Genomic DNA, 45,196 nt, shown 5'->3' on the forward strand with positions numbered 1-45,196 from the left:
AAAGAAACCGCGCAATCTAAGTTGCTCATAACCCCAGTCCCCAACGATGTAATCATATTTATTTAAAATTTCTGCATAACGCTCTTTAAATGCTTCTTCACTAAAACCATCACGAAAGTTTTTAATTACTTCGTACTGAACATTATTAATGCTCACCGTAGCATGCATCTCTTGCTCTTGCTTTTGCTCCATCATTAACTTCCTCTCTAAGCATTCTTCTTTTTATCGTATCACAAAGCATACCAACCAACAATTTCAAATACAAAAAATTGAAAATTAGTGCATGCTATGGAGAAGGAGGTGATACATCGTGAAAAAACAAATTATACTTTCTCTCCTCACTCTTTCCTTATTTGCAGGCTGCCAAACAAACAAAGCCGAAATGGAACGTGAAGAAGGAAGTCGTGTTCTTGTTTCTAATAAAAACGACATGTATCATACGGAAAATACAAATACACGGCTTACAAGGGTCGGCTATTCATCTAAACAAAAACATGAAGTATCTAACAAACAAGTAGGAGCCATTAACCGCGAGAAAGTCGCTGAAATGATTACAAGCATGACAGTCAAACTTCCCGACGTTGCAAATGCTGCTACGCTCGTTACCGATGATGAAGTATTTGTTGTATACCGTGCAAACACAACAGATCCAAAACTCGTAGCAGATCAAGTATATAAAACTGCTTTGTCCATCGTCCCTCGCTATTATAAAGCATATGTATCAACAAACCAAAAGTTGATCTCTCAAATTCAAGGCCTTCAATCTGGTGCATTAAATGATACAGAATATACGCAAAGCCTCGATATGTTAAAGCGTGAAATGAGTAAAAATCCTCATTTGAACAATACAGAGAATCAAACTTTAAATAATATGATAAAAAAATAAAGAAGGTGGAGAAAACCTCCACCTTCTTTATTTTTTTACTATTTCTTACGATCTGCATAAACCTCCATCGCATCACACATAAACTGCGCTAACCCTTCGCCAAACTTATCGATATTTTTCGTAAAGCGCTCATCAGCGACGTACATTTGGCCGAGGCCCTTAAAAGCATCTAATGAGTATTCACCGAAGTTTTGCAAGTAATCGTACCATACTCCAATTGCTTCCTGCGCCTCTTTAGAATCAGGTGCGCCGTGTCTAAGCACCGCTAAATTTCTGTAAATAGTATTAAACTCTTCTTGATTATCTTTTGACATACCTTTCGCATATTCATTGGCTTTATCTACAGCTGCGTCTCCCCATCTTTCACGCGCTTCTTCTTCGTACGGATTATGGCTGAAATCGAAGCCTTCAAATTTCTCTTTATTCGTCATTTCAATCTCTCCTTTTGTATGCTGAATTGTTTTATCAATCGTCGCAATCACTTTATCTAACCTAGCACGCTTTTCAAGAAGCATTTTCTTATGAAGCTGTAGCGCTTCTTCACGATCAAATGATGGACTCATGATAATTTTTTTAATTTTTTTCAAAGGGAAGCCTAGCTCTTTAAAAAATAAAATTTGCTGCAATGTCTCTAAATTTTCATTGGAATACAGACGATATCCAGACTCTGACGTCTCATCTGGGGTTAACAACCCAATTTCATCATAATGATGCAGTGTGCGCACACTAATTCCAACCAAATTAGCTACTTCTTTTACCTTCATTGTCATGTGTATCTCCCCCTTAGTACATACGATAAAGTATGACGCAACGTTAGAGTCAATAAGTAAATTCATTTTCTTTATAAAATATTTCATGCATAATAGATATGTACATATATTAGAAAGCGGTGAAAGTATGGTTTCAAATACTGTAATTGCCAGCATCATCTTTCAACTCATTGTCTCGATTCTGGTCCCAATTATTGTACTCGTTTATTTCCGTAAAAAATATAATATTAATTGGAAAGTGGTTGGCGTTGGTGTTCTTATCTTTATCGGATTTACCCAAATTCTCGAAACACCATTCCACCTATTTATGCGCGGTAATCCAGCAATCGCTCCAATTTTAGAAAATCCATTTGTCTTCGCACTTTATGGCGGACTAACTGCTGGTATTTTTGAAGAATTAGGACGCTTCGTTGCCTTTTTCTTCTTACTAAAAAAATATCAAGAATATAAAGATGGCTTTGCTTACGGAATTGGTCACGGCGGGATAGAATCTATTTTAGTTGGCGGATTCTCTGCATTCCAAGCACTTATATTTGCGAATTCAATTAACAGCGGTAGCTTCGCTCAAATGGTTGAAAAAATGCCAGAACTAAGCCGACTACAGGACTTGTTAATTCAGCAACCTGCCTACTTATACTTCCTTGGTAGCTTCGAAAGAATTATGGCACTCGTGCTGCAAATTGCCTTTACAATGCTTGTCTTATACGCAGTAAAACAGAAGAAATATATCTTCCTTGTGTACGCTGTATTATTCCACGCATTTGTAGACTTTTTCGCGGCACTTTACCAAACAAAAACAATCAACATTTTTGTTGCAGAAGGAATTACCCTTCTCTTCACAATTGGTGCTGTCATTCTTATTCGTAAAATGAAAGAGAAATTAATGAGTGTACCGGAGTAAAAATAACCCACCAATTGGTGGGTTATTTTTTGTATGGATTACCACAATGATGATAACTTTTACCTGCTCGCAGCTCCCTTTTTGTTTCTGCATCTATAACAATGTACTTATGTAACTCTTCTACTTCATTTTGAGAAAAGGAAGCGAAAAAATAAACTTGGCGATCAGGGTGAACAAAAGAATCTTGAAGCACCACTTCACTCCGACAACCCACGGCTGTTTTTTGTCGGAAAGAAGATTCTTCATAGGGCACTTCTTTAAATAAGACTTTTTTTCGAATACTATATGTTGCATTGTTGTATTCTCTATAAATTTTCTTATCTAATTGTTCGTAAAACACACGCTCACTCACAAATGACTTATTTCGATTACTTGGATAATCTAACTTGTGATTGGATTGTGCATATGTTGTGGACAATTGCGTAAGAAAACAAATCATGAATACGATACATATCATTTTTTTCATCATTGCACCTCAATTTTTTATTATCCACATTACTTTTCCACATGCTTAGATCACTATGCCATTTCCAATAAAAAGGGATTTTTTTCACATTTGTCGAAGTATATAGCGTCAACTTGAAAGATGGGGATGAATTATGAAGAAAATTATTGTAATACGACATTGTTCAGCTACTGGACAAAAACGTGATGCTGAATTAACAATTGACGGAAAGAATCAAGCAAACATCCTTGCTACATTCCTCTTAGAAAACCAACCACAAATAGATCATATTATTTCAAGCCCATTTGTGCGAGCTATCGATTCTATTCGGCCCTATGCGCTCCAAGCTAACTTGTCTATCCAAGAAGATGAACGACTAACGGAACGCATATTAAGCGACGTTCCAATGGACGATTGGATGCAAAAACTAGAATCTACTTTTACAAATATAGATATTGCCTTTTCAGGCGGAGAGTCAACAAAACAAGCAACGGACCGTGCTATATCGCTTATCCAAGACGTTTTAAAATTAACCCATACTACAACGCTACTCGTTACACATGGAAACTTACTTACGCTCATTTTAAAGTACTTTGATCATACGATTGGCTTTAATGAATGGAGAGCTTTAACGAATCCTGATATTTACGAAATTACAATCGATGAACAATGTGCCCTAAAACGATTATGGGAAGCACCGTCCAAGTAATATCTCTTTCGAACACATTCAGTTGACGCCACGAGAAGAAACTGTACTAACAATAGGAAGGGGTATCACTGCATATGTACGAAGATGTACTTGCTTTACTACATAAAACAAATGCTTCTTATGAAAAGTTTGAACACGAACCAGTACTCGATTATGAAACAGATCGTATCGTACGTGAAAGGCTTGGCTTACAAGGTACTCCAAGTAAAAGCTTATTTTTAAAATCAAAGTCTGGAGATTATTACGTATTTTTCACGCTAGAGGGCACAAGGCTCAACCGAGGAGAAATGAAAGAAATAACAGGAGAACGCTTATCTCTTTGTTCTCCTATTGAACTAAGGGAAGAGACCGGCTGTACGCCAGGATGTGTAGCTCCTTTCGGGTATTCACAAAATGTAACAATTATTGTGGATAGCGCTATCTATACTTACAATAAAGTTTTAATTACACCTGGTGTACCTGAATTTACAATTGAATTATCCACAGAGGAATTAAAAAAGATTTTATTAACATGTTCAAATACTGTTTTGGAGTACAAACAAAAAGAGAGCTAATCGTTAGCTCCCTTTTTTCATTATTTTGCTTCTGCTGTTTTTTCTTTCGCAGAACGAACTTGCTCGTCCGCATGGTAAGAAGAACGCACAAGTGGGCCAGCTTCACAGTGGCTAAAGCCTTTGCTAAGTGCAATTTCTTTAAGCTCTGCAAATTCTGCTGGTGGGTAATATTTAAGAACTGGTAAATGCTTCTTAGATGGTTGTAGGTATTGTCCAAGAGTTAAAATATCCACATTGTTTGCACGTAAGTCATCCATTGCTTCAATTAAATCTTCTCTCGTTTCACCTAAGCCCACCATAATGCTCGATTTAGTTGGAATATCAGGCTGCATTTCTTTCGCTCGGCGTAAAAACTCTAATGAACGGTCATATTTTGCTCTAGCGCGAACTCGGTTAGATAATCGACGTACTGTTTCAATGTTATGGTTTAAAATATCTGGTTTTGCATCCATTAACATTTTTAAGTTTTCTTCTACTCCACCCATATCAGATGGTAATACTTCAATTGACGTAAATGGATTTTTACGACGAACAGCGCGTACTGTTTCAGCAAAAACAGCTGCTCCGCCGTCTTTTAAATCATCACGTGCAACCGCTGTTATAACAACGTGCTTTAAGCCCATTTGTACTACAGAATCTGCTACGCGTTCTGGCTCTTGTAAATCAAGCTCCGTTGGTAAGCCTGTTTTAACCGCACAGAAACGACAAGCGCGTGTACAAACCGCACCTAGAATCATAAATGTTGCTGTTTTTCTTACAGCCCAGCATTCATGAATATTCGGACATTTCGCTTCTTCACAAACTGTATGAAGATTCTTAGAACGCATCATTTTCTTTAAGCCTGTATAGTTTTCATTCGTGTTTAACTTAATTTTCAACCATTCGGGCTTGCGCTTATATTCTGTTTGTTTTGTCATGGTTATCAACTCCGCACAATATGAAATAGTTTACCGTGTTCGCTTCTTTCAATGTAACATATCTATTCTAACGTATGAAAGCGATTTGCTCAAATGAAGATTCTAAGATTTTTTCCAATCGTTCCCTATAATGAAATACTCCGTATATCCCACACTAAAAAGAGTGATGTTGTGAAAGGAGTCTATTTCATGCTTCGAAAAATTTCTCTTTTGCTTTCGATTTGCTTTCTTCTCCACCAAAACATCGCTTACGGTGAAGATAATCAGCAAAGCATATACGAAAAGCGCATGGCACTATATAAAGAAACCGAGCAATCTTCAGGCATTCCGTGGTATTACTTAGCTGCAATGGATCAATATGAAAGAAATATACGGAGCGTAAGAAAAGATATTCCGAAAAAACCAGATGCCATCATTTCCCTTTATTTCAAACCAGAAATATGGGCTGGACCTGTTAATGATAACGATACCCTTCCCCATACAATTTCTCTATTTGGCGGAATCGGTTTAGATGGGGACAAAGATGGATTTGCAAATGCAAATAACGACCGTGACCTTCTGCATACAGCAGCAACGGTTTTAAAGAAACAAGGAACGTCAGAAGAACGTATTAACATTATGCTTTGGGAATATTATAGACGTGCGAAAACAGTTGATTTAATTACCGAGTACGCCCAAATTTATAAACATTATGGACGTATTAATTTAGAAGGAAATGCTTTTCCCCTTCCGATTCGTAGTGACCATAGCTACCGTAGTACTTTCGGCGCTGGAAGAAGTTTTGGGGGAAGAAGAGTTCATGAAGGAACCGATATTTTTGCAGGCTATGGCGTACCAGTAAGATCCACTTGCTATGGCATTATTGAAACAAAGGGCTGGAATCGCCTTGGCGGATGGCGCATCGGCATTCGTGACCTTCATAATAATTACCATTATTACGCTCATTTAGGCGGGTTCTCAAAAGAAATACAGCTCGGACAAATTGTCGAGCCCGGAAAAGTAATCGGATTTGTTGGTAGCACCGGTTACGGCCCTCCCGGCACAGCTGGAAAATTCCCGCCCCACCTACATTTTGGCATGTATAAAGACAATGGTTATACAGAATGGGCTTTCGATCCATACATGCATTTAAGTCTGTGGGAACGAAAAGAACGCGCGAATACAAAACGATAACCGTAGCACATTGCTACGGTTATTTTTCATTTACAGCTAACTATCCGTTTTCTTTTTATCAGGTACAACAACACTTCCGCTTCCGTAATAAGTAGGCACTTCCCCTTGAACGATACGCGTCGCAATCGGAACATCTTGTTTTACTTTTATTTCTTTCGTATGAAATGGAATAATGACTTGCAACGTGACTTCCATCTCCATAATAATTTGAATCGCTGTCGTATTGATCCCGTGCGGTTCAATTTTTTGTTTAATATCCGTATTCACATGACCAATCGTCGTGAAATCAATTGGAATATCGGGTCCTATATTTCCAAGAAGCGCATTATCCGTTACACGACCAAAAGGCACTGCCATCGTTGCCCCATTTTTTTCAGAAATACCTAGCTCCTTCAAATTTCCTTGTTCTACTTGCTGTAAATATTTTTCTATGTATGTGGTCGTTGACGTTACGATTTCATTTACTTGCTTTGTATTTAAATTAATTGTGGATACTTTCCCGTTTTTATCATTTTGTACTTTCATTAATGAATCGACATCGAACCCTTCATTAATTCTATCTTTTACTGCCTTCGTCATAACCGCTGTCGCCATTTTATGCGTCTCTACTTCCCCATATTTAATTAATGTCGGCTGAATGCTACTATTCACAATCCATAATCCTTGCACGAGTAATATGACAAAAAGAATAAACGACATAAGCAGTATGTGGCGAAAGGAAATAGGTCCCCTTCGAAACCGCGAATTTTTCGAACGAAATATACTCATAAAAAAACCTCCTTCTTATATCATTTCTATGCAAGAAGGAGGGACGATATATGCTTATCTCATTTTTAATAACGCTTCTTTTCCGATTGTGCCAGCCGTAATACCTAAAACTTCGGCTTCAATCGTTACTGATTCTAGCGGTGCTTCAAGAAGTTGTTCAATCGTTCTTACACCAACCGCACGGCCAGCAATAATACCTCGATCCCCTAACTTCTCATTTAAAAGACCTACATCTAATGCACCGCACATAATATATCCTTTATCGCTCATTACAGCTAGCAAATTTGTCTTTGGAAGTTTGACGCTAACCGCAATAAACGTATAATTATCGATTATAATTGGCTCCACATTAACCATAGTTCACACTCCTCTCTTTCTTATCTGTATGACAAGAGAAAAATGAGTGTTACAAGTTAACTAGCCTATAGTTTGACAGAAGATGTATGAGTTATTAACATGTCTGTTAACACATCTCTAAGTAGTTCTGGCATATAATATTGTTTGTCAGAAAGTGTGGATAGCTCTGGGTATAAGTAGCCAAATGTAAACATATCAATCGTTCCTACTGTATATATACGATCTAATTCCAGCGATTCCCCGTTAATTAATACATCTTCGAGTAAAATTTTATTCCCAGGAATCTTATCTGGAATGACTTCTACACCAGCGTAAATCATTTTCCCCATCACTTTTCCGCGAAATCCAAATCCTTTTACCTCAAGGTTCTCCATATTCGGGCGACGTGCTTTCAAAATAACTTCCCTTAACGTTTTCCCGGGCACTTTTAATAGACATGGATTAATTGGATGTGGACAAATTCTGTGAATATCTCCGCGCGTCACAACACCTTCTTCTAACCCTTCAAGAAGTACACCAGCGTTCACCATTCCAATCTCTGCACCGCACCACGTTTTCAGCGCATTTGCTAACATGTGCGAAAATGATGTCTCATGAAACCAATCAACCGGTAATGATTCCTTTAAATGAACGACAGGCTCTTCCATAATATGTTTACTTTCTTCCTGCAGCATTTCAATTGTGGATAACGGCTTACTATAAGCTCCTAAACGTTCTGTCTTAATCGCTCTACCGTCTTTTTTCAACAGCTTCTTCGTCTCTTTATCCACAGTAAGCTGAACGTGCCCAACGTAACGTCCCCACTTTTCACAACAACAAAGTAACGTATTATTCATAAGAACACCACGCTCAAATAAATGATGCGTATGTGCCCCTAAAATCACATCTATATCATAATGCTCTGCCATATACTCATCCATACTTTTTCCAAGGTGAGACAGGACAACCGTAATATGAGCCGCATCTCGCACTTCTTCTAAAATAGACTCTAAATGCTTAATTGGATCTTCAATATGCCAATCTAACATTTGATAAAACTCTGGATACGCAACCGTTAACCCGATCAAGGCAATCGTAATCCCATCTGTCGTTGTATGTAATTTATAAGGCTTTGCCCACTCTGGACGTACACCTTCTTTTTCAAATAAATTCGCAACGAGCACCTCAAATCCAGCATCATCATATAGACGATTCAAATGCTCCTTCGCTAACGTAATTCCTTCATTATTTCCGATCGTTACATAATCATATAACGCCTCATTTAAAAGCTTCGTATTGCCAAGCCCATTTGTCGCTTCCGAAATACTATGAAAACGATCCACATGATCGCCGATATCAACCGTCAAAACGGTCTCTCCCGCTTCCTGTCTTCGCTTTTTCTCCCCTTGTACAAACCGAGAAATTTGCGGCCAATTTTCAAAATGACTATGTATATCGTTTGTATGATAAAGGTGGATGATTGTTTCTTTATTTATATTCAGAGAAAAAACCTCCTCTCAGTTCCTTACTGCCATTTACGCTACACGTACGCAATAATCCTGTAAATACTTTTCGTCTTTTCTTGCTATTTTACATTGTACTCGCATTGTGAGAAAAAGCAAAAGATTGCCCTTTTTAATATGAAAAACTTTTGCTTTTTCTAGTTGGTGTGAAAGGATTTTAGATGGTTTTGTGTGGGATTCAGGTAGTGTTGGATTTGGGCAGTGTTGGATTTGTCAAAAAGTTTAACAAAAGGTTCGTAGGGCGTTTTTCAATTGGATTCACCAGTGGATTTGTCAGTATCTTGGCCTTACTTCCAGTCGGTCTCTTTTTATATAAAATGGTGCGGGGTATATGAAGAATTTCTTTTGTCGTAATTTGTTGATAAGTCGATATTCCTTGTCGAATCGTCGATATATTGAAATAATCGTTGATATATTCCGAGTTGTGATTGATATATTTGAAAAATCGCTGATATATTTCAATGTATACTAGCTAGGGTATACCCATGCACATACACCTTGTATTACGACATATGTCGTGTTACAATTTCATCATAAGGTGGTGAACCATAAAATGGATAAAGAGATATTAAAAGGAAGTATCGATATTTTACTTCTCTCCATCATTAAACAGCACGATACGTACGGATATGAAATTATTCAAAAGCTAAAAGAAAACAGCAATGATTTATACACAATGAGCCAAGGTACACTCTATCCAGCACTCAAACGTCTGGAACAAAAGGATTTAATCAATTCCTACTGGGGTGAATCTGAAACTGGTATGAAACGAAAATTTTATCGCATTACCACAAACGGAAAAAAGATATTAGAAGAAAAATTAACAGCATGGGATTCAGTTACAGCTCTTATTAAAACTTGTCAGAAAGGAGCTTTAAATTAATGACGATTGAAGAATACATAAAGAGTATTGTTCAAAAAACAAACCTATCGCAATCTGATAGAGACGAACTATACTTCGAAATTTACGATCATCTTACAAGTTTAAAACAAGAATTTCTCGATCAAGGAAAATCTGAAGAAGAAGCTACTACATTAGCCATTCAAAATTTTGGAGAAGCCTCTACTTTAGGAACTGAAATTGAAAAAGCGATGCAATCCTCTACGCAAAAATATGTACAGTGGATTGGCTGGGGATTATTTTTACCGTATTCGTTTGTTTTATTATTTAAACTATTGCTCGGGAGACCAGCCTTTTACTTTGGTAATCTGAAGTACTTCTTTGAGACAGGTAACTGGCATTCTATACACGGTGGGTTAGTAAACTTAGTTCCTTTCAGAAGTACAATCCGCTATTTAACTGAATTCGATTCTTATAATATAGACATCGTACTTATGAATACATTAGGAAACGTCATCATATTCATCCCATTCGGCTTCCTGCTACCTTTATTATTTAAACAAATAAACAATGTAAAAATGGCGTCCAAAATTTTTATTAAATTTATTTTATTAATTGAATCATTACAACTCCTCACTTTTACTGGTGTTTTCGATATTGATGACATCATATTGAATATGTTAGGTGCTTTAATTGGGTATGGTTCTTTTGTTGGGATAAAGTATATTTGGGAACGTGTTAAATCTGTGGATAAGGTGGATACGATTTAGGTTCAGGCTATACAGTCTGTTCTCCCTGTCGTAATTTGTTGATAAGTCGATATTCCTTGTCGAATCGTCGATATATTCAGTTGGAAACCCCCTTGGGTATCCTGACTCCCCCCAACACAACATAAAAAAGCGCCCTGCACAGCAGGGCGCTTCCACTTTAAATATTAACCGATAGAACCTTCCATCTCAAACTTGATTAGGCGGTTCATTTCAACTGCGTATTCCATTGGAAGTTCGCGAGTGAATGGCTCGATGAAGCCCATTACGATCATTTCTGTAGCTTCTTGCTCAGAAATACCGCGGCTCATTAGGTAGAATAATTGTTCTTCTGATACTTTCGATACTTTCGCTTCATGCTCAAGTGAAACGTAATCGTTTTTGATTTCGTTGTAAGGAATTGTATCAGATGTAGATTGGTTATCCATGATTAACGTGTCACACTCGATGTTAGAGCGAGAGTTTTTCGCTTTTGGTCCGAAGTGTACGATACCACGATAAGTTACTTTACCACCATGCTTCGCAATCGATTTAGAAACGATTGTTGAAGATGTGTTTGGTGCTAAGTGAATCATTTTCGCACCAGCATCTTGGTGTTGGCCTTTACCAGCAATCGCGATAGATAATGTTAAACCACGAGCGCCTTCGCCTTTTAAGATAACTGCTGGGTATTTCATCGTTAATTTAGATCCGATGTTACCGTCAATCCATTCCATCGTTGCGTTTTCTTCACAAACGGCACGTTTTGTAACTAGGTTGTATACGTTGTTCGCCCAGTTTTGGATTGTTGTATAACGGCAATATGCATCTTTCTTAATGATGATTTCTACTACCGCACTGTGAAGTGAGTTAGTCGTGTAAACAGGTGCTGTACAACCTTCTACGTAGTGTACGTGTGCGCCTTCGTCTACGATAATAAGCGTACGCTCGAATTGTCCCATATTTTCAGAGTTAATACGGAAATACGCTTGAAGTGGTGTATCAACTTTAATACCTTTTGGAACGTAGATGAATGATCCACCAGACCAAACTGCAGAGTTTAATGCAGAGAATTTGTTGTCTGTTGGTGGGATTACTTTTCCGAAATGCTCACGGAAAATATCTTCGTTCTCTTTTAATGCGCTATCTGTATCTTTGAAGACGATTCCTAGAGCTTCTAGGTCTTCTTTCATGTTGTGGTATACAACTTCAGATTCGTACTGTGCAGATACACCAGCTAAATATTTTTGCTCAGCTTCTGGAATACCTAATTTATCAAATGTTGCTTTAATTTCATCAGGTACTTCATCCCAAGACTTCTCAGATTTCTCAGATGGTTTTACGTAGTACGTAATTTCATCGAAATCTAAGTCGTTTAAGTCGCCGCCCCATTGTGGCATTGGCATTTCATAGAACTTATCCAGTGATTTTAAACGGAAGTCTAACATCCACTGTGGTTCTTCTTTCATACGTGAAATCTCTTCAACGATTTCTTTTGTTAAACCGCGTCCAGCACGGAAAATCGAAACGTCTTTGTCTTTGAAACCATATTTATAATCGCCGATATCTGGCAGTTGCTTCGCCATGTTGGTGTGTCCCTCCTTAGATAACCTCGTTTTTAGGAACCTGTAACATTACTTATCTTCGTTTAAGCCCTTTTCTAACGCTTTCCACGCTAATGTTGCACATTTAATACGTGCAGGGAACTTGCATACGCCTTGTAATGCTTCAATATCTCCTAAATCGATGCTGTCATCGTACTCTTTTCCTAGCATCATGTCAGAGAAAATTTTAGAAAGCTGAAGTGCCTCTTCAATTTTCTTACCTTTTACTGCTTGTGTCATCATTGAAGCTGAAGACATTGAGATAGAACATCCTTCTCCTTCAAACTTCGCCTCTTGTACAATACCTTCTTCTACTTTCATCGTAAGTTGAATACGATCGCCGCAAGTTGGATTGTTCAAGTTAACGGTAACACTATCTTCTAACACGCCATGGTTACGAGGATTTTTGTAATGATCCATAATAACTTGACGATATAACGTATCTAAATTATTAAATGACATTTGTGAAATACTCCTTTGTCTTGATTAGCGATTCAACAAATGTATCAATTTCTTCTTTTGTATTATATAAATAGAAGCTCGCACGTGCTGTTGAAGAAGCTTTCAGCCACTTCATAAGCGGTTGTGCACAGTGGTGTCCTGCGCGAACCGCAATACCTTCTACATCTAATACAGTCGCTACATCGTGAGGATGTACGTCTTCAATATTAAATGTAACAAGACCAGCACGATGCTTTGGACCATAAATTGTAACGCCGTCTACTTCTGATAGTCTTTCTAAAGCGTATTGCGCTAATTCATGCTCATGCTTTTCAATATTATCAAGACCAATTTCTTCTAGGAAATCAATTGCCGCACCAAGTCCGATTGCATTACCGATAATCGGTGTACCTGCTTCAAACTTCCACGGAAGCTCTTTCCAAGTAGATTCTTGTAAATCTACGAAATCAATCATTTCACCGCCAAATTCAATTGGCTCCATATTGTTCAGCAATTCTTTCTTACCATATAATACGCCGATACCTGTAGGTCCGCACATCTTATGAGCAGATAATGCGTAGAAATCACAGTTTAAATCTTGTACATCTACTTTCATATGAGGTGTACTTTGTGCACCATCAACGACCATAATTGCACCGTTTTCGTGTGCGATTGCTCCGATTTCTTTTACAGGGTTAATCGTTCCAAGTACGTTTGATACTTGCATAATAGAAACGATTTTTGTATTCGGTGTAACTGTTTGACGAACATCTTCTAAAGAAATTGTACCGTCTGGTTGAAGCGGAAGGTATTTTAACGTTGCACCAGTTTTCTTAGCAACTTGTTGCCACGGAATGATGTTACTATGGTGCTCCATGTAAGAAATAACGATTTCATCGCCTTCTTTTACATTTTCAAGACCATAGCTAGCCGCTACTGTATTTAATGCAGTTGTCGTTCCGCGCGTGAAAATAATCTCTTCCATTGATTTCGCGTTAATAAACTTGCGAACTTTCTCGCGTGCACCTTCATACGCGTCGGTAGCTTTCGTACCGAGCGTATGAACACCGCGATGCACGTTAGAATTATATTCTTTATAGTAACGTTCTAACGTTTCAATGACTTGAATTGGTTTTTGAGAAGTTGCTGCACTATCGAAATAAACAAGTTGTTTGCCGTTCACTTTTTGATCAAGAATTGGAAACTGTTTGCGTATTTCATGAATATTCATTAGCGAACTTTCCTTTCAATTACCTCAACAAGCTGTGCCTTTACTCCTTCAATTGGAAGCTCATTAACTACAGGTGCTAAGAATCCATGGATGACTAAACGTTCTGCTTCGCGTTTTGGAATACCACGGCTCATCAAGTAGTATAGTTGGTATGGATCTACGCGGCCTACTGAAGCTGCGTGACCTGCCATTACATCATCTTCGTCGATTAAAAGAATTGGGTTTGCATCACCGCGAGCTTTTTCATCTAACATAAGAACGCGAGAAGATTGTTGTGCATTTGATTTAGATGCACCGTGTTCAATCTTACCAATTCCGTTAAAGATAGATGTTGCACTATCTTTTTGTACACCGTGTTTTAAAATCCAACCTTCAGAGTGTTTACCGAAGTGAACAACTTTAGTTGTAAAGTTTTGTGTTTGGTTACCACGGCCAATTGTTACTGTTTTCGTATCAGCATATGAACCGTCGCCCATTAAGTTCGTAACGTTCTCTGAAATTGTGTTTCCGTCATTCATAAGGCCTAGAGCCCAATCAATACGGCCGTCGCGTCCTACAACGCCGCGGCGGTTAACGTAAGTTGTTACGTCTTTTGCTAATAGATCAACCGCACCGAATTTCACTTGTGCGCCTTGTTCCACGATTACTTCTGCTACGATATTTGCAATACCTTTAGCATTTTCATTTGCAACGTAGTTTTCTACATAAGTTGCAGTACTGTTCGCATCAGCTACGAATAATACGTGGTTATATACGTTAGCTTCTTCGCCGTCTACTAAGAATACAGCTTGAAGTGGAGTTTCAAGAACAACGTTTTTCGGAACATATACGAATGCACCGCCGTTGATTAATGCAGCATGAAGTGCAGTTAGACGATGCTCGTCTACTTTCACGCCATCTTTCATTAAATACTTTTGTAATAGTTCAGCATGCTCAGTTGCAGCTGTTACGATATCTGTGAAAATAACACCTTTTTCTTTTGCTTCGTCTGCTAAAGAAACGAACGCAGTTGTACCAGTACGTTGCACTAATACGCTGTTATTTTCATCGATTAAGTTTTTCACTGCTTCTGGAAGCTCTGTTAAAGAACTTACAGGCTCTTGCTTAGCAGCGTCGCCTTTTCCGATAAAGTCCCATTTTTCAATTTTCGTTTTATCAGGCGTTGGCATTGGAAGTTCAGTTGCTTGTGCAAGAGCTTGTAAGCGGAACTCAGTCAACCAAGCAGCTTCGTTTACTTCGCTTGCGCGTTGACGGATTGTTTCTTGATCGAAAGGTAATGTACCGATTGTCATGTTTATGCTCCTCTCTTACGCTTCTTGCTCTGTTGTTTCGTCTTCAATACCTAATTCTTTTTTAATCCAGTCATAACCTTCAGCTTCTAGGCGTTGTGCAAGCTCAGGGCCACCAGATTTAACGATACGACCGTTCATCATAACGTGAACGAAGTCTGGAGTGATGTAGTTTAATAAACGTTGGTAATGCGTAATCATTAGGCAACCGAACTCTTCACCGCGCATTTGGTTAATACCTTTAGATACAACTTTTAATGCATCGATATCAAGACCAGAGTCGATTTCATCTAAGATTGCGATTTTTGGCTCAATCATCATTAATTGAAGAATTTCGTTACGTTTTTTCTCTCCACCAGAGAAACCTTCGTTTAAGTAACGTTGTGCCATTTCTGGATCCATTTCTAGGAATTCCATGTTTTTATCTAATGTACGGATAAATTTCATAAGAGAAATTTCATCGCCTTCTTCACGACGTGCATTAATTGCAGAACGTAAGAAGTCAGCGTTTGTAACTCCGCTAATTTCACTTGGATATTGCATTGCTAAGAATAGACCTGCTTGTGCGCGCTCGTCTACTTCCATTTCTAATACATCTTCACCGTCAATGATGATGCTACCTTCTGTTACTTCATACTTTGGGTGACCCATAATTGCAGAAGATAAAGTTGATTTACCTGTTCCGTTAGGTCCCATAATTGCGTGGATTTCTCCACCTTTTACTTCAAGGTTTACACCTTTTAAAATTTCTTTGCCGTCAATTGATACGTGTAAGTCTTTAACCGTTAATGTAGAACCAGCCATCTCAATACCTCCATTAATCCTATATATACATTTTAAAAATTCCTAAAACGTTCATATTCTCATTTTATTCTCATTCTAATTTTATATCAAATAAAATGATATCGCAAACGACGAAAAAAAGTAACAATTTTTTCACAAATGTATATAAGTATTTCCTTTTCACCTTTCTATGATACACCTTTCTTCTTATTTATATAAAGAAAAAAGGACTGGAAAATTACCAGTCCTTTCCTTCATATTTATTCACTTACTGGCAGTACAGCACCTTTATATTCTTTATTAATAAAATCTTGAATTTCTTTTGAATGCAGTACTTCTACTAGCTCTTTAATTTCTTTTTTCTTCTCGTCACCTTTACGAACTGCAATAATATTTGCGTATGGAGAGTCTGATCCTTCAATCGCAATTGCATCCTTTGTTGGATTTAAATTTGCATCAATTGCGTAGTTTGAATTAATGAATAAAGCATCACCTTCATTATTTTCATATAACTTTGGTGAAAGTCCAGGTTCTACATCTGTTTTAAATTTTAAGTTTTTCGGATTTTCTACAACATCTTTTACTGTCGCCTTAACAACATCTACACCGTCTTTTAATTTAATAACGCCACCTTTTTGTAATAACGCTAACATACGGCCACGCTCCGCTACGTTATTACTCATAATCACGGTGCCGCCATCTGGTAAGTCTTTTAAGCTTTTATATTTCTTAGAATAAATGCCCATTGGCTCTAAATGGATTTTTCCTGCGTTTACAATTTTATATCCTTTTTCTTGGATTTCTTTATCTAAATACGGAATGTGCTGGAAATAGTTCGCATCTAAATCCTTATCCGCCAACGCTTTATTCGGTAACACATAGTCTTGGAATTTTTTAATTTCTAATTTAATACCTTTTTTCTCTAATATTGGCTGTGCTTTTTCTAAAATAACAGCGTGCGGCACGTTAGAAGCTCCCACAACAAGCTTATTTTCCTCTTTTCCTCCGCAAGCAGCTAATGTAAATACAGACAGCGCTGTAACAACTGACAATAGAATCTTTTTCATATGATGTCCCCTTCTCCTGTATAATTATGTAGTTATAAAAAGGGCCGGCATACACCAACCCTTCCACAGCAATTATTCTTTTACAGGAACAACTGCCCCTTTATATTCTTTATTAATAAAGTCTTCAATTTCTTTAGAGTGTAATACTTCTACAAGAGCTTTAATCTCTTTCTTATCTTTATCGCCTTTACGAACAGCTACTACGTTTGCGTACGGTGAATCATTTCCTTCAATGGCAATTGCATCTTTTTCTGGATTTAACTTCGCATCAATTGCATAGTTCGAGTTAATTAAAACAGCGTCGCCTTCTTTATTGTTATACACTTGTGGTAATAAACCAGGCTCGATATCCGTTTTGAATTTTAAGTTTTTCGGATTATCTGCAATATCTTTTGGAGTTGCTTTAACGGGATCTACTCCATCTTTAATTTTTAAAATGCCCTCTTTTTGTAAAATTGCTAAACCACGTCCATGGTCAGCAACAGAATTACTCATAATAATTGTTGCACCGTCTGGAAGCTCTTTTAAGCTCTTATATTTTTGAGAATATACACCAATCGGTTCTAAATGAATTTTTCCTGCTACTTCAAAATCATATTTTTTATCTTTAATTTCTTTTTCTAAATACGGAATGTGCTGGAAGTAGTTTGCATCTAAATCCTTATCCGCTAACGATTTATTTGGCAACACGTAATCTTGGAATTTTTTCACTTCTAATTCAATTCCTTTTTTCTCAAGTAACGGTTTTGCCTTTTCTAAAATTTCAGCGTGCGGTACGTTAGAAGCCCCCACAACTAGTTTCTTTTCATCTTTATCTTTCCCGCCACAAGCAGCTAACCCCAAAATAGAAGTTGAAATAAGTGCTGTAAGTAATAATTTTTTCATTTGAAACATCCTCCCGTTTTTTATTATCGTTTATCTATTCGAGTCGTTACACGATCACCAATCCACTGAATGAAAAATACAACTAGTAATACACAAATTGTCGCAACGATTGTTACGTCATTATTTCCTCGTTGGAACCCTTCTAAATAAGCAAGTGTTCCAAGGCCACCAGCACCAACAACTCCCGCCATTGCTGTATAGCCTACTAAAGCAATTGTCGTAACTGTAATACCAGACACTAATGCTGGTAACGATTCTGGAATTAGCACTTTCAAAATAATTGTGCTTGTTTTTGCTCCCATTGCTTTTGAAGCTTCAATTACACCTTTATCAATTTCACGAAGGGCAATTTCAACCATTCTTGCGTAAAACGGTGCCGCTCCAATAATTAAAGCCGGAAGTGCAGCACTCGCTCCAAGAATTGTTCCAAGCAGAATCTTTGTGAATGGGATTAATAAAATGATTAAAATAATGAACGGTATCGAGCGGAAAATGTTTACGAACGCTCCAATCGCCGTGTTAACCGCTTTGTTTTCCCATAAATTATCTTTCGCTGTCATAAAGAGTAACAATCCTAAAATGAGTCCTAAAACAAATGTGGCAAGAGCTGCGATTGCCGTCATATATAACGTTTCACCAGTTGCTTCTAACATTTGATTCCAATCAACGTTTGTGAGTAACTTATCCATGTGCAATCACCTCCAGCTCTACTTGATCTTGATGTATTCCCTCTATTGCTTGCTGAATCGCTGTTTCCTCACCATTTAAATGAACAACTAAACTACCGTAAGAGCCGTTATTCGTTTGTGCGATATTTCCTTGCAAAATGCTAACTTCTATATCACTGCGCTGCATTAATCTTTGAAGCACTGGTCTTTCTACAGCCTCACCGATAAACTGCAAACGAATTACTTTTCCATCTGGATACTTTTCAATTAAACTTTCAATCGTTTCATTTGTATCTTCAGAATCCGTTAACTGCTGTACAAATCGTTTCGTAATGTCTTTCTGCGGATTACGGAACACATCAAGTACTGGACCTGTTTCTACAATCTTTCCTTTCTCCATTACCGCAACACGATTACAAATCTTTCGAATTACGTGCATCTCGTGTGTAATGAGTACAATTGTTAAACCGAGACGCTTATTAATATCTAATAATAAATCTAGAATTTGATCTGTCGTTTCTGGATCAAGAGCTGACGTTGCTTCATCACATAAAAGTACTTTTGGATTGTTAGCTAATGCTCTTGCAATCCCAACGCGTTGCTTTTGTCCTCCGCTTAGCTGGGATGGATACGCGTCTCCTCTTCCTTCTAAACCAACAAGATGAATTAATTCATCAACACGTTTTCTTCTCGCCGCCTTATCGACACCTGCAATTTCAAGTGGGAACTCGATATTTTCACGTACAGTTCGTGACCAAAGTAAGTTGAAGTGCTGAAAAATCATTCCAATTTCTTGCCTTGCCTTACGAAGTTCGCTTCCTGTAATGGCTGAAATGACACGATTTGCAATTGTAATTTGGCCAGAAGTTGGTTTCTCTAGCTGATTGAATAATCTAATTAAAGAACTTTTTCCAGCGCCACTATATCCGATAACACCAAATATTTCACCTTTATCTATTTTTAAATTGGCATTATCTACAGCAGTGACATCACCGCTTTTTGCTTTATATATTTTCTTTACATTTTCTAATAAAATCATGATGTTCACCCCTTTTTGTTTGGACATACTCCGCAATTTTTTATTTTTGATGCGTGTAGTCCACCGTTATCACTACTTTTATTATTTGAATGTCCTCCACATTCAAACAACAAAAAAACCTTTCCGCTTTAGAGAAGCAGAAAGGTTTATATGCGTATATAACAACATTATCCCTCTCTCTCATCTCTCAAAGCATTTGCTTTGCAGGAATTGGCACCATTTCAACATAAGTTGACGGTTGCCGGGCTTCACAGGGCACAGTCCCTCCACCTCTCTTGATAAGAGAAATCAGATTACATTTTCGTCTGATTTGTAATTTATGAAATTGTCTATATTTTATGAATTGAATTGTATCAATATCCACACACCATGTCAACAGAAATTTTCGCAAAAAATGAAACTTCAGAATTTTAAGCACCTACTGACATTGGTTTACATATATGAAACATCGATTCAACCAATAGCATCGTTCGATACGTTCCCGAATATTGCACACGTCCATCATTCATTAGCATTTGCAATCGTACATTGCCGTTCACCAATTCTTTTATATCTTCCTCATCTACACAAACGATCTGCTCCGTTCCTCTTTCCTCATGTAACAGCTCTATATAATCTCTTGAAATTTGTAACGAACAACTTTCATCTCCAAAGCGGAAATTAACAGTTTTCTCTCCTTGTCTTAAAAGCGGCTCTAAATGATATTGACCATTAGCGTAATTTACAAATGATTGCAGCAAAGAATATAATTTCACCCTAAATCACATCCTTCATATCACTTTCTATTACACATACCATTCCCTCTCACTAAAGAGCAATCCTGTTACTTTCGCTCGACAAATACTGTAATCACCCTGCATCTCGACATATTTCCCAAGAAATATGTCGAGGCGGCAAAAACTTTGCCGCCTACTTTAATTCCGTATATAAATATTCAACTGAATGAAATGCATATATCTTCTTCATGAGTGTCCCATTTTCAAAAACAAGTAAACACGGTACACTTTCGATTCCATACTCTTTCGCTAAATGCGGAGCATAATTTAAATCTAACATCCCAATTTTCAGATCCTCAATTGTCATCTCAACAACCGTTAACATCTTTTTTGCTAATTGGCATGTTCCACACATTGGAGTATATACATATAGCACTGTTTTTTCTTCGTTCTCTATTAAGGCTGTAGCTTCGGCTCCTGTCCAGTCAATCACTTCTATCATTCCTTACCGTAAATATTCTGTATAAACGTCAATGTCAGCTCCCCATAATACATTTGCTAAGTGTGAAGATGGCGCAGTTGCCACTTCTCGGTACGAGCGATCAATATAAATATGCTCTGCTTGCGGAAATTCTTTTCGAAATTGTTTCCTTAACTTTTCTCCAGCATCATCAGCATCCACTAGCACATACACTTCCTTATCAAAAAACTGATCAACGAGCTCATCCATTTTCGACAAACCAATTGTACCATTTGTACAAACAATTTCCACCGGTTCACGAATAATAGATTCAATCTTTCTTCTATCTGATGTACCTTCTACAATAATGACTTTTTCTACATAAATCATATGTCATCACCCGATCACCATATACTATACAACCTTTAACTTAGTATATAGTATATTCGTTATTTTCATGTTGTTTCCTGTTTATTTTTGCAAAAGAAAAGCGCAAGCGGCTCGTTTAGAACAGGAGGGCATTGGAACTCCTGAACTAGAGGCGCCTTTTGCCTCAAGTGAAGGAGTGAAATGACCGACTGTTCTAGCCGCTGGAGCTGGATCATAATGAAAAGCGCAAGCGGCTCGTTCAGATTGTGAGTGGGATGGAGCTTCTGACGTAAAGGCGCCTTTTGCCTTGCAGGAAGAAGCGAAACCACCGAACAATCTAGCCGCTGGAGCTGGATCATAATGAAAAGCGCAAGCAGCTAGAACTGCATAAAACTTAAACGAAAAGTTTTTCCAAAAACGTTCTCCTACACGATAATTAGTATATGATTTTACGTTCATTATTTTACATAAAATAAAAAAGGACAGCACAAAGGCTGTCCTTTAGTCGACTATAATTAGTCTTGGTTTGTCATTTCTGCATATTTTTCAGCAGTTAATAACTTTTCAACTTGGCTTGCATCAGAAAGTTCAACTTTAACCATCCATGCACCCTCGTATGGAGATTCGTTAACAAGTTCTGGTTGGTCACTTAATTCTTCGTTTACTGCTACAACTTTACCGCTTACAGGTGCGTATAACTCAGAAACTGTTTTAACAGATTCTACGCTTCCGAATGGCTCGTCAGCTTCGATTGTTGCACCTACTTCAGGAAGTTCAACGAATACGATATCGCCTAGCTCACCTTGTGCAAAGTGAGTAATACCGATAACAACTTCATTACCTTCAGTTTTTACCCATTCGTGTTCTTCAGAGTAACGTAAATTATTTGGAATGCTCATGACTGTACCTCCAGTGAATGTATTAATTATGTAAAAATACCTTATTGGTACTTTTTCCACACACTTTCAAACTGCTCTTCGTTAAAACCAAGTGTTACATTCGTTCCATTTGTTACAATTGGACGTTTAATCAACATGCCATCAGATGCTAAAAGCTCGTACATTTCGTCTTCGCTTGCATCTTTCAACTTATCTTTCAGACCAAGTTCACGGTAACGCATTCCACTTGTATTAAAGAATTTTTTTAATGGTAATTCACTTTTTTCATGTAAATTACGTAAATCTTCTTTTGATGGTGGATTTTCAACAATATGAATCATCTCATATGCTACATCGTTTGCCTCAAACCATTTCTTTGCTTTTTGACATGTGCCACACTTTGGATATGAATAAAATGTTACTGTCATAAATTCACCTACTTTTTTACTAACCTTTACCTTTATCATATAGAAAACGTTTTATTATTTCAAACGATTATTCGCTAAACTTTTACTTATTTCGTGATAAATTTTAATAATCCTGCGAATTTTCCTTATTTTCCCGCCATTTGTTAAGAAAAAATAAATATATAAATTTTTTTGATTCTTTCCCAATTCCTCGCTGAACATATATCTTAAACAAACGTTTGATTAACTCCCTATTTTTCTTTGTTCACCCTTGAGCTGCAACAATTTCTCCCTACCGAACATATCCCTTAAACAAACGTTTGATTAACTCCCTATTTTTCTTTGTTCACCCTTGAGCTGCATCGGTTTCTTCCTACCGAACATATATCTTAAACAAACGTTTATTTAACCATTTCATCCTGTAGTCACAAAACCTGGAAAACTTTAAATAACAAAGGCGTACAGATGAAAGAAACTAACGATTTTGGCCGTAATAGTGAGAGTATTCCATGATGTTGAAGAAATTACCGCAAAGAAAAAAGACGCATCTAAATTGATGCGTCTTTTTGCGATGTTTCTTTTGTGAAATCATATAAAGCAATTGCGCCTAAAATAACCAATATACTTTCAGGGGCATCTAACAAAATAGTTCTCAAAGTTTCTGGTATTACCCATTTAATACCTGCCGCTGATTCAAGATATGTTTGAAAATAACTGATTGTAAAATCAATTCCAAATAAACATACAAGCAATGTTAGACCAATTCGAATTAATTTCTTGTTTGTAAACATGTAACACCTCTCAAAATTCACTGGATATTTCTGATTTTAGTTCTTTATATACAAAAATCCCTATATTTAATTTTAACATACAAAATATCCAAATAAATACAATATGCATATTTGCATATTTCTTGCGTATTGAGGAATTACTGTTAATAAAAAAGCCCTACTAGTGTAGGACAAAATGGCTTTAGCAACCCCAACAAATAATCGCATAAATAACGAAATTATTTGAACCACTGTATAGTCAATCCCCGCCCTTGAAATACGGGGAAATCCCTGTTCCTGGCTACTAACCCTAATGAATAACCCACCGCATAACACTACAACGGATGGATACTATTGAGCTCATAATTAAGAAATTACTACAAAGAAAAGCCATGAATAAACATGACTTTCATAGCATAATCACTTCTATATTCAATACAAATTAAAGTGAATTATATTTCTTTACTTTTAAAGGAATAGATATTACATATAAATCTATTACATAAGTAATAATCAAAATCCCTTTTCCTTCATCAGCAAATTTTGCTTGCAGAAACTTTTCTGAAACTTTCCTTTTTCCCCATCTCTTTGGAAGGTATTCGAATCCTAAGAACATAATAATAGCCCAATACTCATTAACTTAACTACTTTTCTTTTTTCCATGATATTTCAAATTCTCCACCATGTTCTTCTGTTATAATTTTAACTTTATATGTATCATCTTTAGACACTTTAATATTATTTTTACTGTTTCCACTATTAACTTCCAGTATTGTATTATCATTTGAATCCAAAACATAAGCCTTTATGGTTCCTTGCTTAGTTTTATCATCAAAGGTAAATGTCCAGCTTTCACCTTTTTTTACATCCATATCTTGAGTTGCAAAACCTGTGAAACTTTTATACTTTCCATCTATACTATTTGAACCTCCATGAACCTTACCACCAACAATCGTTCCCTCTCTTGTAAAACAACCACTAAGAACCACCAAACATAGAACAAATAATAATATATTTTTAATAGTTTTCAACATCATTCCCCCTTATCCTCACAATAAATATCCTCCTATTTACATTCAAAAAAACTATAATAACTATAATATACCCTAGTGAATATATTATAATTATTATAGTTGTAAAATCAATAATGCTATTTCAAATCTTCACGCAACTTCATTTCATCTTCATTTACATATCCAGTAAAAATCACTTCTGATATATGTTCATGATTAAAAAACATATTATATTCGGTGGAAATATTTCCGATAGGATAATAACAAGCTACATAATCCCAAGTTTTCTTAGTTTTTGAATCTTCTTGTTTTCTACCATATATCATCAATGGTTGTTCCCATGTTTTAAATTTCACAACTGAACCAATCGGAAGTAATGTATCTTTCTCTATCTTCTCCATTTTAATTCACCTCTTTACTTAATAAAAAATTTACCTATTTTATATAAAATTAAAAAACTAATAGGAACTGTAATTAAATATATCAATGAAAAGATTATTTTTTCTTTTAAATTATATGTAGCATCAAACATTGTAAAAATAATAGTACCAAAAAAACAAATAACAAAAAGAATTGTTAAAAATTTCTTCAAACTTTCTAAAGTCATACAAGATACTCCTTTTTACTTTATCTCTACTTCAACACCTGTACCCACAGGACTAGCTCCAGGCCCCCAAGGGAAATTCACTTTAAATCCACTTGAACTTACCTTTAGTGAACCACCGGCTTGTCCAAGTGAGGCTGAACCACCAAGATGTAAATCATGATCTGTAAATGGTATAGGTATATCTATACCCGCTTCATATTTTGCTAAAGAGGCCTCCGCCCCAAGTTCAAATCCATTTTTATCTATTTTAGCAGCAACTTCCGCGTTCGCCATGCTTAAACTTGCTTCTCCTTTTAAATCTCTTCCATCAATATTTACTGAACCTTCAATACCTACTTTTACAGTGTTATATGAGGCACTGCCTCCAATAATTGCTCCAGCTTTCAATTCACCACCTATAGCTCTAGCATATAACGGGCCACTTCTTTCATTATATAAATAGCCTTCTTTAGACTTGGTACTTAACAAATCAGTTATTGATTGTAAATTAACTTTATTATTAATTCCTAATCCAGCACCTAATCCAGCAGCACTTAACCCAGCAGCACTTAACCCTGTACCACTTAATCCGGTAGCACCACTAGTCATATTAACTCCATTATTATCTGTTGTTTCAAATTTAAGGGCAATACGCACTAATTCTTCTTCAATATTTTTCAAATGACTATTAAAAGACTCATAAGCTTTGGTTAAAGTAGGCAAATCATTATAAAAAGATAAACTTGAAGCTCCTATCCATCTCATTTGAAGATTCAACAATTCTGAAAGAATCCTATTATGACGATCAGTTGCTTCAGCGCTAGCGTATTTAAAATTTTTTGCTCTATTTCTTAATTCCTCTGGAGTAACCTTGATCTCTCCCATTTATACCCCCCCTTATTCCTATCGTTCCTAATTTAACATTAGAATTACACATTCATATAATTACTGTTTTTCCCAAAAAAATCAAGTTGAAAATTATATTATTTAGAATTTTTAATGATTATATTCCATGATAGTTAGGGAATTCCAGCACATAAAAAAGCAATCTACATATCTTTAGCAATTTTATAAACAACGGAATCATTTGAACCACTATATAACCGATTCCCGCATGCGAAATAAAGGAGAATCCTCGTTCCTGGCTCTACCTATCATAATAAAGCTAAAGCTGCTTGTATACTCGCTCACAAACCAATACCAATCGTAAGGGAGAGTGATGTGGAACTAACATTATCATCCCTTGATAAAACGAGCTAATACTTGATGCACTTCATTAAATTTTATAATTTTATATCTGCAATTGCTGATATAAAATTATAAATCAGTCTCATTACAGCCGCGAATGCATCTCGCATACGTCGTAAAGCTTTCGTGAGCTTCCCAATCATATTGTTATATGTGCTTCTGCATAAAAAATAAGAAGCCTAATTCATAGGCTCCTTCATCATCTATTCAAATAATCTGCAATGGTTTGAAATACGACGATGTACATATTATGAATACTTTCTTCAGTATTTCCACCATTCGATAAACCAACTGCCCATTGTTGTCCTTCACCACTTCCGATATTGGCAAACCCTTGCGTATACATAGCATTTACATCTTTTCGGGCACTGTTATACTCTATCCCTTTTGTAATAAAAATCGAATATGATTTATCTTGTAAACCGATAAAAAACACTGGTTTCTTTAGCGATGAAAATACATTTTTATACTGATCTGTTGAGGCTTCTTGAAAGTGAGCTTTCATTATTAGAAAACCATCTACTTCCTTAGATTTCTTTTCCAGTTCCCCTAACTTCATTTCCTCAAACTTTACATTCCTAAACGTATCTTTCGGTTTTTCTCCAACAACTCCAATTACGAGTGCTCTTCCGTTATATTCTAATTTCTCTCCTTCTTTATCCTTTGCACACCCAGCACTCGCTAGGCATATCAATATAAAAACTAAGAAATACGATAAACGCTTCATTTAGCACCCTCCCCTTCTTTTCAGTCAAGTGACAAAAACGTAAGGTGAATTCAAGAAAATGTAAGCAAAATCGATAGCCCAAATTGCGTTTCTATATTATAATCAATTGAATTTACTTACATTACTAAACATAGGAGATTATCATGAAGAAATTTAAACTTTCATCTTTTCTTCCGTTAAGTTATATACTTCTACTCGTACTCGTAAGTCCCCTTTACGATGTATTAAATAAATCGGCTGTACACGCAGTAGATGTCACAACTGTAGTAGATGATTGGATTCCATTTGTGAAAGCATTTATTATCCCTTATTTACTTTGGTTTCCTTACTTATACGGCGCACTTATTTATTACTGCTTTGCAGATCGAAAGCAATATTATGTCACTTTAAGTAGTGTCATTCTTGGAAAACTTGCTTGTTTTTCTATTTATTATTTTTGGCAGACAACTGTACCACGTCCAACCGTTGTTGGATCAGACGTGTTTTCCGAACTAGTCCGCTATATTTATAGTATCGATCAACCGGTAAACTGTTTCCCAAGCATTCACGTTCTTACTACATTTGTCATTATGCTAGCTGCCTTTAAACGTAGAGAACAACATGCTTTTGAATATTACATCCTTACCTTCTTCGGTACGCTTATTATTTTATCAACGCTATTTACGAAGCAACATGCATTTGTAGACGCCATTTCTGGAATGACGCTTGCAAGCATACTCTACTTCGGCGTTCAGCTGTTGTTAGCAAAAGAAACCGTACGTGTTCCAGTAAAACATAATCATAAAATGTAAAAAGCAGACTGTGGCTTCTCAGTCTGCTTTTCTCTATATAAAAGGAGATTTTCAAGTTAAGATTGCGGTACAGTCATATCACCAGAGTGAATACGACCTGCTTTTTTAAGAGCAATGTAAAGTATATAAGAAACAGCTACTGGAATGACGATATAAGTGATTACCATCGCCGGGACAACTTCCCATCCCTCACTGGAAATTAAATTAATTGGTGCGATAAGAGAACTTAATCCAAGACCTGCAATTTCTTTTCCTGCTTCCAGTTGGAAAATTAATGCTGATACTGGACCAACTATTGCACTGGCGACGACAGTTGGGACGAGAATCATTGGATTTTTAGTGATATTTGGCAACTGTACTTTTGGAGTACACAGAGCTTGAGCTAATATACCACCTAAATTATTTTCTTTCGCTGAGATGACAGAGAATCCGATAAACTGAGCAACGCAGCCTGCAAGAGCAGCACCACCTGCAACACCGTCTAAGCTAAGTGCAATCGCTAACGCAGCTGATGAAGCTGGTGAGATAAGTAATAGTCCCCAAACGACTGCAATGACGATAGAAGCGATAAACGGGCTACCAGCTGAACTATCTTTAATGAATGCTCCAACTGCATTTAAAACAGGAGTAATATTATGAGATAACCAAATGCCGACTAAACCAGAACCTAATATTGCCGCAAATGGAACGAGCATCATATCTAACGCAGTTTTTCCACTTAAACGTTTACCAATATATACAGCTAAAGTCGCTGTTAATAATGCACCGATTGGCTCACCTGTTTTAATAATTAGACCTGCTTCAGTAATTGAAATGGATCCGGCACCAATTGCTCCAGCTACCATAGCCGAGAAAATTACAAGACCGTTTGCACCGAGCATAAAAGCAATTCCAGCACCAATGGCTGGTGCCATAAGTGATTTTGCAACAACTCCGATTGTAATAAGCAACGGAATATCAACAATTCTTCCTATATTTTCGATTAGTAAACCAATTCCAAGGGATACGAAAATACCTTGTGCGATTCCAGCTGATGCTTTAAATACACGAGACATTATATATTCCTTCATTTGTTTCACCTTCTCCTATAAGTTAGTAGCTAATTGTTTTCATATAATCACGTAAAATGTCGTTTGATTTTGCGAATCGAGATTCTTCATCCTCTGTTAAATTTAGTTCTACAATTTCTCTTATACCATCTCTAGTAATAATAGCTGGTACTCCTGTACAAATATCATATTCACCATACTCACCATCTAAAATAGCTGATACAGCAATGACACGATGATCATCGTTAAAGATTGAGCTCGCAATATATGCTAAAGAATTTCCGATTCCGTAATAAGTAGTACCTTTACGTTTATAAATTTCCCATCCGGCTTTTGCAGTCTTCTCAACAATTTCATCTAAATCTATTTCACCAAATCGTTCTTTTTGTTCTTCTAAGATTTGCAGAATTGGTTTTCCACCAACAGTTACGTGTGACCAAGCAACCATTTGAGAATCACCATGTTCCCCTAATGAATACCCGTGAATACTACGAGGATCTACATGTAACATTTCAGATAAAATTGTTCGTAAGCGAGAAGAATCTAGTGATGTACCAGTACCGATTACACGATTTCTAGGTAATCCAGATAATTTCCACACTTCATATGTAATAATATCAACTGGGTTCGATGCAAGTAAGAAAATACCATCAAATCCACTTTCCATTACGCCGCCAACAACACTTTCCATAATCTTCGCGCTTGCTCCTAAAGTATCTAAGCGACTTTGCCCTGGTTTTGGTGCTGGTCCTGCTGTAATAATAACGATGTCCATATCTTTGCAGTCTTCATAGCTTCCTGCATATACTTTTGTTCTTGTATTTGTAAAGTTAATGCAGTGTGATAAATCCATTGCTTCCCCAACTGCACGTTCATGATTTATATCAATTAATAATAGCTCTTCGCAAATGCCTTGATTGACAATGGAATATGCACAACTTGATCCAACTAATCCAGTACCGATAATTGCAATTTTTCTTGTATGTCTTTTCATAGCAATCTCTCCTAATTGATCATATAATCTATTTCTTTTGTTCTTTACACCCTTAATTATAGAGATTCCCACGATAGAAACCATGGATACTTTGTGAAATATTGAACAAAGTTTTTGTCCTTTTTGTGAATTGTTATATTCCATTTTCGTCATATTTGTTACAACTGGAAAAATATTTATTATGTATTTATTGACATATACAAAAAGAAAACGAGCGAATAAATTCACTCGTTTTCTTTTCCTTATTGTTCCATACTTAATTGACTTTTTAATTGTTGTACAATCATTGGATTCGCAGGTGCTGCTGGCTTATAATAACTCTTTTGCTTTGCGTACTCGTACATATTACGTTGACGCATCTCATCCTGATTACGAATTTGAATTAACGTTTGGTGTAACTGTTCATTATCAGACTGAGCAATATAATTTGCATAACTTGTTAAACTTGCATTTAATCCTGCTAAATAATCATTTACCATATCTTTTTCATTCATCTTTCTCTTCCTCCTATCCTAGGAAAGTCATTAATTGCTGTTTCGTATTTCGTGCATCTTGTGCATCTTTTTGTAGCATTTGTTTCAGTTGTGGATCCGTACACGTCTGTGCATACTGCTCCAACTTGTTAATAATTGTTGCGTGTCCACCAATTAAATGACGTAAGTTTTCTACTTCAAGCTCTGTTAAGTTTTGCATAGGATACTCCTACCTTTCTTCTTTCATTCTCCTTTAGTATTCTGTTCTTTTTAAATCGTATTCATGAAAAAGCTCTCTTACATTTCAAATCAGTCACATCTATTTATAAATACAAAAAAATGTTATACTTACAGAAAAATACAAACATTCAAAAGCTACCCTTATAATAACAGCATAATCCTCAAACAAACCATGGTAGGAAGGTGTGCTCATACAAAAATATGTTAAAGTTATCTTCTTTATCATTTACGCAATCCTCTATGTAAAACTGTTGATTGATATATTAACTTTAAAGCCATTACTCACTTCTATTCCTTTACATATGTTATTTCTCATTTGTTTTTTATTCATTGCGCTTAACAACTATAAAAACCGTAATACTACGTTTTTCTTAGTATTTATTAGTGCAACTCTATTAGTAAGTATTAGTTTCATTAAACGTATTCTTATATAAAGGAGCAATAAATATGAAAACACATGACTTCCTTACAGAAATCCAGAAGGGCTCTGAGCCTAGTCCATATCAAGATCCTATCGTATTCAGTTTCGTTTGCTTTTTCTTAGCCATATACACATTTTTCAAACCTGCAAAATAATATCATTTAACAAAAAAGAGCCTCTAAACCACTAGAGCCTCTTTCTCATCTAATATCTTCTTTTCAAAACTACGATAGTTAAAGCATAAGAACAAAGTACTCCTGCTAATAAAAATGCATTTGCTAATTTATACTGTTCGCCTGTTAACGAATATAGATTCCCAATTAAAAAGATAACTAAAAAATCACTTCTAAGGTTTTTGTTTGCCTCGCTTCTTATTCACGTAATCCTTTAATAAACGTTTCCAACAATACATGTAAACTTGTATCTAAATCTAATGGCAGACCAAATCCGCCCTGCTGTTCAATCGACGCAAATCCATGACAAATACTTCTGAATCCGCGTGTCGCATGAAGTGCATTCTCTCCTTCTAAATCGTACTGTTGTAAGACCTGAAGACAAAGCTTTACAATTCCGTCACCTGCTTTTCTTACTTCTTCATCTCGTAAAAAAGTTGCTTCATACAGTCCAGGATGTTTACGTACGAATGCTACATACGCTTCTCCTAAAGCATGAATTGCTTCATCCATATGTTTATCCTCGGCCGCTTCTTCCAGCTTGTTATGCAGCTGTCGTATTCCGTAAATACCAAGATGTTTACGTACATCTTGTAACCCTTTTACATGATTATATAGTGAGGGAGAACGTATCCCTAACCTTTGCGCTAATGAAGCTAACGTTACTTCTTGTATTCCATTTGCATCTGCTATTTCTGCTGCTGTTTCTACAATTTTTTGTAATGTAAGTCCGATTCTGGGTGACATAAATTAACCCTCTTTCCTACTTTCTATATTCCGCTTCGCTTCTTTAATAGCAAGCTCTATGAAAGCCCCTGGATCGTTTATCATTTTTCCATGTCCTGCCGCAAGCAAGGAAGGCTCATATTCTCTTAACTTCTCTGCACTTTGTAATGATATGTCTTTGCTCCACGTTGCCATCGCCGGAAACGGAAACCAAAATTTCATTTGTCCTGAAACAGCCATACCTCCTCTTGTTTGAAATGCATCCCCAACAATAAGAGCTTTATTTCGTATATCAAGAAACGACATGGATCCTGGCGTATGTCCCGGTGTCATAATCGCAAGAAGCGATCCCACTCGGTCGCCATCTTCTAATAAAACATCAGGTGCCGTTTTCACCTTTTTAGGTACACCGCCTTTTATTGGCGTATTTGGTTCATCCTTTTGTAACGTCGTATCGCCTTCTAACAGCTTTGCGTCCCGCTTAGAAATATAGACTGGAACATTAGGCAGTACTTCCTTTAATGCGTCTAATGCACCGATGTGATCATCATGCGCATGTGTTAATACAATATTCGTAATTGGTTTCCCTATTTTTTCAGCCGCCTGTAAAATTCCTTTTGCGCTATATGGCAAAGCCGCATCAATTAAAGTTAAACCATCTTCTTCCTCGACAAAGTAACAATTCACAGGAAACACTCTTGGCAAAAATGACAATTGATATACCGTTTTTTCATGTATCACTCTCATATTTCCAGCTCCCTTTTCACAAAACTAATACTATTAGTTTTATTATACTAATGGCATTAGTTTTATGTCACTAAAAATTTCATTTTTTCAAAAAAAAAAAAAAAAAGAACAGTAGTCGTATAAACGACTACCGTTCTTTAAAGGTATTAAACTGTGTAACGCTCATCTTCTAAAATTTTCGCAGCAATTTCACGTTTCTTCGGAATTACGTTAAGTGGTGTGTGGCGAGTTAATTTACGTAATGATGATAACATCATGCGCAGCATGTCGCCGTTTTCAACTGCAATAAGTGTTTCTTTCGCATCTGCTTCGATTTCGTTGAATGCTTCTTGGCAGAATACCTCAGTGTATAACACTTTTTGTTTATTCTTTTCAAGACCAGTTGTTTTAATTGCTTTTTCTGTACGAAGAACAGCTGACTCCATTGCGTATAGATTGCTTACGATGTCAGCGATATTCACAAGGATTTCTTGCTCTTTATCTAATGCTTTACCATATTTTTGAGCAGCTAATCCAGCTACCATTAAGCCGATTTTCTTCGCATTAGTTACTAAATATTTTTGAAGTGCTAATGGCTCATCGCCTACTTCTTCTGGCATCATCATCATTAACTCTTCTTGTAATTTTTGTGCTTTTTGAAGAAGTGGTAATTCACCTTTCATCGCTTTACGTAAGAACGTACCTGGTACGATTAGGCGGTTAATTTCGTTTGTCCCTTCGAAAATACGGTTAATACGAGAATCGCGGTACATTCTTTCAATCTCGTACTCTGCCATAAATCCGTAACCACCGTGAATTTGAACACCTTCATCTACTGTATAATCTAGTACTTCAGAACCGAATACTTTATTTAAAGAGCACTCGATTGCATATTCAGCGATAGAAGCTGCTACTGCTTTACCATCTTTTACTTCTTCTTCAGATAATGTGCTCATGCGGCTTTCGAATAACCCTACTGTACGGTATACAGAGCTTTCAGCTGCATATGTTTTTGCTGCCATATTCGCAAGTTTCTCTTGAATTAATGGGAAGCGAGCGATTGGTTGTTTGAACTGTTGACGTTGGTTTGCATATTGTGCTGAAATTTCTACTGCACGTTTCGCAGATCCAACTGTACCAACACCTAATTTATAACGGCCGATATTTAAAATGTTGAACGCGATAATATGACCTTTACCGATTTCACCAAGTAAATTTTCTTTCGGTACTAATGCATCTTCTAAAATTAACGTACGAGTTGAAGAACATTTAATACCCATTTTCTTCTCTTCTGGACTTGTAGATACACCAGCATATTCTTTTTCTACGATAAATGCCGAGAAGTGCTCACCATCTATTTTTGCGTACACGATAAATACGTCAGCGAATGCAGAGTTTGTAATCCACTGTTTTTCACCATTTAATACGTAATGTGTACCTTCTGCATTTAAACGTGCAGTTGTTTTTGCACCTAATGCGTCAGATCCTGAACCTGGCTCAGTTAATGCGTATGCAGCTAATTTTTCACCAGTTGCAAGTAATGGTAAATACTTTTTCTTTTGCTCTTCGTTACCGAATAATACGATTGGTAACGATCCGATACCTACGTGAGCACCGTGAGTAATTGCAAAACCACCAGCGCGCGAGAATTTCTCTGCGATTAACGCTGAGCTTACTTTATCAAGTCCAATTCCGCCGTACTCTTCTGGTACGTCAGCGCCTAATAAACCAAGTTCCCCAGCTTCTTTTAAAAGACGAACAGAACGATCAAACTCATGTTGCTCTAAATATTCAAGCTCTGGAAGAACTTCATTTACGATAAAGTCCTCTGTCGTTTTTGCAATCATTTTATGCTCAGATGAAAAATCTTCTGGCGTAAACACTTGATCAATCGTAATCTCATCTACTAAAAAGCTACCGCCTTTAACCGCATTTCCTACTGTTTTTTCCATGAAAATTTCCTCCTTCATATTTTCATAAGCCGCTTCTCTCATTTTGAAAGAAGCTGGCTCTCCCGTTTATTTTTTATAAATCTTTGTTGCTTCCATTCTTTGCATTGGCAGCGTCTCGTTCTGAGCAAGCCACCTGCACTTTTTATAATCCAGTTCCAGCGGCTAGAATGTTCGGTGGCTTCGCTTCTTCCTGCGAGGCAAAAAGCGCCTCTACGTCTGAAGCTCCATCCCCCTCACATTCTGAGCGAGCCGCTTCCACTTTTTTTTATAGTAATTCAAACACTCCCGCTGCTCCCATTCCGCCGCCGATACACATTGTTACGATACCGAATTGTTCGTTGCGGCGTTTCATTTCGTGAATAAGAGATAGCGTTAGTTTTGCTCCTGTACAGCCAAGTGGATGTCCAAGTGCGATTGCACCACCGTTTACGTTTACTTTTTCTTCATCTAATCCAAGTTCACGAATAACTTGGATGGATTGAGAAGCGAATGCCTCATTTAACTCGAATAAGCCGATATCCGATAGTTCTAAGCCAGCTAGTTTTAAAGCTTTTGGAATGGCAGCAATTGGGCCGATTCCCATTACTTCTGGCGGTACGCCAGCTACTGCAAATGAACGGAATTTCGCAAGTGGCTTCATACCATCGCTCACTGCTTTTTCACGGTCCATTAATAGTACAGATGCTGCACCGTCACTCATTTGTGAAGAGTTACCTGCTGTTACAGAACCGCGAACGTTAAATGCTGGACGTAATTTACCTAAAATGTCTAGTGTCGTCTCTGCTCTTACACCTTCGTCTTGTGCGAAAATGATTGTTTCTTCTTGCAGTTTGTTATTCGATCCAACAGTACGTAATGTTACATCTACAGATACTGTTTCATCAGCAAAGTTACCTGCAGCTAATGCTTTCGCAGCACGTTGATGACTTCTTACTGCAAATGCATCTTGCTCTTCACGAGAAATTCCATATTTCACAGCAACTTGCTCTGCTGTATGTCCCATACCCATATAATATTCTGGAGCTGCTTCTACAAGGCGACTATTAGGACGAACAACGTGTCCCATCATTGGAACTAAACTCATTGATTCCGCTCCGCCTGATAATACCGCTTCCGAGTGACCAAGCATAATGCGCTCTGCTCCGTAAGCGATACTTTGTAAACCTGAAGAACAGTAACGGTTAATTGTAATGGCTGGAACATCGTAAGAAAGTCCTGCTAATCCGCCTATATTACGAGCCATATTTAAACCTTGCTCTGCTTCTGGCATCGCACAACCGAAAATTAAATCATCGATTGGCCCTTCATAATTCGCACGCTTTAACGTTTCTTTTACTACTAACGCCCCTAGATCGTCAGGACGAACTGTTTTTAATGAACCCCTCTTTGCTTTTCCAATTGGTGTTCTTGCTCCCGCAACAATGACAGCTTCTCTCATGAACGATATCTCCCCTCGTTATTAGTTACGTAATGGCTTTCCTTTTACAAGCATGTGCTGCATTCTTGCTTGTGATTTCATCTCACTTACTAAGCTAATAAATGCTTCACGTTCTACATCTAATAAATACTGCTCATCAACTTCTGTTCCGTACGGCACTTTTCCGCCTGCGATGACATATGCAAGTTTCTTCGCAATATGAAGGTCGTACTCTGAAATGTAACCAGATAAATGCATTGCTTCTGCACCAAGTGCAAGAGTTGCATATCCTGTTTCACCAACAACCGGTATTTTTTTGCGGATCGGCGCTTTATAACCAGCTTCATATAAAGCAAGTGCTTTCTGTTTCGCATCGTATAGTAAGTGATCACCATTCACACTAATACCGTCTTTATCACCTAAGAAGTTATGAGAAACCGCTTCTTGTCCTGAAGTTGAAACTTTCGCCATTGCGACTGTTTCGAACACTTTATTTGCAACTTTTTGCAGATCAAACTCTACGCCGTTTGCCATTTTATTTAAGTGTTTAATGTATAGCTCTTTATTACCGCCTCCGCCAGGGATTAAGCCAACACCAACTTCTACTAAGCCCATATACGTTTCACTAGAAGCTTGAATGCTCGCTGCTGGTAAACATACTTCTGTACCTCCGCCAAGCGTCATACCGTATGGTGCTGCTACAACTGGCTTAGAAGAGTACTTAATTTTCGTCATTGCATCTTGGAAGTTTTTCACAACCCACTCAATTTCAAAGTAGTTGTCATCTTGTGCTTCCATTAAGATCATTGCTAGGTTCGCACCAACGCAGAAGTTCTTCGATTGGTTACCGATAACAAGACCTTTATAATTCTTTTCTACTTCATCAACAGCGTAGTTAATCATTTGCGTAATATCCATACCGATTGCATTGCTCTTCGAATGGAATTCTAAACAAAGGATGCCGTCGCCTAAATCAATTAAGCTCGCTCCGCTATTTTTCTTTAATACGCCATTTTTCGCTTTTAATTGCTTAAGAGAAATCGCCTTTTTATTACGTTCGATTAGCTTATATTCGCCATTATCGTAATAGTAGCTATCGCCGTTATCATGTTTATAGAAAGTAGTGAAACCTTTCTCTAACATTTCTTTCACCCAAGCCGGAACAACTGCGCCGTTTTCTTCCATCTTTTGAACAGACTTTTCAACGCCAATTGCATCCCAAACTTCAAATGGTCCTTGTTCCCAGCCAAAGCCCCACTTCATCGCTTGGTCAATTGCAACGATATCGTCAGCAATTTCTTTATGAAGTTTTGCAGAGTATAAAAGAGTTGGTGTAATGATGTTCCATAACAACTCTCCTGCGCGGTCTTTCGCATATACAAGCGCTTTCAATTTATTCGATAAACCTTTTTCTTGTTTACTTAACTCGATAGAAGCAGCTTTTAATTTTTTGCGAGCTTCGTACTCCATCGTTTCAGGATTTAATTCTAAAATTTCTTTTCCTTGCTTTAAGAAGAAGCCTTGACCTGTTTTGCTTCCCAGCCATTTTTTATCAAGCATGTCATGCATGAAAGCTGGTACTTTAAATACATCACGCTCTTCTTCTTGTACGTTTTCATATACGTTATTTGCAACGTGTACGAATGTATCTAAACCGACAACATCTAATGTACGGAACGTTGCGCTCTTCGGACGACCAATAAGTGGGCCTGTTACAGAATCAACTTCCCCAATGCTATAGCCGCGTTTTACCATCTCTTGAAGAGTTACTAATAAACCGTACGTACCGATGCGGTTTCCAATAAAGTTTGGTGTGTCTTTTGCGATAACAACGCCTTTTCCAAGAACGTCTTCGCCAAATAGTTTCATGAAGCTTAATACTTGTGGATCAGTTTCTTTCGTCGGTATTACCTCTAGAAGTTTTAAATATCGTGGTGGGTTAAAAAAGTGTGTGCCTAAGAAGTGTTTCTGGAAGTCGTCTGAACGACCTTCTGCCATTTTTTCAACTGAAATGCCTGACGTATTCGAGCTTACAATAGAACCTGGTTTACGAACAGCATCTACTTTTTCAAATAGTGTCTTTTTAACATCTAAGTTCTCAACTACTACTTCAATAATCCAATCTACATCGGCAAGACGCTCAAGATCATCTTCTAAGTTACCTGCTTCAATCAGTGCTAGATTTCCTTTCACTGTCAGAGGAGCTGGTTTTTGCTTTAATAGTTTTTGCAATGCTGTATTACTAAAACGATTTCTCACACTTTTATGTTCTAATGTAAGTCCCTTCGCTTCCTCTTCTTTCGTAAGCGCAGGTGGTACAATATCAAGCAATAATGTCGGAATACCAATATTAGCTAAGTGTGCCGCAATCCCCGAACCCATTACGCCTGAACCTAGAACAGCAGCCTTTTTAATTTGGAACATCCAATTCTCCCCCTATTCTTGAATGAATGCTCATTCAATTTTTCGACATAAGTCGCAATCAATGAGTGAGCCTCTACTAATAAATATATGATACAGTTTGAATTTTCGCAATATATTTATTGATAAAATTTTCTGAAATAAATATATTTCTTTCATTTGGCTATGCTATATATGTATTTTCTTCACTCAAATACACTTTCCCTTTTTATAATCTGACGAAACTGGAGGAATATATATGGCAAAACTTAAGAAGAACCCTTCAAAGGCTGGAATTAGTGCAGCAAGTGTGACAGGAAACGCTGGTCCAACTGATCGAGGCGTAGAAAAAGGACGTCAAGGTAATAACCAGCAATATAAGAAGCATAATATGGGCGAAAAATAACGCTATATTTTTGGGCAGAGAACGTGGCATAATGGGTAATGGCTGCTTTTTCTGCCCAATTTATTTGTAACAAATGAGGGAATTATATTGAAAAGAACATTAGTTATGATTGTAATGATTGCAACATTATTTACAGGGATGATTTTCTTCTCTTATGCACAAAGACAACAAACTGTAAGAGCCGATCAACCTAGTATTACTGGGCAATACGGAATTACAATCGATGCAGACACAGGTGAAATTTTGTATGGAAAACGGGAAGATGAACGCTCTTATCCGGCTAGTATAGCCAAAATGATGACAACCCTTCTCCTACTAGAGAATGTAAAAGAAGATGAAGAAATTACAGTTACAGAAAACGCGATTAAAACAGAAAGTCAAAGTAAGAAAATTAAGCTTCGTGCTGGGGAAAAATTAAAGCGTGATGAGGCATTAAAACTTATGCTTATCATTAGTGCAGACCCAATAGCCGAGTCAATTGCAGAACATATCGCAGGATCAAAAAATGAATTTGTGAAAATGATGAATGCTAGAGCGAAGGAACTTGGTACAAAACATGCGACTTTCAAAAACGCAAGTGGTGCTGATGCACTAGGAAACAAAGTATCACCATATGACATTGCTATGATTACGAAAGAAGCATTAAAGTATCCAGTTGTTTTAGAACATATGAATTCAACACGTACAACTCTACATACTTCAGAACGCTCTCCCAAAATCGCAAACTATGGACGAGAAGAACTATATGACGATCCATATGCAATTGGAAGTAAAAGCGGTCTATCAGCACTCGGAAAATATACAGTCGTAACAGTGGATGAAAAAGACGGTAAACGCGTCATTAATGTTGTATTATCTTCTACTCGCGCGCAACTATATCCTGATACGAAGAAAATGGCACATTACGCATTTCAGCAATTAAAATAACCAAGGAGTATTTTCTCCTTGGTTATTTTTTAACCATACCTTTTAACACGAACGCAACGTTTGCTGGGCGCTCTGCTAGACGACGCATGAAGTAGCCATACCAGTCGTTTCCATAAGGTACATAAACACGCATTTTGTAACCTTCTTTTACTAGCTCAAGTTGACGCTCATTACGAATACCATATAACATCTGGAATTCAAATTGGTCTCTTGGGATGTTGTGTTCTTCGGCAAGTTTTTTCGTATATTCAATAATCGCTTCGTCATGTGAAGCAATTGCAGTATAATTTCCATTTAATAAGTGCATTTTAATAATTTTTTTATAGTTATCATCTACATCTTTCTTATCCGGGAACGCTACCTCTTCAGGTTCTTTATAAGCTCCTTTTACAAGACGTAAATTAGGACTATAAGCATTTAATTCTTCCATATCTTTTTCTGTACGATACAGGTAAGCTTGAATAACAGTACCAATATTATCGTATTCAGACTTTAACTGCTTAAAGATATCAATCGTCTTCCCGCAGCGTGTATAATCTTCCATATCAATTGTAACAAACACACCATTTTCTTGTGCAGCTTCCAAAATACGGCGCATATTGTTCATTACGATTTCATCAGAGATATCTAATCCCATAGAAGTCATCTTTAAAGAAAGCTGCGAATCCAAACCTTCTCTTCCAATTGCACGGATCGCTTCAATCGATTGGTTAGCCATTTCATTTGCTTCCGCTTCATTATCAACGAATTCCCCTAAATAATCGATTGTTACACAAAGACCTTGCTTGTTCAATTGTTTAATAGCTGCTGTCGCTAATTCAATCGTCTCCCCTGCGACAAAGCGACCTGCTCCAAAACGTAAACCGTACTTTTTAGCCAGTTTTGTTAGCGCTTTATTTTTAGATAAGAAAAGAAACGAATTTCGCATTAATTGTTCCATGTAATTCACCCCTATGACTTAATTTATCTGTTTTTTACCCCTCTTCAAAATTATATCATTGTTTAAAATTATTGGATACAAATAATTATTTAGATAATTTATAAAATACTATAAAAACATTTAAAACCCTATATTCTCGCTTCTTAATATGAAGGGAATATTTTTCGACATTTAGAAAAATAGAGTTTAATAGGCACAAAATAAGCATGTCGAAAATATTCGACATGCTTATAAAACCCTTTATATTCCATGTAAATTATATAAAGATATTATTAAAGAAAACTTGAGGTAACATTCACCTCAAGTTTTCTCACTGCTCATTTCTCTTCTCTTCATTCATTTTTTTAATATCCGTAATTAGCTTCACCATCTCTTCTTTCGCATCTGGATACGTCTCATTCCAGTGCTTTACTAAAGCCGGCATCGTCTTAGCTATGTAAGAATACAGTGCCCACTTCTGTACCTGTTCTTTTCTCTCTTCATTGCTCTCTCCGAGTAATAGTTCCGTGTATTTCTCTAACAACCCGTCAAATTGTTCGTTAAACTTTTCACTCATCTTATCTACCTCCTATATGAAAAAAGCAGCGAAGATCGCTGCTTTTCCTTATAACTTTGATCGAACAGAGTTTAATTTCTTCTCCATTGTGCTTACTTTATCACGGCGATCATCGATACGAATTGTTGTTGCAACGCGCTGTGCACCTTTCGTATATGGAACTTCATGCATTTGTTGAATTACTTCTAGAATGACAGGAAGATCTCCTTCAATAATTGTATTCATTGGTGTTAATTGATACTTCACACGATCTGCATTTTTCTCAAGCACCTTTTGTACTTCTGCTACATATTCACTAACACTTGGATTACCTGTTCCTACTGGAATAATCGATACGTCAACAATTGCCATAGTAGTTTTCCTCCTATAATTGCTTCTTATATATCCATTATCTATTTTACCGAAATACGCATCATTTTACTAATTTGTTATTCCTCTATTTTAAATTGCTCAACCAATCTTTCTAAGTCTCTCATATGCTCCGTCAAGCTTTCCATCGTATGAGCTACCTTTTCTAGATGATTCACTTGTGATTCAGTTGCAGCATTTACTTCTTCCGAAACAGCTGCACTTTCTTGACTCGTACCAGCAATTGTATGCATTACCGCTGTAATTTCTCCTTGTTCGTGACCAATGTTATGTACCTCTTCTACAATTTGTTCCACTGAAGTACTAATCGTATTGACAACTGACATAATTGTACGGAACTCCGCCTCTGCTTCTGTCGTAACATTATTTTGTATATCCGCAATATCTTTTAATTTACTTACAACTTCTACAACTCGCCTTACCTCTACTTGTACATCACCAATCATCGTCGCAATTTCTACTGTTGCTTCTTTTGATTGTTCCGCTAATTTCCGAACCTCTTCAGCAACGACAGCAAAGCCTTTACCTTGTTCACCCGCACGTGCCGCCTCGATTGAAGCATTTAAAGCAAGTAAATTGGTTTGATCCGAAATACCTTTTATAAGCTCTACTACATTTTGAATCGATCCAACTCTTTGCTCTAACTTACCAGATGCTTCTTCTGTGTGAACAACAATCGAAGATGATTGGCCCCTTGTACGAACTAAATTACGCATCGTATTTAAGCCTTGCTTAGATGCCTCTTCAGCTTTGCCAGCCACGTCTTTTATGTCACCGACTGAATTATTCATTTGTTCCACTGACTGCGCCATATTCTCGAGCTGCTCTGAAACTTCATCTACACTATTAGCAAGCGTAGAAGCTCCTCCGCTCACATCATCCATTGCACCTGACACTTCTCTACTAGCGGCTACAGTTTCATTCGTTAAATAATGTAGATTGCTCGTTGATTGTTGCACTGTTGATACACTATTTTTAATTTTACTTACCATTTCATTCATTTGCTCAACCATATGATTAAAATGGTTCGTCAGTTCTCCAACTTCATCCTTACTTGTCACTTTCATTTGCAATGTCAAATCACCTTCTGCTACTTTTTGAACGTGATTCGTTAATAGTTGCAGCGGTCTTGCTAATCTTCTTGAGAACAAGTATGAAGCTGCGATTCCAACTAATAAGCTAATACATGCCATTATAATGACTGTATTTCTCGTACTATTTAATAGCCCATCAATCGTTTCTTTCGGGTAAAAAATTCCTATCTTCCATTTCATCAAATCAAATGACTGACTATATGCAACTACATCTTCACCTTTTAATGTAGTGACAGCATATTTTGTTACATCTTTATTTAAACTCTTCACAAGTGGCTCTTTCGAAACATCTTTCCCGACTTTCTCTGGGTAAACAAGAGCCATATTTTTATCATTTATAATAAACATTTCTCCGCCATTATTGTATTGAATATTATGAAGTAACTTCTGAATTGTTCCGAGCGATACATCCATTGCAACAACACCTATTACAGATCCATCTTGAGCTGTAATTGCCTTAGAAACCCCCACACTTAGCTTACCTGTAGCAATTTCATACATAGGTTGTCCCCAGTGAACCTTCTTCACATCAGCTTCTGAGTCTTTATACCAAGGTCTTGTCGTTGGATCATAACCTTCTGGCACTTGTCCACCTTCAGCAAGATTGGCACTTAATGTTTTTTTATCTTTCGTACCAATATATAAGTCTAAAATGCCAGGATGATTCTTTTTATACTCCGAAAACTCTTTCGTCAAAAAAGCTTCCTCTTCTGGAGTAACTCCGTCTTGAAGCATATTACGAACCATCTCACTGTTCGCATAATACCCCATATCTTCATCCGTTCTTTGAACAAATGTTGTAAGTTGCTCTGTCACAAGATCCATCGTATTTTGAGAATACTGGTCTAAGGAGCGCACTTCCTTCTCTTTCTGTAATTCATACATAGCTGTACCCAATATTACGAACATCATAGAAATAAGTACCGAAAATACTACCGCAATTTTTAAACGTAAACTTCTTAACATATCCCCCAAAGCATCCCCTTCGCATTGAATTTAAATCTTATTAATCATTATATTAAGTATAATAGATAAAATTAAAAAATTGAAACTAATTCTCACCTCAATCTGAGTAGAAAACCTACTACTACTTGTGCAAAAACAAATAGTTCATTATCCTTAAACTATATAATCTCATTCGTTCGGAGGGAACTATGTTACAAAAATTCGGTTTCTCACAATATGAAAGCCAAGCTTACGAAGTTGTCGTATCAAGCAACGAGCCATTAGATGCTACAACGATTGTGAAGCATTCTGGCGTTCCAAAAGCCAAAATATATGAAGTGCTTGCACGCCTAATCGATAAAGGAATGGTAATGGATTCCGTTTCAGAGAAGAAGAAGATGTATACAGCATTACCACTCAAGCTAGCAATTGAAAAGTTAACGACAGAATTTCAATCCAATATTAAAGAATTAGAGACAACTATATCGAAAAAATCATTTACAGATGATCGTGTATGGAGCTTAAAAATGCAATCTTCTATTCGCGTTCAAAGTAAAGAACTCATCGAAAATGCAAAAGAATCGATCCGCATTTCAGCTTGGAACGATACTCTTTTAGAATATCTTCCGTTATTAGAAGAAAAGGCAAAACAAGGGGTCAAAACCGAGTCCCTTATCGTCGGAAACGTAGAAACAGACTTAGAAAACATGCATTTTCTAATCCCAGCTGAAGAGCCTAACGCGCTAGAGCGCTACTTACTACTCATCGTTGACGACCGTGAAATTTTATTTGCTGGTGTAGAGCAAGAGTCATGGCAAGCAATGAAAACAATGTCACAACCTTTCGTGAAGTTCTTTACAGAATTTTTCTATCATGACGTTGCACTTGCGAAGATTACCCAGAAACACCATGATCTCTTTATGGAAGATGAGGAAATTAAGAGTTTGTTGATGAAGTTGAGATACTAAAAAAACGCCTCTATTACAAGGCGTTTTTTTCTACATTTCTTTTCTATTTTTCATCCTTAACACATAAGCACCCGCAATAATAAAACCAATTCCTAAAACGAATAAAGCGGTAAATTCATTGCCGACGCCGCCAGTAGCTGGTAAACGCACTTCATTATGAGTATTTGGTTGTTGCATTGGCTTCACATCAGTGGCAGGTTTCACTTCTTCATTCGGTGTTGGCTTATTTGGCTTAGAAGGAAGCGATGCCTTTTCTTCTTTCTTATTTTTCACAATATGTTTAATAATTTCTCCATCCTTTTTTATTTCAAATGCGAATGTCTCTTCATTTATTACATATCCATTCGGCGCTATTGTTTCTTTATACGTGTACTTTCCGTATGGTAATTTGAATTTCGCTATACCTTTTTCATCCGTTTTCCCTTTTACTACTTCTTTTCCTTGTTCGTTGTAGATTGTAAATTCTGTATTTGGCAGTTTCGTATTCCCATCTGCTACATCTACTTTCGTTATTTCTAACTCACCTTCTACCTTCTTATCTTGAACGATATGTTTAATAATTTCTCCATTCTCTTTTATTTCAAATGCGAACGTCTCTTCATTTATTACATATCCATTCGGCGCTATTGTTTCTTTATACGTGTATTTTCCGTATGGTAGTTTAAATTTCGCTACACCTTTTTCATCCGTTTTTCCTTTTACTACTTCTTTTCCCTGTTCGTTGTAGATTGTAAATTCTGCATTTGGCAGTTTCGTATTCCCATCTGCTACATCTACTTTCGTTATTTCTAACTCACCTTCCACCTTCTTATCTTGAACGATATGTTTAATAATTTCTCCATTCTCTTTTATTTCAAATGCGAACGTCTCTTCATTTAT

The 45,196-nt window shown here is 36.9% G+C and carries 53 protein-coding genes and 1 riboswitch (1 of these 54 running past the window's edge); of the genes, 11 read left to right on the forward strand and 42 right to left on the reverse strand.

Features of this window, described 5'->3' with window-relative positions; genetic code table 11:
• Positions 1–195 carry the 5' portion of a YutD family protein gene (locus V7S50_RS20320; protein ID WP_002003766.1) on the reverse strand. Its footprint begins 117 nt before the window's first position, so 195 of the gene's 312 nt are visible here — the first part of the coding sequence; the start codon lies at positions 193–195; the stop codon falls past the left edge of the window.
• Positions 196–310: 115 nt separating this feature from the next.
• On the opposite strand from V7S50_RS20320, the gene V7S50_RS20325 reads away from it, so the two are divergent.
• On the forward strand, positions 311–886 hold the full coding sequence (locus V7S50_RS20325) for a YhcN/YlaJ family sporulation lipoprotein (protein ID WP_063222124.1): 576 nt from the start codon (positions 311–313) through the stop codon (positions 884–886).
• 38 nt (positions 887–924) lie between these two features.
• Here V7S50_RS20325 and V7S50_RS20330 read toward each other — a convergent pair whose 3' ends face one another.
• Positions 925–1,656 carry a MerR family transcriptional regulator gene (locus V7S50_RS20330; RefSeq protein ID WP_242254733.1) on the reverse strand — a complete coding sequence of 244 codons (732 nt, stop codon included), beginning with the start codon at positions 1,654–1,656 and terminating at the stop codon, positions 925–927.
• 85 nt (positions 1,657–1,741) lie between these two features.
• On the opposite strand from V7S50_RS20330, the gene V7S50_RS20335 reads away from it, so the two are divergent.
• Positions 1,742–2,557, forward strand: coding sequence for a YhfC family intramembrane metalloprotease (locus V7S50_RS20335; RefSeq protein WP_142332700.1), 816 nt, complete (start codon positions 1,742–1,744; stop codon positions 2,555–2,557).
• A gap of 22 nt (positions 2,558–2,579) precedes the next feature.
• Here the strand turns inward: V7S50_RS20335 and V7S50_RS20340 are convergent, their stop codons facing one another.
• Positions 2,580–3,026, reverse strand: a complete 447-nt coding sequence (locus tag V7S50_RS20340; protein WP_373605299.1) for a hypothetical protein — start codon at positions 3,024–3,026, stop codon at positions 2,580–2,582.
• Between the two features lie 130 nt (positions 3,027–3,156).
• Here V7S50_RS20340 and V7S50_RS20345 point away from each other — a divergent pair, with 130 nt between their 5' ends.
• Positions 3,157–3,711 carry a histidine phosphatase family protein gene (locus tag V7S50_RS20345; RefSeq protein ID WP_242254735.1) on the forward strand — a complete coding sequence of 185 codons (555 nt, stop codon included), beginning with the start codon at positions 3,157–3,159 and terminating at the stop codon, positions 3,709–3,711.
• A gap of 74 nt (positions 3,712–3,785) precedes the next feature.
• A complete protein-coding gene (locus V7S50_RS20350) occupies positions 3,786–4,265 on the forward strand; it encodes a YbaK/EbsC family protein (protein WP_063222129.1) in 480 nt (159 codons plus the stop codon).
• 20 nt (positions 4,266–4,285) lie between these two features.
• On the opposite strand, the gene lipA is transcribed toward V7S50_RS20350, so the two are convergent.
• The gene (gene lipA, locus V7S50_RS20355) at positions 4,286–5,182 is read right to left on the reverse strand and encodes a lipoyl synthase (RefSeq protein WP_000166375.1); all 897 of its coding nucleotides are present in this window, start codon (positions 5,180–5,182) and stop codon (positions 4,286–4,288) included.
• 189 nt (positions 5,183–5,371) lie between these two features.
• Between lipA and V7S50_RS20360 the strand changes: the two genes are divergently transcribed.
• Positions 5,372–6,355 carry a M23 family metallopeptidase gene (locus tag V7S50_RS20360; RefSeq protein ID WP_242254736.1) on the forward strand — a complete coding sequence of 328 codons (984 nt, stop codon included), beginning with the start codon at positions 5,372–5,374 and terminating at the stop codon, positions 6,353–6,355.
• A gap of 36 nt (positions 6,356–6,391) precedes the next feature.
• On the opposite strand, the gene yunB is transcribed toward V7S50_RS20360, so the two are convergent.
• From yunB to V7S50_RS20375, 3 genes are all read right to left on the reverse strand, one after another.
• Entirely contained in the window at positions 6,392–7,123 is a 732-nt protein-coding gene (gene yunB / locus V7S50_RS20365; RefSeq protein ID WP_242254738.1) for a sporulation protein YunB, read from the reverse strand.
• A 54-nt stretch (positions 7,124–7,177) separates the two neighbouring features.
• Positions 7,178–7,480 (reverse strand): YunC family protein, encoded by a 303-nt coding sequence (locus V7S50_RS20370; RefSeq protein ID WP_088098274.1) that lies wholly within the window; start codon positions 7,478–7,480, stop codon positions 7,178–7,180.
• A 65-nt stretch (positions 7,481–7,545) separates the two neighbouring features.
• Positions 7,546–8,961 (reverse strand): bifunctional metallophosphatase/5'-nucleotidase, encoded by a 1,416-nt coding sequence (locus V7S50_RS20375; RefSeq protein WP_277930190.1) that lies wholly within the window; start codon positions 8,959–8,961, stop codon positions 7,546–7,548.
• A gap of 574 nt (positions 8,962–9,535) precedes the next feature.
• Here V7S50_RS20375 and V7S50_RS20380 point away from each other — a divergent pair.
• Positions 9,536–9,865: a PadR family transcriptional regulator gene (locus tag V7S50_RS20380; RefSeq protein ID WP_000356633.1), complete on the forward strand. Its 330-nt coding sequence runs from the start codon at positions 9,536–9,538 to the stop codon at positions 9,863–9,865.
• Positions 9,865–10,593: a VanZ family protein gene (locus V7S50_RS20385; protein WP_098555378.1), complete on the forward strand. Its 729-nt coding sequence runs from the start codon at positions 9,865–9,867 to the stop codon at positions 10,591–10,593. Before V7S50_RS20380 ends, V7S50_RS20385 begins: the two co-directional genes overlap by 1 nt.
• A gap of 164 nt (positions 10,594–10,757) precedes the next feature.
• Here V7S50_RS20385 and sufB read toward each other — a convergent pair whose 3' ends face one another.
• The 21 genes from sufB to V7S50_RS20490 all read right to left on the reverse strand — a co-directional run bounded on the left by sufB (position 10,758) and on the right by V7S50_RS20490 (position 26,750).
• Positions 10,758–12,155: a Fe-S cluster assembly protein SufB gene (gene sufB / locus V7S50_RS20390; RefSeq protein ID WP_001118824.1), complete on the reverse strand. Its 1,398-nt coding sequence runs from the start codon at positions 12,153–12,155 to the stop codon at positions 10,758–10,760.
• A 48-nt stretch (positions 12,156–12,203) separates the two neighbouring features.
• Positions 12,204–12,635 carry a Fe-S cluster assembly sulfur transfer protein SufU gene (gene sufU / locus V7S50_RS20395; RefSeq protein ID WP_000009523.1) on the reverse strand — a complete coding sequence of 144 codons (432 nt, stop codon included), beginning with the start codon at positions 12,633–12,635 and terminating at the stop codon, positions 12,204–12,206.
• Positions 12,625–13,845, reverse strand: coding sequence for a cysteine desulfurase SufS (gene sufS, locus V7S50_RS20400; RefSeq protein WP_001020767.1), 1,221 nt, complete (start codon positions 13,843–13,845; stop codon positions 12,625–12,627). Before sufS ends, sufU begins: the two co-directional genes overlap by 11 nt.
• Entirely contained in the window at positions 13,845–15,137 is a 1,293-nt protein-coding gene (gene sufD, locus V7S50_RS20405) for a Fe-S cluster assembly protein SufD (protein ID WP_000152177.1), read from the reverse strand. Before sufD ends, sufS begins: the two co-directional genes overlap by 1 nt.
• Before the next feature lie 15 nt (positions 15,138–15,152).
• Positions 15,153–15,938, reverse strand: a complete 786-nt coding sequence (sufC, locus tag V7S50_RS20410) for a Fe-S cluster assembly ATPase SufC (protein ID WP_000929163.1) — start codon at positions 15,936–15,938, stop codon at positions 15,153–15,155.
• A 239-nt stretch (positions 15,939–16,177) separates the two neighbouring features.
• Positions 16,178–16,984 carry a methionine ABC transporter substrate-binding lipoprotein MetQ gene (metQ, locus tag V7S50_RS20415; protein WP_242254740.1) on the reverse strand — a complete coding sequence of 269 codons (807 nt, stop codon included), beginning with the start codon at positions 16,982–16,984 and terminating at the stop codon, positions 16,178–16,180.
• A gap of 72 nt (positions 16,985–17,056) precedes the next feature.
• The gene (gene metQ / locus V7S50_RS20420; RefSeq protein WP_063222139.1) at positions 17,057–17,869 is read right to left on the reverse strand and encodes a methionine ABC transporter substrate-binding lipoprotein MetQ; all 813 of its coding nucleotides are present in this window, start codon (positions 17,867–17,869) and stop codon (positions 17,057–17,059) included.
• Positions 17,870–17,892: 23 nt separating this feature from the next.
• The gene (locus tag V7S50_RS20425) at positions 17,893–18,558 is read right to left on the reverse strand and encodes a methionine ABC transporter permease (RefSeq protein WP_000359556.1); all 666 of its coding nucleotides are present in this window, start codon (positions 18,556–18,558) and stop codon (positions 17,893–17,895) included.
• Positions 18,551–19,576 carry a methionine ABC transporter ATP-binding protein gene (locus V7S50_RS20430; RefSeq protein ID WP_199677985.1) on the reverse strand — a complete coding sequence of 342 codons (1,026 nt, stop codon included), beginning with the start codon at positions 19,574–19,576 and terminating at the stop codon, positions 18,551–18,553. The genes V7S50_RS20425 and V7S50_RS20430 overlap by 8 nt, the downstream gene beginning before the upstream one ends.
• A 177-nt stretch (positions 19,577–19,753) precedes the next feature.
• A riboswitch (SAM riboswitch) is annotated at positions 19,754–19,861 on the reverse strand.
• Positions 19,862–19,986: 125 nt separating this feature from the next.
• Positions 19,987–20,331, reverse strand: a complete 345-nt coding sequence (locus V7S50_RS20435; protein WP_098555379.1) for a hypothetical protein — start codon at positions 20,329–20,331, stop codon at positions 19,987–19,989.
• A 154-nt stretch (positions 20,332–20,485) separates the two neighbouring features.
• Complete coding sequence (locus V7S50_RS20440) at positions 20,486–20,794, reverse strand: thioredoxin family protein (RefSeq protein ID WP_002008881.1); 309 nt, start codon at positions 20,792–20,794, stop codon at positions 20,486–20,488.
• 3 nt (positions 20,795–20,797) lie between these two features.
• Complete coding sequence (locus tag V7S50_RS20445) at positions 20,798–21,142, reverse strand: toprim domain-containing protein (protein WP_000640869.1); 345 nt, start codon at positions 21,140–21,142, stop codon at positions 20,798–20,800.
• A gap of 81 nt (positions 21,143–21,223) precedes the next feature.
• Positions 21,224–21,580 (reverse strand): hypothetical protein, encoded by a 357-nt coding sequence (locus V7S50_RS20450; protein WP_242255026.1) that lies wholly within the window; start codon positions 21,578–21,580, stop codon positions 21,224–21,226.
• 56 nt (positions 21,581–21,636) lie between these two features.
• On the reverse strand, positions 21,637–22,020 hold the full coding sequence (gene gcvH / locus V7S50_RS20455; protein ID WP_000026896.1) for a glycine cleavage system protein GcvH: 384 nt from the start codon (positions 22,018–22,020) through the stop codon (positions 21,637–21,639).
• A gap of 41 nt (positions 22,021–22,061) precedes the next feature.
• The gene (locus V7S50_RS20460) at positions 22,062–22,427 is read right to left on the reverse strand and encodes an arsenate reductase family protein (protein WP_000218969.1); all 366 of its coding nucleotides are present in this window, start codon (positions 22,425–22,427) and stop codon (positions 22,062–22,064) included.
• 527 nt (positions 22,428–22,954) lie between these two features.
• Complete coding sequence (locus V7S50_RS20465; RefSeq protein ID WP_242254742.1) at positions 22,955–23,197, reverse strand: DUF3937 family protein; 243 nt, start codon at positions 23,195–23,197, stop codon at positions 22,955–22,957.
• Positions 23,198–23,820: 623 nt separating this feature from the next.
• Positions 23,821–24,210 carry a hypothetical protein gene (locus V7S50_RS20470; protein WP_141439223.1) on the reverse strand — a complete coding sequence of 130 codons (390 nt, stop codon included), beginning with the start codon at positions 24,208–24,210 and terminating at the stop codon, positions 23,821–23,823.
• A gap of 116 nt (positions 24,211–24,326) precedes the next feature.
• Complete coding sequence (locus tag V7S50_RS20475; RefSeq protein ID WP_088020159.1) at positions 24,327–24,590, reverse strand: DUF4176 domain-containing protein; 264 nt, start codon at positions 24,588–24,590, stop codon at positions 24,327–24,329.
• Positions 24,591–24,604: 14 nt separating this feature from the next.
• Positions 24,605–24,796, reverse strand: coding sequence for a hypothetical protein (locus V7S50_RS20480; RefSeq protein ID WP_141439222.1), 192 nt, complete (start codon positions 24,794–24,796; stop codon positions 24,605–24,607).
• A gap of 15 nt (positions 24,797–24,811) precedes the next feature.
• Positions 24,812–25,660, reverse strand: a complete 849-nt coding sequence (locus V7S50_RS20485) for a WXG100 family type VII secretion target (protein WP_242254744.1) — start codon at positions 25,658–25,660, stop codon at positions 24,812–24,814.
• Between the two features lie 562 nt (positions 25,661–26,222).
• Positions 26,223–26,750: a hypothetical protein gene (locus tag V7S50_RS20490; RefSeq protein WP_088307956.1), complete on the reverse strand. Its 528-nt coding sequence runs from the start codon at positions 26,748–26,750 to the stop codon at positions 26,223–26,225.
• A 143-nt stretch (positions 26,751–26,893) separates the two neighbouring features.
• On the opposite strand from V7S50_RS20490, the gene V7S50_RS20495 reads away from it, so the two are divergent.
• Entirely contained in the window at positions 26,894–27,541 is a 648-nt protein-coding gene (locus V7S50_RS20495) for a phosphatase PAP2 family protein (RefSeq protein WP_242254747.1), read from the forward strand.
• Between the two features lie 56 nt (positions 27,542–27,597).
• On the opposite strand, the gene V7S50_RS20500 is transcribed toward V7S50_RS20495, so the two are convergent.
• The 9 genes from V7S50_RS20500 to V7S50_RS20540 all read right to left on the reverse strand — a co-directional run bounded on the left by V7S50_RS20500 (position 27,598) and on the right by V7S50_RS20540 (position 38,136).
• Positions 27,598–28,611 (reverse strand): PTS transporter subunit IIC, encoded by a 1,014-nt coding sequence (locus V7S50_RS20500; RefSeq protein ID WP_000666170.1) that lies wholly within the window; start codon positions 28,609–28,611, stop codon positions 27,598–27,600.
• A gap of 22 nt (positions 28,612–28,633) precedes the next feature.
• Positions 28,634–29,584: an L-lactate dehydrogenase gene (locus tag V7S50_RS20505; protein WP_431169591.1), complete on the reverse strand. Its 951-nt coding sequence runs from the start codon at positions 29,582–29,584 to the stop codon at positions 28,634–28,636.
• A gap of 242 nt (positions 29,585–29,826) precedes the next feature.
• Entirely contained in the window at positions 29,827–30,078 is a 252-nt protein-coding gene (locus tag V7S50_RS20510; protein WP_001002988.1) for a spore coat protein, read from the reverse strand.
• A gap of 13 nt (positions 30,079–30,091) precedes the next feature.
• Positions 30,092–30,277, reverse strand: coding sequence for a hypothetical protein (locus V7S50_RS20515; protein ID WP_001180555.1), 186 nt, complete (start codon positions 30,275–30,277; stop codon positions 30,092–30,094).
• An 812-nt stretch (positions 30,278–31,089) separates the two neighbouring features.
• A complete protein-coding gene (locus tag V7S50_RS20520; RefSeq protein ID WP_071715985.1) occupies positions 31,090–31,638 on the reverse strand; it encodes a TetR/AcrR family transcriptional regulator in 549 nt (182 codons plus the stop codon).
• Between the two features lie 3 nt (positions 31,639–31,641).
• Positions 31,642–32,364, reverse strand: a complete 723-nt coding sequence (locus tag V7S50_RS20525; protein WP_242254749.1) for an MBL fold metallo-hydrolase — start codon at positions 32,362–32,364, stop codon at positions 31,642–31,644.
• A 146-nt stretch (positions 32,365–32,510) separates the two neighbouring features.
• Entirely contained in the window at positions 32,511–34,295 is a 1,785-nt protein-coding gene (locus V7S50_RS20530) for an acyl-CoA dehydrogenase family protein (protein ID WP_000416287.1), read from the reverse strand.
• Positions 34,296–34,560: 265 nt separating this feature from the next.
• Positions 34,561–35,733, reverse strand: coding sequence for an acetyl-CoA C-acetyltransferase (locus tag V7S50_RS20535; protein ID WP_001206342.1), 1,173 nt, complete (start codon positions 35,731–35,733; stop codon positions 34,561–34,563).
• A 21-nt stretch (positions 35,734–35,754) separates the two neighbouring features.
• Positions 35,755–38,136, reverse strand: coding sequence for a 3-hydroxyacyl-CoA dehydrogenase/enoyl-CoA hydratase family protein (locus tag V7S50_RS20540; RefSeq protein WP_063222153.1), 2,382 nt, complete (start codon positions 38,134–38,136; stop codon positions 35,755–35,757).
• A gap of 235 nt (positions 38,137–38,371) precedes the next feature.
• Between V7S50_RS20540 and V7S50_RS20545 the strand changes: the two genes are divergently transcribed.
• Entirely contained in the window at positions 38,372–38,518 is a 147-nt protein-coding gene (locus V7S50_RS20545) for a YuzL family protein (protein WP_001096347.1), read from the forward strand.
• Positions 38,519–38,605: 87 nt separating this feature from the next.
• Positions 38,606–39,445: a D-alanyl-D-alanine carboxypeptidase family protein gene (locus V7S50_RS20550; RefSeq protein WP_242254751.1), complete on the forward strand. Its 840-nt coding sequence runs from the start codon at positions 38,606–38,608 to the stop codon at positions 39,443–39,445.
• A gap of 22 nt (positions 39,446–39,467) precedes the next feature.
• On the opposite strand, the gene V7S50_RS20555 is transcribed toward V7S50_RS20550, so the two are convergent.
• The 4 genes from V7S50_RS20555 to V7S50_RS20570 all read right to left on the reverse strand — a co-directional run bounded on the left by V7S50_RS20555 (position 39,468) and on the right by V7S50_RS20570 (position 43,370).
• Positions 39,468–40,385: a proline dehydrogenase family protein gene (locus V7S50_RS20555; RefSeq protein WP_098555391.1), complete on the reverse strand. Its 918-nt coding sequence runs from the start codon at positions 40,383–40,385 to the stop codon at positions 39,468–39,470.
• Between the two features lie 310 nt (positions 40,386–40,695).
• Complete coding sequence (locus V7S50_RS20560; RefSeq protein ID WP_063222157.1) at positions 40,696–40,941, reverse strand: YusU family protein; 246 nt, start codon at positions 40,939–40,941, stop codon at positions 40,696–40,698.
• 48 nt (positions 40,942–40,989) lie between these two features.
• Positions 40,990–41,292 carry an MTH1187 family thiamine-binding protein gene (locus V7S50_RS20565; protein WP_001018860.1) on the reverse strand — a complete coding sequence of 101 codons (303 nt, stop codon included), beginning with the start codon at positions 41,290–41,292 and terminating at the stop codon, positions 40,990–40,992.
• Positions 41,293–41,369: 77 nt separating this feature from the next.
• Positions 41,370–43,370, reverse strand: a complete 2,001-nt coding sequence (locus V7S50_RS20570) for a methyl-accepting chemotaxis protein (protein WP_242254753.1) — start codon at positions 43,368–43,370, stop codon at positions 41,370–41,372.
• 188 nt (positions 43,371–43,558) lie between these two features.
• Between V7S50_RS20570 and V7S50_RS20575 the strand changes: the two genes are divergently transcribed.
• A complete protein-coding gene (locus V7S50_RS20575) occupies positions 43,559–44,317 on the forward strand; it encodes a TrmB family transcriptional regulator (RefSeq protein ID WP_098555395.1) in 759 nt (252 codons plus the stop codon).
• Between the two features lie 30 nt (positions 44,318–44,347).
• On the opposite strand, the gene V7S50_RS20580 is transcribed toward V7S50_RS20575, so the two are convergent.
• On the reverse strand, positions 44,348–45,196 hold an 849-nt coding region (locus V7S50_RS20580), incomplete at its 5' end, for a SpaA isopeptide-forming pilin-related protein (protein WP_336376466.1).

It is taken from the genome of Bacillus sp. CCNWLW194, from assembly GCF_037120585.1.
In the GTDB taxonomy this organism is placed as follows: domain Bacteria; phylum Bacillota; class Bacilli; order Bacillales; family Bacillaceae_G; genus Bacillus_A; species Bacillus_A basilensis.

Excerpts from the sequence above, each read along its gene's own strand:
- V7S50_RS20330 (WP_242254733.1), bottom strand. The coding sequence starts at position 1,656 with ATGACAATGAAGGTAAAAGAAGTAGCTAATTTGGTTGGAATTAGTGTG.
- V7S50_RS20335 (WP_142332700.1), top strand. The coding sequence starts at position 1,742 with ATGCATAATAGATATGTACATATATTAGAAAGCGGTGAAAGTATGGTT.
- V7S50_RS20340 (WP_373605299.1), bottom strand. The coding sequence starts at position 3,026 with ATGATGAAAAAAATGATATGTATCGTATTCATGATTTGTTTTCTTACG.
- V7S50_RS20345 (WP_242254735.1), top strand. The coding sequence starts at position 3,157 with ATGAAGAAAATTATTGTAATACGACATTGTTCAGCTACTGGACAAAAA.
- V7S50_RS20350 (WP_063222129.1), top strand. The coding sequence starts at position 3,786 with ATGTACGAAGATGTACTTGCTTTACTACATAAAACAAATGCTTCTTAT.
- lipA (WP_000166375.1), bottom strand. The coding sequence starts at position 5,182 with ATGACAAAACAAACAGAATATAAGCGCAAGCCCGAATGGTTGAAAATT.
- V7S50_RS20360 (WP_242254736.1), top strand. The coding sequence starts at position 5,372 with ATGCTTCGAAAAATTTCTCTTTTGCTTTCGATTTGCTTTCTTCTCCAC.
- yunB (WP_242254738.1), bottom strand. The coding sequence starts at position 7,123 with ATGAGTATATTTCGTTCGAAAAATTCGCGGTTTCGAAGGGGACCTATT.
- V7S50_RS20370 (WP_088098274.1), bottom strand. The coding sequence starts at position 7,480 with ATGGTTAATGTGGAGCCAATTATAATCGATAATTATACGTTTATTGCG.
- V7S50_RS20380 (WP_000356633.1), top strand. The coding sequence starts at position 9,536 with ATGGATAAAGAGATATTAAAAGGAAGTATCGATATTTTACTTCTCTCC.
- V7S50_RS20385 (WP_098555378.1), top strand. The coding sequence starts at position 9,865 with ATGACGATTGAAGAATACATAAAGAGTATTGTTCAAAAAACAAACCTA.
- sufB (WP_001118824.1), bottom strand. The coding sequence starts at position 12,155 with ATGGCGAAGCAACTGCCAGATATCGGCGATTATAAATATGGTTTCAAA.
- sufU (WP_000009523.1), bottom strand. The coding sequence starts at position 12,635 with ATGTCATTTAATAATTTAGATACGTTATATCGTCAAGTTATTATGGAT.
- sufS (WP_001020767.1), bottom strand. The coding sequence starts at position 13,845 with ATGAATATTCATGAAATACGCAAACAGTTTCCAATTCTTGATCAAAAA.
- sufD (WP_000152177.1), bottom strand. The coding sequence starts at position 15,137 with ATGACAATCGGTACATTACCTTTCGATCAAGAAACAATCCGTCAACGC.
- sufC (WP_000929163.1), bottom strand. The coding sequence starts at position 15,938 with ATGGCTGGTTCTACATTAACGGTTAAAGACTTACACGTATCAATTGAC.
- metQ (WP_242254740.1), bottom strand. The coding sequence starts at position 16,984 with ATGAAAAAGATTCTATTGTCAGTTGTTACAGCGCTGTCTGTATTTACA.
- metQ (WP_063222139.1), bottom strand. The coding sequence starts at position 17,869 with ATGAAAAAATTATTACTTACAGCACTTATTTCAACTTCTATTTTGGGG.
- V7S50_RS20425 (WP_000359556.1), bottom strand. The coding sequence starts at position 18,558 with ATGGATAAGTTACTCACAAACGTTGATTGGAATCAAATGTTAGAAGCA.
- V7S50_RS20430 (WP_199677985.1), bottom strand. The coding sequence starts at position 19,576 with ATGATTTTATTAGAAAATGTAAAGAAAATATATAAAGCAAAAAGCGGT.
- V7S50_RS20440 (WP_002008881.1), bottom strand. The coding sequence starts at position 20,794 with ATGATAGAAGTGATTGACTGGACAGGAGCCGAAGCTACAGCCTTAATA.
- V7S50_RS20445 (WP_000640869.1), bottom strand. The coding sequence starts at position 21,142 with ATGATTTATGTAGAAAAAGTCATTATTGTAGAAGGTACATCAGATAGA.
- V7S50_RS20450 (WP_242255026.1), bottom strand. The coding sequence starts at position 21,580 with ATGAACGTAAAATCATATACTAATTATCGTGTAGGAGAACGTTTTTGG.
- gcvH (WP_000026896.1), bottom strand. The coding sequence starts at position 22,020 with ATGAGCATTCCAAATAATTTACGTTACTCTGAAGAACACGAATGGGTA.
- V7S50_RS20460 (WP_000218969.1), bottom strand. The coding sequence starts at position 22,427 with ATGACAGTAACATTTTATTCATATCCAAAGTGTGGCACATGTCAAAAA.
- V7S50_RS20465 (WP_242254742.1), bottom strand. The coding sequence starts at position 23,197 with ATGTTTACAAACAAGAAATTAATTCGAATTGGTCTAACATTGCTTGTA.
- V7S50_RS20470 (WP_141439223.1), bottom strand. The coding sequence starts at position 24,210 with ATGTTGAAAACTATTAAAAATATATTATTATTTGTTCTATGTTTGGTG.
- V7S50_RS20475 (WP_088020159.1), bottom strand. The coding sequence starts at position 24,590 with ATGGAGAAGATAGAGAAAGATACATTACTTCCGATTGGTTCAGTTGTG.
- V7S50_RS20480 (WP_141439222.1), bottom strand. The coding sequence starts at position 24,796 with ATGACTTTAGAAAGTTTGAAGAAATTTTTAACAATTCTTTTTGTTATT.
- V7S50_RS20485 (WP_242254744.1), bottom strand. The coding sequence starts at position 25,660 with ATGGGAGAGATCAAGGTTACTCCAGAGGAATTAAGAAATAGAGCAAAA.
- V7S50_RS20490 (WP_088307956.1), bottom strand. The coding sequence starts at position 26,750 with ATGAAGCGTTTATCGTATTTCTTAGTTTTTATATTGATATGCCTAGCG.
- V7S50_RS20495 (WP_242254747.1), top strand. The coding sequence starts at position 26,894 with ATGAAGAAATTTAAACTTTCATCTTTTCTTCCGTTAAGTTATATACTT.
- V7S50_RS20500 (WP_000666170.1), bottom strand. The coding sequence starts at position 28,611 with ATGAAGGAATATATAATGTCTCGTGTATTTAAAGCATCAGCTGGAATC.
- V7S50_RS20505 (WP_431169591.1), bottom strand. The coding sequence starts at position 29,584 with ATGAAAAGACATACAAGAAAAATTGCAATTATCGGTACTGGATTAGTT.
- V7S50_RS20510 (WP_001002988.1), bottom strand. The coding sequence starts at position 30,078 with ATGAATGAAAAAGATATGGTAAATGATTATTTAGCAGGATTAAATGCA.
- V7S50_RS20515 (WP_001180555.1), bottom strand. The coding sequence starts at position 30,277 with ATGCAAAACTTAACAGAGCTTGAAGTAGAAAACTTACGTCATTTAATT.
- V7S50_RS20520 (WP_071715985.1), bottom strand. The coding sequence starts at position 31,638 with ATGTCACCCAGAATCGGACTTACATTACAAAAAATTGTAGAAACAGCA.
- V7S50_RS20525 (WP_242254749.1), bottom strand. The coding sequence starts at position 32,364 with ATGAGAGTGATACATGAAAAAACGGTATATCAATTGTCATTTTTGCCA.
- V7S50_RS20530 (WP_000416287.1), bottom strand. The coding sequence starts at position 34,295 with ATGGAAAAAACAGTAGGAAATGCGGTTAAAGGCGGTAGCTTTTTAGTA.
- V7S50_RS20535 (WP_001206342.1), bottom strand. The coding sequence starts at position 35,733 with ATGAGAGAAGCTGTCATTGTTGCGGGAGCAAGAACACCAATTGGAAAA.
- V7S50_RS20540 (WP_063222153.1), bottom strand. The coding sequence starts at position 38,136 with ATGTTCCAAATTAAAAAGGCTGCTGTTCTAGGTTCAGGCGTAATGGGT.
- V7S50_RS20545 (WP_001096347.1), top strand. The coding sequence starts at position 38,372 with ATGGCAAAACTTAAGAAGAACCCTTCAAAGGCTGGAATTAGTGCAGCA.
- V7S50_RS20555 (WP_098555391.1), bottom strand. The coding sequence starts at position 40,385 with ATGGAACAATTAATGCGAAATTCGTTTCTTTTCTTATCTAAAAATAAA.
- V7S50_RS20560 (WP_063222157.1), bottom strand. The coding sequence starts at position 40,941 with ATGAGTGAAAAGTTTAACGAACAATTTGACGGGTTGTTAGAGAAATAC.
- V7S50_RS20565 (WP_001018860.1), bottom strand. The coding sequence starts at position 41,292 with ATGGCAATTGTTGACGTATCGATTATTCCAGTAGGAACAGGTAATCCA.
- V7S50_RS20570 (WP_242254753.1), bottom strand. The coding sequence starts at position 43,370 with ATGTTAAGAAGTTTACGTTTAAAAATTGCGGTAGTATTTTCGGTACTT.
- V7S50_RS20575 (WP_098555395.1), top strand. The coding sequence starts at position 43,559 with ATGTTACAAAAATTCGGTTTCTCACAATATGAAAGCCAAGCTTACGAA.